The 57671-nt window shown below is 47.8% G+C and carries 57 protein-coding genes and 5 tRNA genes (2 of these 62 running past the window's edge); 20 read left to right on the forward strand and 42 right to left on the reverse strand.

Going from position 1 to position 57671, the window contains the following annotated elements:
• From nusG to NW199_RS03795, 8 genes are all read right to left on the reverse strand, one after another.
• Window positions 1-137 carry the start of a transcription termination/antitermination protein NusG gene (gene nusG / locus NW199_RS03760; RefSeq protein ID WP_258333661.1) on the reverse strand. The gene continues 427 nt to the left of window position 1, outside the view, so only the first 137 of its 564 coding nucleotides appear in the window; it begins with the start codon at window positions 135-137; the stop codon falls past the left edge of the window.
• Between the two features lie 12 nt (window positions 138-149).
• The gene (gene secE / locus NW199_RS03765) at window positions 150-539 is read right to left on the reverse strand and encodes a preprotein translocase subunit SecE (RefSeq protein ID WP_258333662.1); all 390 of its coding nucleotides are present in this window, start codon (window positions 537-539) and stop codon (window positions 150-152) included.
• 128 nt (window positions 540-667) lie between these two features.
• Window positions 668-743, reverse strand: a tRNA-Trp gene (locus NW199_RS03770).
• Between the two features lie 47 nt (window positions 744-790).
• Complete coding sequence (gene tuf / locus NW199_RS03775; protein ID WP_249091705.1) at window positions 791-1981, reverse strand: elongation factor Tu; 1191 nt, start codon at window positions 1979-1981, stop codon at window positions 791-793.
• A 67-nt stretch (window positions 1982-2048) separates the two neighbouring features.
• Window positions 2049-2123: transfer RNA gene (locus tag NW199_RS03780), tRNA-Thr, on the reverse strand.
• A 25-nt stretch (window positions 2124-2148) separates the two neighbouring features.
• A tRNA-Gly gene (locus tag NW199_RS03785) sits at window positions 2149-2222 on the reverse strand.
• Between the two features lie 68 nt (window positions 2223-2290).
• Window positions 2291-2376: transfer RNA gene (locus NW199_RS03790), tRNA-Tyr, on the reverse strand.
• Window positions 2377-2450: 74 nt separating this feature from the next.
• The gene (locus NW199_RS03795; protein ID WP_258333663.1) at window positions 2451-2753 is read right to left on the reverse strand and encodes a hypothetical protein; all 303 of its coding nucleotides are present in this window, start codon (window positions 2751-2753) and stop codon (window positions 2451-2453) included.
• A gap of 81 nt (window positions 2754-2834) precedes the next feature.
• Here NW199_RS03795 and cls point away from each other — a divergent pair, with 81 nt between their 5' ends.
• Window positions 2835-4298, forward strand: coding sequence for a cardiolipin synthase (cls, locus tag NW199_RS03800; RefSeq protein WP_258333664.1), 1464 nt, complete (start codon window positions 2835-2837; stop codon window positions 4296-4298).
• A 5-nt stretch (window positions 4299-4303) separates the two neighbouring features.
• Here the strand turns inward: cls and NW199_RS03805 are convergent, their stop codons facing one another.
• Window positions 4304-4714, reverse strand: a complete 411-nt coding sequence (locus tag NW199_RS03805; RefSeq protein ID WP_249091702.1) for a hypothetical protein — start codon at window positions 4712-4714, stop codon at window positions 4304-4306.
• Window positions 4715-4997: 283 nt separating this feature from the next.
• On the opposite strand from NW199_RS03805, the gene folE2 reads away from it, so the two are divergent.
• The 6 genes from folE2 (at window position 4998) to NW199_RS03835 (ending at window position 10972) form a co-directional block, all read left to right on the forward strand.
• On the forward strand, window positions 4998-5801 hold the full coding sequence (gene folE2, locus NW199_RS03810) for a GTP cyclohydrolase FolE2 (RefSeq protein ID WP_258333665.1): 804 nt from the start codon (window positions 4998-5000) through the stop codon (window positions 5799-5801).
• 84 nt (window positions 5802-5885) lie between these two features.
• Window positions 5886-7604, forward strand: coding sequence for an arginine--tRNA ligase (gene argS, locus NW199_RS03815; protein ID WP_258333666.1), 1719 nt, complete (start codon window positions 5886-5888; stop codon window positions 7602-7604).
• Window positions 7605-7613: 9 nt separating this feature from the next.
• On the forward strand, window positions 7614-8159 hold the full coding sequence (locus tag NW199_RS03820) for an SPOR domain-containing protein (RefSeq protein WP_258333667.1): 546 nt from the start codon (window positions 7614-7616) through the stop codon (window positions 8157-8159).
• The gene (locus tag NW199_RS03825; protein WP_258333668.1) at window positions 8156-8782 is read left to right on the forward strand and encodes a thiol:disulfide interchange protein DsbA/DsbL; all 627 of its coding nucleotides are present in this window, start codon (window positions 8156-8158) and stop codon (window positions 8780-8782) included. Before NW199_RS03820 ends, NW199_RS03825 begins: the two co-directional genes overlap by 4 nt.
• 15 nt (window positions 8783-8797) lie before the next feature.
• On the forward strand, window positions 8798-10177 hold the full coding sequence (locus NW199_RS03830) for a phosphomannomutase/phosphoglucomutase (protein WP_258333669.1): 1380 nt from the start codon (window positions 8798-8800) through the stop codon (window positions 10175-10177).
• An 18-nt stretch (window positions 10178-10195) separates the two neighbouring features.
• Window positions 10196-10972 (forward strand): SDR family oxidoreductase, encoded by a 777-nt coding sequence (locus tag NW199_RS03835; protein WP_249091782.1) that lies wholly within the window; start codon window positions 10196-10198, stop codon window positions 10970-10972.
• 39 nt (window positions 10973-11011) lie between these two features.
• On the opposite strand, the gene recQ is transcribed toward NW199_RS03835, so the two are convergent.
• Window positions 11012-12925: a DNA helicase RecQ gene (recQ, locus tag NW199_RS03840; protein ID WP_309148112.1), complete on the reverse strand. Its 1914-nt coding sequence runs from the start codon at window positions 12923-12925 to the stop codon at window positions 11012-11014.
• Between the two features lie 55 nt (window positions 12926-12980).
• On the opposite strand from recQ, the gene iadA reads away from it, so the two are divergent.
• Window positions 12981-14120, forward strand: coding sequence for a beta-aspartyl-peptidase (iadA, locus tag NW199_RS03845; protein ID WP_258333670.1), 1140 nt, complete (start codon window positions 12981-12983; stop codon window positions 14118-14120).
• A gap of 51 nt (window positions 14121-14171) precedes the next feature.
• On the opposite strand, the gene sstT is transcribed toward iadA, so the two are convergent.
• Window positions 14172-15446, reverse strand: a complete 1275-nt coding sequence (gene sstT, locus NW199_RS03850) for a serine/threonine transporter SstT (RefSeq protein ID WP_258333671.1) — start codon at window positions 15444-15446, stop codon at window positions 14172-14174.
• Between the two features lie 267 nt (window positions 15447-15713).
• Here sstT and NW199_RS03855 point away from each other — a divergent pair, with 267 nt between their 5' ends.
• From NW199_RS03855 to NW199_RS03885, 7 genes are all read left to right on the forward strand, one after another.
• A complete protein-coding gene (locus NW199_RS03855; protein WP_258333672.1) occupies window positions 15714-16214 on the forward strand; it encodes a DUF3455 domain-containing protein in 501 nt (166 codons plus the stop codon).
• 107 nt (window positions 16215-16321) lie between these two features.
• Entirely contained in the window at window positions 16322-16822 is a 501-nt protein-coding gene (locus tag NW199_RS03860; RefSeq protein ID WP_022473144.1) for a DUF1801 domain-containing protein, read from the forward strand.
• A gap of 123 nt (window positions 16823-16945) precedes the next feature.
• Entirely contained in the window at window positions 16946-17164 is a 219-nt protein-coding gene (gene cydP, locus NW199_RS03865; RefSeq protein ID WP_258333673.1) for a cytochrome oxidase putative small subunit CydP, read from the forward strand.
• 34 nt (window positions 17165-17198) lie between these two features.
• The gene (locus NW199_RS03870; RefSeq protein ID WP_258333674.1) at window positions 17199-18767 is read left to right on the forward strand and encodes a cytochrome ubiquinol oxidase subunit I; all 1569 of its coding nucleotides are present in this window, start codon (window positions 17199-17201) and stop codon (window positions 18765-18767) included.
• A 6-nt stretch (window positions 18768-18773) separates the two neighbouring features.
• On the forward strand, window positions 18774-19910 hold the full coding sequence (gene cydB, locus NW199_RS03875) for a cytochrome d ubiquinol oxidase subunit II (RefSeq protein ID WP_258333675.1): 1137 nt from the start codon (window positions 18774-18776) through the stop codon (window positions 19908-19910).
• An 11-nt stretch (window positions 19911-19921) separates the two neighbouring features.
• Window positions 19922-20029: a cytochrome bd oxidase small subunit, CydX/CbdX family gene (locus NW199_RS03880; protein WP_022473140.1), complete on the forward strand. Its 108-nt coding sequence runs from the start codon at window positions 19922-19924 to the stop codon at window positions 20027-20029.
• Window positions 20029-20298 carry a cyd operon YbgE family protein gene (locus tag NW199_RS03885; RefSeq protein WP_258333676.1) on the forward strand — a complete coding sequence of 90 codons (270 nt, stop codon included), beginning with the start codon at window positions 20029-20031 and terminating at the stop codon, window positions 20296-20298. Before NW199_RS03880 ends, NW199_RS03885 begins: the two co-directional genes overlap by 1 nt.
• Window positions 20299-20300: 2 nt before the next feature.
• Here the strand turns inward: NW199_RS03885 and NW199_RS03890 are convergent, their stop codons facing one another.
• From NW199_RS03890 to NW199_RS03900, 3 genes are all read right to left on the reverse strand, one after another.
• Window positions 20301-20855 (reverse strand): YaeQ family protein, encoded by a 555-nt coding sequence (locus NW199_RS03890; RefSeq protein WP_258333677.1) that lies wholly within the window; start codon window positions 20853-20855, stop codon window positions 20301-20303.
• 109 nt (window positions 20856-20964) lie between these two features.
• The gene (locus NW199_RS03895) at window positions 20965-22365 is read right to left on the reverse strand and encodes an OmpP1/FadL family transporter (RefSeq protein ID WP_258333678.1); all 1401 of its coding nucleotides are present in this window, start codon (window positions 22363-22365) and stop codon (window positions 20965-20967) included.
• A 191-nt stretch (window positions 22366-22556) separates the two neighbouring features.
• Window positions 22557-22979: a DUF4870 family protein gene (locus NW199_RS03900; RefSeq protein ID WP_258333679.1), complete on the reverse strand. Its 423-nt coding sequence runs from the start codon at window positions 22977-22979 to the stop codon at window positions 22557-22559.
• A 188-nt stretch (window positions 22980-23167) separates the two neighbouring features.
• Here NW199_RS03900 and NW199_RS03905 point away from each other — a divergent pair, with 188 nt between their 5' ends.
• From NW199_RS03905 to NW199_RS03915, 3 genes are all read left to right on the forward strand, one after another.
• A complete protein-coding gene (locus tag NW199_RS03905; RefSeq protein WP_258333680.1) occupies window positions 23168-23824 on the forward strand; it encodes a response regulator in 657 nt (218 codons plus the stop codon).
• Between the two features lie 6 nt (window positions 23825-23830).
• Window positions 23831-25144, forward strand: coding sequence for a sensor histidine kinase (locus NW199_RS03910; protein WP_258333681.1), 1314 nt, complete (start codon window positions 23831-23833; stop codon window positions 25142-25144).
• 137 nt (window positions 25145-25281) lie between these two features.
• Window positions 25282-26715: a DegQ family serine endoprotease gene (locus NW199_RS03915; RefSeq protein ID WP_258333682.1), complete on the forward strand. Its 1434-nt coding sequence runs from the start codon at window positions 25282-25284 to the stop codon at window positions 26713-26715.
• 68 nt (window positions 26716-26783) lie between these two features.
• On the opposite strand, the gene NW199_RS03920 is transcribed toward NW199_RS03915, so the two are convergent.
• Genes NW199_RS03920 through NW199_RS03935 form a run of 4 tightly spaced genes read right to left on the reverse strand, consistent with a single transcriptional unit; the run spans window position 26784 to window position 33293 of the window.
• Window positions 26784-27389 (reverse strand): TetR/AcrR family transcriptional regulator, encoded by a 606-nt coding sequence (locus tag NW199_RS03920; protein ID WP_258333683.1) that lies wholly within the window; start codon window positions 27387-27389, stop codon window positions 26784-26786.
• Window positions 27390-27392: 3 nt separating this feature from the next.
• The gene (locus NW199_RS03925; protein WP_258333684.1) at window positions 27393-28856 is read right to left on the reverse strand and encodes an efflux transporter outer membrane subunit; all 1464 of its coding nucleotides are present in this window, start codon (window positions 28854-28856) and stop codon (window positions 27393-27395) included.
• 2 nt (window positions 28857-28858) lie between these two features.
• Entirely contained in the window at window positions 28859-32143 is a 3285-nt protein-coding gene (locus tag NW199_RS03930; RefSeq protein WP_289567793.1) for an efflux RND transporter permease subunit, read from the reverse strand.
• Window positions 32144-32171: 28 nt separating this feature from the next.
• Window positions 32172-33293 (reverse strand): efflux RND transporter periplasmic adaptor subunit, encoded by a 1122-nt coding sequence (locus NW199_RS03935; protein WP_258333685.1) that lies wholly within the window; start codon window positions 33291-33293, stop codon window positions 32172-32174.
• 259 nt (window positions 33294-33552) lie between these two features.
• Between NW199_RS03935 and NW199_RS03940 the strand changes: the two genes are divergently transcribed.
• A complete protein-coding gene (locus NW199_RS03940) occupies window positions 33553-34209 on the forward strand; it encodes a MarC family NAAT transporter (RefSeq protein WP_258333686.1) in 657 nt (218 codons plus the stop codon).
• Window positions 34210-34285: 76 nt separating this feature from the next.
• Here NW199_RS03940 and glmS read toward each other — a convergent pair whose 3' ends face one another.
• From glmS to hemE, 9 genes are all read right to left on the reverse strand, one after another.
• Entirely contained in the window at window positions 34286-36112 is a 1827-nt protein-coding gene (glmS, locus tag NW199_RS03945) for a glutamine--fructose-6-phosphate transaminase (isomerizing) (RefSeq protein ID WP_258333687.1), read from the reverse strand.
• A 23-nt stretch (window positions 36113-36135) separates the two neighbouring features.
• Complete coding sequence (gene glmU, locus NW199_RS03950; RefSeq protein ID WP_258333688.1) at window positions 36136-37494, reverse strand: bifunctional UDP-N-acetylglucosamine diphosphorylase/glucosamine-1-phosphate N-acetyltransferase GlmU; 1359 nt, start codon at window positions 37492-37494, stop codon at window positions 36136-36138.
• Between the two features lie 142 nt (window positions 37495-37636).
• Window positions 37637-38602 (reverse strand): Tim44 domain-containing protein, encoded by a 966-nt coding sequence (locus tag NW199_RS03955; RefSeq protein WP_258333689.1) that lies wholly within the window; start codon window positions 38600-38602, stop codon window positions 37637-37639.
• 67 nt (window positions 38603-38669) lie between these two features.
• Window positions 38670-39425: a bifunctional demethylmenaquinone methyltransferase/2-methoxy-6-polyprenyl-1,4-benzoquinol methylase UbiE gene (ubiE, locus tag NW199_RS03960; protein WP_258333690.1), complete on the reverse strand. Its 756-nt coding sequence runs from the start codon at window positions 39423-39425 to the stop codon at window positions 38670-38672.
• 1 nt (window position 39426) lies between these two features.
• Window positions 39427-39834, reverse strand: coding sequence for a gamma-butyrobetaine hydroxylase family protein (locus NW199_RS03965; RefSeq protein WP_258333691.1), 408 nt, complete (start codon window positions 39832-39834; stop codon window positions 39427-39429).
• A gap of 25 nt (window positions 39835-39859) precedes the next feature.
• Window positions 39860-39934 (reverse strand) — tRNA-Arg (locus tag NW199_RS03970).
• Between the two features lie 65 nt (window positions 39935-39999).
• Entirely contained in the window at window positions 40000-40953 is a 954-nt protein-coding gene (locus NW199_RS03975; protein ID WP_258333692.1) for an autotransporter outer membrane beta-barrel domain-containing protein, read from the reverse strand.
• On the reverse strand, window positions 40950-42977 hold the full coding sequence (gene priA / locus NW199_RS03980) for a replication restart helicase PriA (RefSeq protein ID WP_258333693.1): 2028 nt from the start codon (window positions 42975-42977) through the stop codon (window positions 40950-40952). The genes NW199_RS03975 and priA overlap by 4 nt, the downstream gene beginning before the upstream one ends.
• A 372-nt stretch (window positions 42978-43349) precedes the next feature.
• Entirely contained in the window at window positions 43350-44417 is a 1068-nt protein-coding gene (gene hemE, locus NW199_RS03985; RefSeq protein ID WP_258333694.1) for a uroporphyrinogen decarboxylase, read from the reverse strand.
• 18 nt (window positions 44418-44435) lie between these two features.
• Here hemE and NW199_RS03990 point away from each other — a divergent pair, with 18 nt between their 5' ends.
• Window positions 44436-44738 carry a DUF167 domain-containing protein gene (locus NW199_RS03990; protein WP_249091666.1) on the forward strand — a complete coding sequence of 101 codons (303 nt, stop codon included), beginning with the start codon at window positions 44436-44438 and terminating at the stop codon, window positions 44736-44738.
• 80 nt (window positions 44739-44818) lie between these two features.
• Here the strand turns inward: NW199_RS03990 and NW199_RS03995 are convergent, their stop codons facing one another.
• The 15 genes from NW199_RS03995 to mnmG all read right to left on the reverse strand — a co-directional run.
• The gene (locus NW199_RS03995; protein ID WP_258333695.1) at window positions 44819-45214 is read right to left on the reverse strand and encodes a universal stress protein; all 396 of its coding nucleotides are present in this window, start codon (window positions 45212-45214) and stop codon (window positions 44819-44821) included.
• A 145-nt stretch (window positions 45215-45359) separates the two neighbouring features.
• The gene (locus tag NW199_RS04000; RefSeq protein ID WP_022473117.1) at window positions 45360-45779 is read right to left on the reverse strand and encodes a F0F1 ATP synthase subunit epsilon; all 420 of its coding nucleotides are present in this window, start codon (window positions 45777-45779) and stop codon (window positions 45360-45362) included.
• Between the two features lie 65 nt (window positions 45780-45844).
• A complete protein-coding gene (gene atpD / locus NW199_RS04005; RefSeq protein ID WP_022473116.1) occupies window positions 45845-47248 on the reverse strand; it encodes a F0F1 ATP synthase subunit beta in 1404 nt (467 codons plus the stop codon).
• A gap of 12 nt (window positions 47249-47260) precedes the next feature.
• On the reverse strand, window positions 47261-48145 hold the full coding sequence (gene atpG, locus NW199_RS04010; protein WP_022473115.1) for a F0F1 ATP synthase subunit gamma: 885 nt from the start codon (window positions 48143-48145) through the stop codon (window positions 47261-47263).
• Window positions 48146-48176: 31 nt separating this feature from the next.
• Window positions 48177-49718: a F0F1 ATP synthase subunit alpha gene (gene atpA, locus NW199_RS04015; protein ID WP_258333696.1), complete on the reverse strand. Its 1542-nt coding sequence runs from the start codon at window positions 49716-49718 to the stop codon at window positions 48177-48179.
• 18 nt (window positions 49719-49736) lie between these two features.
• Window positions 49737-50291 carry a F0F1 ATP synthase subunit delta gene (locus NW199_RS04020; protein WP_022473113.1) on the reverse strand — a complete coding sequence of 185 codons (555 nt, stop codon included), beginning with the start codon at window positions 50289-50291 and terminating at the stop codon, window positions 49737-49739.
• 2 nt (window positions 50292-50293) lie between these two features.
• Window positions 50294-50764 (reverse strand): F0F1 ATP synthase subunit B, encoded by a 471-nt coding sequence (locus NW199_RS04025; RefSeq protein ID WP_022473112.1) that lies wholly within the window; start codon window positions 50762-50764, stop codon window positions 50294-50296.
• 89 nt (window positions 50765-50853) lie between these two features.
• Entirely contained in the window at window positions 50854-51096 is a 243-nt protein-coding gene (atpE, locus tag NW199_RS04030) for a F0F1 ATP synthase subunit C (protein ID WP_022473111.1), read from the reverse strand.
• 71 nt (window positions 51097-51167) lie between these two features.
• Entirely contained in the window at window positions 51168-51995 is an 828-nt protein-coding gene (gene atpB, locus NW199_RS04035) for a F0F1 ATP synthase subunit A (RefSeq protein ID WP_022473110.1), read from the reverse strand.
• Between the two features lie 2 nt (window positions 51996-51997).
• Window positions 51998-52339 (reverse strand): ATP synthase subunit I, encoded by a 342-nt coding sequence (locus NW199_RS04040; protein WP_022473109.1) that lies wholly within the window; start codon window positions 52337-52339, stop codon window positions 51998-52000.
• Between the two features lie 132 nt (window positions 52340-52471).
• Entirely contained in the window at window positions 52472-53359 is an 888-nt protein-coding gene (locus NW199_RS04045; RefSeq protein WP_249091664.1) for a ParB/RepB/Spo0J family partition protein, read from the reverse strand.
• Window position 53360: 1 nt separating this feature from the next.
• Complete coding sequence (locus tag NW199_RS04050; protein ID WP_258333697.1) at window positions 53361-54152, reverse strand: ParA family protein; 792 nt, start codon at window positions 54150-54152, stop codon at window positions 53361-53363.
• A gap of 10 nt (window positions 54153-54162) precedes the next feature.
• Window positions 54163-54819 carry a MarC family protein gene (locus tag NW199_RS04055; protein WP_022473106.1) on the reverse strand — a complete coding sequence of 219 codons (657 nt, stop codon included), beginning with the start codon at window positions 54817-54819 and terminating at the stop codon, window positions 54163-54165.
• A gap of 307 nt (window positions 54820-55126) precedes the next feature.
• Complete coding sequence (gene rsmG, locus NW199_RS04060) at window positions 55127-55789, reverse strand: 16S rRNA (guanine(527)-N(7))-methyltransferase RsmG (RefSeq protein ID WP_258333698.1); 663 nt, start codon at window positions 55787-55789, stop codon at window positions 55127-55129.
• Window positions 55777-57671 carry the 3' portion of a tRNA uridine-5-carboxymethylaminomethyl(34) synthesis enzyme MnmG gene (gene mnmG / locus NW199_RS04065; RefSeq protein WP_258333699.1) on the reverse strand. The gene runs 7 nt beyond the window's last position, so 1895 of the gene's 1902 nt are visible here — the last part of the coding sequence; its start codon lies off the right edge, out of view — the gene reads right to left on this strand; its stop codon occupies window positions 55777-55779. Before mnmG ends, rsmG begins: the two co-directional genes overlap by 13 nt.

Raw genomic sequence — 57671 nt, forward strand, 5'->3', positions numbered from 1 at the left:
TGTTCAGGGAATGCGCAACGACCGATTCTTTCTGTCAGCGCTCTTTGCACACTCTTTTCCATGCCGGAATAAACGTGCACAACATACCAGCGCATCTTCGGTGCAGCAACCTGTTGTTGTTCTTGCATTTCAGTCATACGCAGACTCCATTAAAGGCTGAGCTTCAACAAAACGTCGTACAAGCCCCATTCAACGATCATATCGACCAAGAACAAAAATACCGCGACGACGACAACAAACGCAATGACCATACCGGTAGAGTTCAACGTTTCTTTACGTGTCGGCCACACAACGCGACGCAATTCGTCATACGATTCGCGACCATAAACAATGAAACGTTTGCCCGAAGGGCTAAACCATGCAACCACCACGGCGAAAACCAAGCCACCGATCAACACGCCCAAACGAACCAGTAAGGTTTGGTCGCTCAAGAAGCTAAAGCCGCAGACGCCGGCCAACGCCAGAATAACCGCCAACGACACCAGAGCCATGTCCGAGCCAGATGTTTTTTCTTCAGGTTTTGCGTTTTGTGTACTCATAATTTCTTTAGGCGAACCCTCGTTATCAACAACAGCGATTTCGCCAAATTTAATGTCAAAAAAAGAGCGTTTCCAACAACACCAAGCCGCGATCTTCTGACCGCGGCTTGCTTGCACTATATCTTGGGTGGCAGGGGCAGAAGGAATCGAACCCTCAACCTACGGTTTTGGAGACCGTCGCTCTGCCAATTGAGCTATACCCCTAACCCTTCTTAAGAGCCGTCATATTAACGACTCTCTTGAATCCGAGATTATTCGATGATCTTGGCCACCACACCGGCGCCAACCGTACGACCACCTTCACGAACAGCGAAACGCAAGCCTTCGTTCATGGCGATCGGGCTGATCAATTGAACCGTCATCGTGATGTTATCACCAGGCATCACCATTTCGACGCCTTCCGGCAATTCAATCGTACCCGTCACGTCCGTCGTGCGGAAGTAGAATTGCGGACGATAGCCCTTGAAGAACGGCGTGTGACGACCACCTTCGTCCTTGCTCAAAACGTACACTTCAGCCGTGAACTTCGTGTGCGGCGTGATCGTGCCCGGCTTAGCCAACACTTGACCACGTTCCACTTCTTCACGCTTCGTACCACGCAACAACACACCAATGTTGTCACCGGCTTGACCTTGGTCGAGCAACTTACGGAACATTTCAACACCCGTGCAGGTCGTCTTTTGCGTCGGACGGATACCGACGATTTCAATTTCGTCGCCAACCTTCAACACACCGCGTTCCACACGACCCGTCACCACCGTGCCACGACCGGAGATCGAGAACACGTCTTCAACAGGCATCAAGAACGGATGGTCAACGTCACGCACCGGCGTCGGGATGTAGCTGTCCATCGTTTCAGCCAACTTCAAGATGGAGGGAACACCAATTTCAGATTGGTCGCCTTCCAAAGCCAACTTGGCAGAACCCTTCACGATCGGAATTTCGTCGCCAGGGAAGTTGTAGTTGCTCAACAAGTCGCGAACTTCCATTTCCACGAGTTCGAGCAATTCAGCGTCGTCCACCATGTCGCACTTGTTCAAGTACACAATGATGTACGGAACGCCCACTTGGCGAGCCAACAAGATGTGTTCACGCGTTTGCGGCATCGGACCGTCAGCAGCAGAAACCACCAAGATTGCACCGTCCATCTGAGCAGCACCCGTGATCATGTTCTTCACATAGTCAGCGTGCCCCGGGCAGTCAACGTGGGCATAGTGACGATGTTCCGTTTCGTATTCAACGTGGGCCGTGTTAATCGTAATACCACGGGCCTTTTCTTCCGGAGCCGCGTCAATTTGGTCATATGCACGGGCTTCACCACCGAACTTGGCGGCCAATACCGTCGTGATTGCTGCCGTCAACGTCGTCTTACCATGGTCGACGTGACCGATCGTGCCCACGTTCACGTGGGGCTTGGTGCGTTCAAACTTGCCTTTTGCCATGGCGAACTCCTGAACTTTTATTTGTGAATGTTATAAAGCCCCGATCTATTCGAGACTGATAGAAAACTGGTGCCCATGACGCGGATCGAACGCGTGACCTCTCCCTTACCAAGGGAGTGCTCTACCACTGAGCCACATGGGCTGAATTTGGGACTGTCCACGAACTGTGGAGCGGGTGAAGGGAATCGAACCCTCGTCGTAAGCTTGGAAGGCTTCTGCTCTACCATTGAGCTACACCCGCCTGCGTCGAGAGAGTTTCCACTCCCGCCTGCAATCCTGGTTTCGCTACAGTATAAGCGAGCGATCGCTTGGTGGAGGGGGATGGATTCGAACCATCGTAGGCGTAAGCCAACAGATTTACAGTCTGCCCCCTTTAGCCACTCGGGCACCCCTCCGTAGCGAGAGTGGCATTATGTAGGGTTTTAAAATAAATGTCAAGCTATTTTGAAAAAAATCTTTGATACGCGATTTATTCGACCAGTAACAAAGCAAAGAGCCCACCCAACATCATGTATGTTGCCAAATCAGATAACCAGCCCAATAGCGGTTTTTCATTGTCCAATTCATTTTGAATTTTTTCCATCCGATCTTTGAAATCTTCGAATGTTCCGCCGAAGTTATCCCAATCAAAAAGGTCTTTCGGAGTCCTGAAATAGGCCACCACCAATTTCATCGATGCGCCTAACAACATAAAGGCGCCTCCGATGGAACCATTCATCAGCATACCCATCCCGATTCCAGCCATCGGGGCGGACAAACCAATCAGAAGCATTTCAAAAGTCGTTTTCTTCATAGTTTTTATAGATTTTTCCCGCTTTCACGCGCTACACTTTGCCGAGATTTGGATGTGCGTATGAATTTTTCTTTTTCCGAACCAATCAATCTTGTCGGCCTTGCGGCTGTTTTGCTTCAGCTTACCTTGACCATCGGCGTGATTTTGCGCGTCATGCTTACCCGACACCCGCCGGGAAGCTCTTTTGCATGGATTTTACTCACAACCATTGTTCCATACTTCGGCTTTATTCTTTATTTATTGTTCGGAGAACGCACCCTTGGCCGATGGCATGCCAGAAAATTGCGTCGCGAGATGCGCAAACGCAGGCAAATTTTTCGCCATATCATGCATACGGAAGCCATGGCTCCTGAAAATTATCGAAACATTTCAAAGCTAGCGACCCGCTTAGGCAAGTTTCCGTTGACAAAAAAATCTTCCCTGCGACTGTTAGATGATTCCGAAGAGACACTGACGTTATTGGTTAATGATATTGATAACGCTAAAGAGCTTATCACAATGGAGTTTTACATTTGGGATGTCGGGGGCAAAGCCGATGATGTTTCTGCGGCTCTCATAAGAGCTGCACGACGAGGTGTGCAGTGTTATGTTCTCGTTGACGCCATCGGCTCTTCCCGTTTTTTATCCAGTGATTGGGCACGCATGTTCCGCTACGAAGGCATTCATCTTGAAAGTGCCCTGCCTGTTTCGCTTTTCAGCGCTTTGCTTTGTCGTGCAGACATTCGTCTGCATCGGAAGATTGCCATCATTGACCAAAAAATCGCCTATAGTGGCAGCCTTAATATGGCAGATCCCCACTACTTCAAACGAAATGCCAATGTCGGACAATGGGTTGACGCAATGGTTCGCGCTAAGGGAGAGATTGTTTCCAGTCTCTATCACCTTATCCATTTCGACTGGAAGGTTCTGACCGACTCCGAAATTACCTTTCCAGAGTTCAAAAATAGTGCGGTTGTTGAATTTGACATGCCTGACCAAGCAACGGTCATGATTGTCCCTTCCGGCCCCGGAACAACTAATGATGCCAATCAACGACTGATCATTGAGGCTATTCATCAGGCTAAGAAATCCATCGAAATTGTCAGCCCTTACTTCATTCCCGGTGAAGCATTGGCACTAGCTTTGCAAAACGCGGCTTTAAAGGGTGTCCAGGTTACACTCATCCTACCCAGAAAAAGCGACTCCATTATGGTCAACTATGCGGCTCAACGCTATTTTGACGAGCTACTGAAATCCGGCGTTCACATCAAACTTTACGAAAAAGGCATGTTGCATACCAAAAGTGTAACCATTGATGGGGAATTATCCCTTTTCGGAACCGTCAATATGGATATGCGTAGCATGCATCTGAATTACGAACTGATGCTTTTAGTTTTTGATAAGGGCTTCAGTCAAAAGGTATCCGCCTTGAACGCCAGTTATGCGGAATCTTCATCAGAAATCAACCTATTTCAGTGGTACAAACGGTCCGTTTTTGTACGCATGAAAGAAGGGGCGAGTTATTTGCTCTCACCCCTTCTGTAACCACTTTATTGTGAATCGGAACGTTTGCGTTCTTCTACAACAACGGCGTCTTCTACAACTTGATCACGGCTGCGAAAACGCATTTTTCTGCCCTGTGACTGACGCTCTTGCGCTTCTCTGAGAGGTTGCTGATCGGGAGCTGCGTCCGGATTTATCCTCACTCCCTCTCTTTGTTCTCTTTGCTTGCGGTAGTAATTGTCGATGGGATTACCATAGATCCAGCGATAAATCAGACCTCCGATAACCAAAAGTGCGATAAAACCTAAAATCAGTAAAGCAATCGCACCGATAACCGGCAACAACAAAACACCTAATCCGATAATAACCGCCAAAATAGCCGCACTGACTAAAAATCGAACCAACGGGTTTTGAGGTTGCGGGTTTGGAGAACCGCCACGATAGATGTATATGGGCATCCTTCTTATATTTCCTTATTTTTTGTTGATTTCATTACGCCTTTACAATTTAAAGGTATTGAAAAAACTTTGCGAGGGAAATAGTGTCCATTTTTTACAAGTCTTCTCTTATGTGAGTTAAAAAGTCCTTGAAATCCGATCATTAACCCCAATATTTTTCTCAGTCTAAACATATTGGTGAAAACACTTAGAAACAATTTTTAGCCGCATCCTTTCGTTTTTTTCATTTTTCGTCACAAAAGGTTCGCAAAATTTCCTGTTTTTAGCGACAATTACGCCAATCATGAATACGAAAAATTTATCTAACAACAACCTGCCCGATGTTCAGTCGAGTATGGATCCTCGCAACATTGCCATCGAATATGTCGGTGTGCGCGGGATTGAACTGCCGGTTACAGTCTCCAGCGCAAATGGCGTTCAGCCCACCGTTGCCCAGATTGGCATGTACGTTGCGCTGCCGGCCGAACACAAGGGCACCCATATGTCGAGGTTTCTCGGCTTACTAGAGTCGCACGCCAAGCCATTGTGTCGGGACACGCTTGTTGAACTCATCGAAGACATGCTGAAGACGTTGGAATCAGACGCCGGTCGTATCGATTTTGAGTTCCCGTTCTTTGTGAAAAAGAATGCTCCGGTTTCCCATTTGGAAAGCCTGATGAATTACCGTGTGCACTATAAAGTGGAAAGTAAAGACGGTGTGAATTGGGTAACCCAAACCGTTACGGTCCCGGTGACAAGCCTTTGCCCCTGCAGTAAAGAAATTTCTGCCTATGGCGCTCATAATCAGCGCTCTCACGTCACGATTTCGGCTCGCTTAAAAGGAAACTTGTCGCTTGAACAGCAAATCCGTTACGCCGAAGAAAGTGCGTCTTGCGAATTGTGGAGCCGGTTAAAGCGAGTCGACGAAAAATATGTCACGGAAAGTGCTTACGAAAATCCGAAATTTGTTGAGGATCTCGTTCGTGACGTTGCCGTTGCGCTCAATAAAGACAGCAATGTTGAGGCCTATCGCGTGCAGGCTGAAAATTTCGAATCAATCCACAACCATTCTGCCTACGCTCAAATTACCAAGGGCTCAATGGATTGATTGATTCTATGAAACCTTTTCCCGCCTCAAGTGTGGGAGAGGGGTTTTGTACTGAATATTTTTGTTATTGCTCGATCGAATACCATGTTAAATGAACAAAAAAATGCGATTCTTTCGCTCTTCAATGACGCGCTCGTCTCAATGGGCGTAGACAATGCTCAGATTCTGCTTGAGCGTCCTAAGGTGGCCGCTCATGGCGATTTGGCCTGCAATGTCGCTATGCAACTGGCTCGCCAATTAAAAAAGAACCCTCGTGCCATTGCCACTGAACTCATTGAGAGAATCCAATCGCTTCCTCAATCAAAAGAGCTGATTGAAAGTTTTGAAATTGCCGGCCCCGGTTTCATTAACATGCGTTTGAGCCAGCAGGCTAAGACCTTTGCAATTCGTGAAGTGCTCCGGCTGGGCAGCGACTTTGGCAAAAATAAAGATCATGCCGGCGAAAGCATTCTTATTGAATATGTTTCTGCTAATCCGACAGGACCTCTGCACCTTGGCCATGCCAGACAGGGGGCTTTGGGTGACGTTCTATCCAACTTAATGAGAACTCAAGGATGGAATGTTTGCCGAGAGTTTTACTACAACGATGCCGGCGTTCAAATCCAAACCTTAACCGAGTCGGTTCGTCTGCGCATTAAGGAATTATTGGGCGAAACAATCACTTTCCCCGAAAACGGCTATCAAGGTCTTTACATTAAAGACATCGCCAAGGATTTCTTGGATAAAAAAACGATCCGTACCCGTGATGGTCAGGAAATCACCGCCAGCGGCAATGTTGAAGACGTTGATAGTATCCGGGCTTTTTCCGTCGGTTACCTTAAGAACGAACAAGACAGCGACTTGAATGCATTGGGTGTGTCTTTCGACAATTTCTACTTGGAAAGTTCTTTGTACTCCGACGGCTTGGTTGAACGCGCTGTCAACGCGCTTATTGCTTCAGGCCATACCTATGAGCAAGACGGTGCATTGTGGCTGCGCACAACTGATTTCAAAGAATTCGGTGACGACAAAGATCGTGTCATGCGCAAGCAAGATGGTCATTACACCTATTTCGTGCCTGACGTCGCCTACCATTTGAGCAAGTTTGAACGTGGCTTTGTCAAGGCCGTTGACATTCAGGGGTCGGACCACCACGGAACCACAGCCCGCGTACGAATCGGCGTTCAAGTAGCCGGTCAGCAGTTGGGCTTAAATGTTCCGAAAGTCTTCCCCGTCTATGTGTTGCACAAGATGCTCAAAGTCATCAAAAATGGTGAAGAAGTCAAGATGAGCAAGCGCTCGGGTACATATGTTACGTTGCGCGATCTCGTTAACTGGGTCGGCAAGGACGCTGCTCGCTTTTTCCTCGTCAGTCGCAAAGCTGACAGTGAATTTGTCTTCGATATCGATTTGGCTTTGTCTCAATCGGATGAGAACCCTGTGTACTACCTCCAGTACGCCCACGCCAGAATTTGCTCGGTCTTTGCGCAAGCAAAAGAAAAGGGCTTCAGCATTCCGACGCAAGAGGCTATTGCCGAAATGGATCTGTCGGCGCTGTCCGATAAGAATGCTCAGGCGCTTATTGCACGCATTAGCGAATTCCCGGAAACGCTCTCGGTGGCTGCCAAGGAATGTGCTCCGCACACGCTTTGTTTCTACCTCAAAGATCTGGCTGGAGATTTCCACGCCTTCTACAATGCCGAGAGAGTTCTTGTTGAAGATGAGGCTGTTCGCAACGCCCGCTTGGCGCTTTTACTCGCAGCCCGTCAGGTGCTACGAAATGGCTTGGATCTTCTGGGCGTCAGCGCTCCGGAAAAAATGTAAGGAATTTTTATGGCTGCCAATCAAAAAAAAGGTTCTTTTTGGCTCGGTGCCATGTTGGGTGTATTGGTAGGCTGTATAGCCTGCGCCGCCCTGGCTTTATTTATCACGAATGCTCCGATTCCCTTTGTGGAAAAAGTGCAAAAGCAGTCAACACCTGTGGATGCCGTCGCCCTTGACGGCAAAGACCCTAATGCGGCTTTGTACGACTCCGGCACTCGAGGCACCCCGGCTGACGATGCGTTATCTGCCATTAAGACGGTTGAAGCGCCTACTGCCCACCAACGTGCAGATGAACCTGTCAATGCCGCCGAACAAAGCACCGGTGAAAGTTACAGTATTCAAGCGGGTGCTTTCCGCAACGCAAAAGACGCAGAAAAAATTCGAACCGAATTGGCTTTCATTGCTCTTGAAGCCGATGTGGTTAAATCAACGGACGCCGGCATCACGCTTTATCGCGTTTTCCTCGGTCCTTTTGATACGGCCAGAGAAGCCAATGAACTGCAGCAACGCCTGACGTCCAACGGTTTCGATGCCATGGTAATCAAGAACAAATGAGATTTTCCCATTTCATAACGGCCTGTGCCCTGACATTTATCGGAGCACAGGCGTTGGCTTTTAATGCCGTCGAAGGTAAAGACTACCGAGTGGTCTCCCCTTCCGTCAGTTCCACTTCTGATTCAATCGAAGTCATCGATTTTTTCGCTTACACTTGTGCTCATTGCCAGCACCTGGCACCGCTGCTTGAAGACTGGATGAAAAAACTTCCGGCCGATGTAAGCGTTCGTCGGGTTCCTGTCGCTTGGGAACCAGCCACCCAATTTCTCTCTCGAATCTACTACACATTTGAAGCACTTGACCGCTTAGAAGATCTTCATCCAGCCTTTTGGCAGGATATTCTCGGCGGAATCATCACCAGTGAGGCCGATCTGCAAAGTTGGCTTCAGTCTCATAAGGTGAATCTGAACGAATGGAATGCTGCATACAATTCATTCACGGTTACAATGAAAACACAACAAGCGCTTCAAACTTGGCAGAACTATCGTTTGGATGCCACCCCTTATGTCGCCGTGGCCGGAAAATATTTGACAGCTCCTCACATGGCCGGCTCCAGACAAAAAACCATTGAAGTGCTTAATTGGCTTGTTCGTCACGAACGTCAAGCGCGTCAAAAACATTAATCAAGGCCTATCATCATGCAAATTGATTCTTCCATTTTTAAAGCCTATGACATCCGCGGCGTAGTGGATAAAACATTAACCGAAGAGGCTGCTCGGGCAATCGGTCAGGCATTGGGCGCCCTAGCCAAAGAAAAAAATGTTGACACGATGTGCGTCGGCCGCGACGGTCGTCTTTCAGGCCCCAAACTCTCCCGCGCACTCATGGAAGGTATTACGGACATGGGCATCCATGTCAAGTCAATCGGCATGACGCCTACTCCGGTTCTCTATTTTGCGACAGTGCTCACAAAAACCGGTTCCGGTGTTGCCGTAACGGGAAGCCATAACCCACCTGAATACAACGGCTTAAAGATGATGATGGGTAAAGAAACGCTTTACGGCGATGGCATTCAGGCTTTGCGCGAGCGAATTGAAAAAGGAATTTCGGTCTCCGAAACAAAAGGAAAGATTGAAGAAATCGATGTTCTGACTCCTTACCTTGAAAAGATTTTGGGCGACGTTAAACTGGCCCGTCCGATGAAAGTCGCCATTGATTGCGGCAACGGCGTCACCGGTCCGACAGCGTTGGAACTTTTCAAACGCCTGGGCTGCGAAGTGACTCCCTTATACGCTGAAATTGACGGTCACTTCCCCAATCACCATCCGGATCCGTCAAAGCCTGCCAATCTGGTCGATTTGATTGAAACGGTAAAAACAACGGATGTGGAATTGGGTTTGGCATTTGATGGTGACGGAGACCGCTTGGGTGTGGTGACAAAATCCGGTCAAATCATCTACCCGGACCGTCAAATGATGCTTTTTGCCGCCGATATCCTCAAACACAATCCCGGTGCGCCGATTATTTATGATGTCAAATGCACTCGACGCCTTGTTCCCTGGATTAAGGAGCACGGTGGCATCCCGACGATTTGCCGCACGGGCCACTCGCTGGTAAAAGCCAAACTCAAAGAAACACAGGCCCCCTTTGCCGGTGAGATGAGCGGACACCTGTTCTTTAATGACCAGCGTTGGCCGGGCTTTGACGACGGCCTTTATGCCGGCGCTCGCATGTTGGAAATTCTGTCTCGCACAAGCAATCCCTCGGGCGTTCTTGAAGCTCTTCCCACCGCGGTCAATACGCCTGAATTGCATATTGAGATGCAGGAAGGAGAAAACAAACAGTTTGTCGAGAAACTGCAAAAAGAACTGCATTTTGATGATGCAACCGATGTGATTACGATTGACGGCATCCGAGTGGAATGGGAAGACGGTTTTGCTCTTGCGCGTTCGTCAAACACGACGCCGGTCGTTGTCCTTCGCTTAGAAGGGGACACGCCCGAAGCGCTTGAACGAATTAAAACGCGATTCGGCAATGCCATTAAAGAAATTTATCCTTCAGTTGTATTGCCCTTTTAAGGCGGATGAATCATGTCGATGAATGTCTTTATTACAGGCGCCTCCAGCGGAATCGGAGCGGCGCTCGCTCGCGAATTCGCCTCGCGGGGCGCAACATTAGGTTTGATGGCTCGACGTCAAGAGGCGCTAGATGAGCTGATCAAAACGCTTCCCAACAGCGAACGCCATCACAGCTACGCCTGTGATGTCACCGATCGCCTGAAACTGATTGAATTAGCCCGCCAATTTGATTCGACGGTCGGCGGCGCCGACATCGTGATCGCCAATGCCGGTATCAGCGTTGGGGTGAAAACCCAATACTTTGAAGACCTGGAAGTAATGGAAAAGGTTTATGCAACCAATGTGTTTGCGATGGCCAGCACATTCCACGCTTTCATTGAACCCATGATGCAACGCAAGCATGGTACTTTGGTCGGTATCGGCAGTGTGGGCGGCATCCGTGGAATGCCCGGCACAGAAGCCTATTGCTCAAGCAAATCGGCCGTTATCACTTACTGCGAGAGCTTGCGAGTTGAAATGAAGAAGTACGGCATCCAAGTGACAACCATCAGCCCGGGATTTGTTAAAACGCCGTTAACGGACGTCAATCCCTACCCGATGCCGTTTATTCTCACGCCTGAAGAATTTGCTAAGCGAGCCGCCAACGCCATTTTGGGCGGACGAAGCTATGCCACCATTCCCTGGCAAATGGGTCTTGTGGCGAAACTTCTGAGAATTCTGCCTAATCCGCTTTTTGACAAAATCTTTGGAAACAGAAAGCAAAAGCCTCGCAACTCTGAAATCCATCGGGCCTAACGGCCAGATAATTCGCCCGGGTTCATACCCGGGCAATTTTTATATATGGGGATTATCTTTTGCTTTTTCTTCTGAATACCAGAGACTGACAACCTCGCAGACAGCCTGCCCGTAGCGTTCAATGCGCTTCTCACCAATACCGCTTATACCTGCCAAATGATGCGGCTGTCGCGGCTTGCGACGAGCGATTTGAATAAGGGTTGAGTCCGGAAATACGTTATAGGCCGCTACCGCATTTTGATTGGCACACGTTTTGCGCCACTCGCGAAGCTTACCGAATAGTCTTTGTTCAGCATCATCCAAATCATCGTGATCGATGACTTTTCGAGACAAAAGCTGCTTGTCGCCTTCCACCCGAACCAAGAACTTTTCCTGTCCGTGCAAAAGCGTTCGGGCTCGGTCGCTGACGGTCAGCACGTTATAGACCCTGTAGTTCACATTGACATAGTGTTTAGCGATGAGCTGCCTGAGTATTCTCCGCCAATATTTCATCGTATGATCACGACCGATCCCGAAGGTACTCAATTCATCGTGACGCTTTTCAAAAATTTTGTCACTGACCTCGCCACGCAATACTTTGATAACGTGAGAAGCACCGAATCCCAAACCATTTGTCTTTGAACATCGATAAATACAAGACAATAATTTTTGGGCATCCTTCGTAGCGTCACGAGTCAAAGGAGGATTTTCGCAGTTGTCACAATTGCCGCATGGCTTATTTAGTTTCTCCCCAAAATAAGCAAGCAGCTGGATGCGTCTGCATCCAGCAGATTCGGCCAGTCCCAACATACTGTCGAGTTTATGTAAAGAAACTTGCTTATACATGGGATCGGCTTCGCTTTTATCGATAAAAAAGCGCTGCTGTACCAAATCTTCTAAGCCATAATACAAAACCGACTCTGCGGGTTTTCCGTCACGTCCCGCGCGCCCGGTTTCCTGAAAGAAGTTCTCAATGGATTTGGGCATATCCACGTGGATGATAAAGCGCACATCCGGCTTATCAATACCCATCCCGAACGCGATGGTGGCAACCATCACGCAGGGTCTGTCAAAAAAGGCACTTTGGTTGGCTTCCCGCTCTTCGTTTTCCATCCCGGCGTGATAAATTAACGCGTCTATTCCATTTTTCTTCAAGTATCCCGCCACAGCCTCGGCTTTATTGCGGGTGGCGCAATAAACGATGCCTGATTCGTGCATATGCTCGCCGAGAATAAATTGAGTAATTTGGTCCAGGTAGCCTTTGCCCTTCTCATACATTCTGTAGCGAATATTGGGACGGTCAAAACTTGCCACAAAGGAGCGAGGATTAGAAAGCAGACGTGAAACAATCTCGGAGCGGGTCTGCTCGTCGGCTGTGGCCGTCAAAGCCATTCGTGGTACATGGGGGAAAAGCTCTTTTAAGCAATCCAGTGCTTGGTACTCAGGTCTGAAATCATGCCCCCAGACCGATATGCAATGCGCCTCATCAACAGCGAAAAGGCTAACCGACAGTCGTGAAAGCAACTCCAAAGTAAGCGGTTTAAGTAACCGTTCAGGAGCAATGTACAAAAGTTTGATTTTCCCAGACTCTAAATCTCTGTAAACCGTTCGGGCTTCCTCTGCTGTCAAAGTGGAATTTAATGCGGCCGCGCAAATGCCCACATCGCGCAACATGTCCACCTGATCCTTCATGAGCGCAATGAGAGGTGAAATCACAACGGTCACCCCATCCATAAGTAGCGCGGGCACTTGATAGCAAATACTTTTTCCGCCGCCCGTCGGCATCAGCACCAAAGCATCCCGGCCCTGCATCACGGTATCAATAACTTCTTTTTGGAAACCGCGAAACATCTCATAGCCGAAGTAGCGCTTCAGTATTTCTTCTGCTGTCATCATCTTCTCTTTCACAATACGCGACAGTATACAGGCGAAGCAGCCTTTTGAATTGATATACTCACGGTAGCGGGCGCGCATTTTCCGCATCCGTCGGGTGGGGTTGCGTGCTAAATTTTTTCAAAGGGACGTTATCATGTTTACGATTATCAAAAACGCCAACGTTTTTACGCCGGCTCCCGTCGGTAAAAAAGACATTTTGATTTGCGGCGAAACCATTGCCGCAATTGAAGATAGTCTTGACGGCATCCGTCTGCCGGGTGAAGTTCAAGTTATCGATGTCGAAGGCGCCACGGTCACTCCGGGCTTTTTCGATCAGCATGTTCACTTGACCGGTGGTGGCGGCGAAGGCGGTTTTGCTACCCGCGTTCCTCCTGTCATGCCCTCTCAGCTCTTGCGCGCTGGTATCACGACTGTTTGTGGCGTGATGGGTACGGAAGGGACAACGAAATTCCCCGAAGAACTTTACGCCAAGGTCATGGGATTGCGTCAAGAAGGCCTGACGGCTTATATGCACACGGGTTCTTATCAATTCCCCTCTCCCACCATCACGGGCAATCCTCGCAAAGACATCATCTGCATTGAACCGGTTCTCGGCGTAAAGCTCGCTTTAGCTGACCATCGCTGCTCCTTCCCCAATGATGACGAAATGCTCAAGCTTGTTGCTGACGTTCGCATGGGCGGTATGCTCTCAGGCAAAAAGGGCGTGCTGCACGTTCACTTAGGTGATTACGGCGGAGCTTATGAGCAATTTGAACGCATCATTGCTCGCGGTCTACCCCGTCACCACTTCTCGCCGACTCACACGGGCCGCGAACCGAAGTTGTTCGAACAAGCTATCGAATTTGCGAAGAAAGGCGGCGTAATCGATATCACCTCGGGCGGCGGCAACTACTACCCGTTTGTCGAATGCGTTGAACGCACCTTGAAAGCCGGCGTGGATCGCTCCCGCATCACGATGAGTTCTGACGGCAACGGCTCTATGCCGAAGTTTGAAAACGGCATCATGGTGGCTATTGTTGCCGCCCCTGTTAACGCCAACCATCAAATGCTCAAGGAAATGGTTGCGGCAGGAATCGATTTTGAAACGGCTTTGATGATGACGACCTCTAACGTCGCTGATTCTCTGGGTGTGAAGGAAGCTCGGTTAGCTGTCGGAATGAAAGCCAATCTCTGCGTGCTTACCGAATCGCTTGATATCGACACAGTCATTGCCCGTGGCACTACTTGGGTCAAGGACGGCAAGAGTGTGAAATTGGCCAACTTTGAAGCCTAATTAAAAAAGGGTGGTTCAAATTCGAACCACCCTTTTTTCTATATTAATCAATTACGACCGTCTGATTTGCTCATTAATTTCCTGCTCTCTGCGGTCGCGTTCTTGTTCAATTCGCTCAGCACGCAAGCAAGCCGCCGCTGTAAAAAGAACGTCTGAGGAAGAGTTCAGAGCCGTTTCGGCCGAATCCTGCAATACGCCAATAATAAAGCCTACGGCCACCACCTGCATTGCCAAGGCATTGTCAATACCGAATAAGCCGCATGCCAGAGGAATCAACATTAAGGAGCCTCCCGGTACACCCGATGCGCCGCACGCACAAACCGAAGCGACAACGCTTAACAAAATCGCCGTCCCGAAACTAGTCTCAATATTCAGACTATTGGCCGCCGCAAGTGTTAAGACCGTGATGGTAATCGCGGCGCCGGCCATATTGATCGTGGCGCCCAATGGAATAGTGATGGAATACGTTCCACTATCCAGGTTCAGACGACGGCACATGCCCATGTTCACCGGAATGTTGGCAGCCGATGAACGGGTGAAAAAGGCCGTCACTCCGCTTTCCCTTAATGTGGCCAATGTCAGCGGATAAGGATTGCGTCGAATATAAAGCCAAACCAAAAAAGGATTAAGAACCAGCGCGACAAAGATCATACTGCCAATCAAAACCAGGAGAACCTGCACGTAGCCTGCCAATGTCTCAATGCCTGTACTGGCCACGGTGTTGGCGACCAATCCAAAAATACCGATCGGAGCGAAACGGATAACGACACGAACAACAAATTCCACCCCACGCGATAGATCCGCCATGAATTCACGCGATGAGTCAGAGGCATGTCTCATAGCCGCGCCAAGCCCCGCCGCCCAGGCTAGAATCGCCATGTAGTTACCGTTACTTAATGCGCTGACAGGATTGTCGACAACACTTAAGAGCAGGTTGTGAATCACATCAAGCAGACCACCGGGCGTGGCGGTGTTCGCTTCGGTTCCTGTCAAATGAATGGTTGTCGGGAACATGAAACTCACGCTCACAGCAATCAATGCCGCCCCAAACGTTCCCAAAAGATAAAGAACCAACACCGGTTTGATATGGGCTTTTGTTTCTATATCTTGGTTGGCGATCGCCGACATCACCAACACAAAAACCAAAAGCGGAGCAACGGCTTTTAAGGCAGAAATAAAAAGTGAACCCAAAAAAGCACTGGCCTTGGCAACCTCGGGGGCTAAATAAGCCAAAGCTATCCCAAGAATCAAACCAATCAGAATCTGCTTAACAAGCGAAGCCTGCAAAAAAGGCATCGCAAAGCGCTTTAACGAATGACGGGCCATAAGTACATCCACCCTACAAATTAAAACGGAATGAGTACCATAACATCTTTCTGCGGCAACGGCGCTAAAACCATTAAAGTGTTTTGCTCAGTTATCAGGGTTTTTACTTACTCTTTCAAATAAAAAATCCAAAATTGCCCAATTAACACACCCAATAAATTTCTAGTTTGTCGTTTTAGAAAAAATTTTTGGCTTTAGAATGTTCAAACGAACGGAAAGATTTTCTGTATCCTTTCTGCTAAATCTTTTTCTCAATCGGAGTTTGTCATGCATTTGCTGAGGCGATTGACTTTGTGTGCAGTACCTTTACTTTTAAGCGCCTGCGCTTCGTTTCAAGAGCCCACTGTCACCCCTCCGGAAAATACTCACGCGGTGATGCGTTTGGATGCTTCCGGTGAGCAGGTTTTCCGTTGCGTGCATGACATGAAGGGTTGGTTTTGGCGCTTTGAAGCCCCCAACGCCTATCTTTTTAATCCGGTAAACGGTCAGGCCGTAGCCAAACACGGCTATCGTTTTTCATTCGTTCATAACGATGGTTCGAAAATCGCCTCTTCCCGCATCACAAGCATTAAACCGGGAGACGGCAAAAATCTCGCCGATGCCCTCTTTACCGTTACTTCTCCTGCCAACCGCGGTGCATTCTTAGGTGTTCGCTACATTCAGCGATTAAACGCCAAGGGGGGGATCCCTCAAGCCAAATGCACACCCGCACGCGAAGGCAAACTCAATAAAGTCCCGTTTGAAGCCGAATTCGTCTTCTGGCGATAACGCAAGTACCGAGAAATACTCAGAAAATTTCTAAAGGGACTGGAGGAACAGGGAAAATCCGTGTAAAATTAGGGGCTTGTTTTTCCCAGTTTTTAGGGGATTTTTTCATGTCGACAGTTGGTGATTACCTGCAAAACCTGCCGCCTGATCGCCGAGTAGCGATGGCGAAAATCTGCAGCCTTATTCGTCGTTCGGCACGGGGTGTAAGGGAAAGCATGCGCCATGCCTTGGCCTTCTATGAACTTCAGGGGCCGCTTTTTGCGCTGGAGTCCGGTGAGAAATCCATGACGTTATATGTCGCCGAAGAGTCCGTAATTGAAGCCTTCAAGGACAAACTTCAGGTGGACATGGAACACCGCAGCATTTTGTTTAACGATTTGAATCGTATTCCGCTCGATAACATTGAAAAGATTGTTCGAGACTCGGTGACCGCCCGCCGCAGCCGTGTGGCTCAGGGTGAAGTGCCGACTCAGGCTCAGATGCTCGCCATCTGGGGGGTAACTGAAGAGGATGCCAAAGCCCCGCCACCCGTAGTGCGCATCTCTATGAAGAGCCGTGAAGAAGATGTCATCGAGATCATTGATGATACGAAAAAGGCGAAAAAATAAGCCTTCTGATCTCAGAGCAACGATAAGCGAGTCTTTACGGCTCGCTTTTTTCAATCGCCCTCATAGCTTTTATTGAAAAACTCTATCCAAATTTTGTATCAGTCAGTATCCTTACGTCTGATTATGTCTGAACCGAAAAACAAAGCTTCCCGTAATGACCGACAATTGACCGTTAAAGTCGCTGTAACTTTAGCGTGCAAAATTGCCGTAATTGCTTGTTTAGGCTATCTTTTTTTTGGTTCAGACAAACGGGTAGAGACCGACCCGCAGTCTGTCGGACAGGCGCTTTTGGCCGACACCGCTCCGGTCTCCTCTGTGGCAGAAAAGAATAAATCCCCCTAACTGCCGCAGTTAATCTCTTCAAAAGGTTCTTTTTATGATTTCGACCGAATTAGTTGATCTTTCACGGTGGCAGTTTGCACTGACCTCCATGTATCACTTCATTTTCGTGCCGCTCACGCTCGGGCTTTCGTTCATGCTGGTCGTCATGGAAGCCTGTTACGTGGTAACCGGAAAAGAAGTCTACAAAGACATGACAAAATTCTGGGGCAAACTTTTTGGCGTCAATTTTGCGCTGGGGGTTGCTACCGGTATCACGATGGAATTCCAATTTGGCACAAACTGGGCCTACTACTCGCACTATGTCGGCGACATTTTCGGCGCCCCGCTTGCCATTGAAGGCCTTATGGCTTTCTTCTTGGAATCAACCTTCATCGGACTCTTTTTCTTTGGCTGGAAACGTCTTAAGAAATCCACACACCTTATTGTGACGATTTTCATGGCCCTGGGTTCCAACCTCTCGGCCTTGTGGATTTTGATCGCCAATGCCTGGATGCAATATCCGGTCGGCTCGGACTTTAATTTTGAAACCATGCGCATGGAAATGACCAATTTCTTTGACGTGATTTTAAGTCCCTGGGCCCAGGCTAAATTTGGTCACACGATTGCCGCGGGTTACGTCACCGGCGCGCTTTTTGTTTTAGCCGTGTCGGCTTGGTACATGCTCAAAGGCCGTGATTTGGAATTTGCTAAACGTTCTTTCCGAGTCGCCGCTGCTTTTGGTTTGATCGTCTCGATTTTCACCATTCACTTAGGTGATGAATCAGGTTACCTTGTCGCTAAAGATCAACCGGCCAAGATGGCTGCGATGGAAGCCGCCTGGGAAACGGTTCCCGCCCCGGCTCCGATGACGATTTTCGGTCTTCCTGACGAAGAAAACCAAGTCACTCGAGCCAATGTTGAAATCCCCTGGCTCTTTGGCATCATCGCCACCCGCTCCCTTGATACGCCGATTCCCGGCATTAAGGATTTGATTGAACAAAATACCCAACGCATCCAAAACGGTATTGTGGCCATGCAAACGCTGACGGCTTTGCGAAAAGACCCTAATAACGCCGCCTTGCGTGAGCAATTTAATACTGTTAAAGACGATTTGGGCTACGGAATGCTTTTGCGCAAATACACGGAAGATCCGTCTCGCGCTACGCCTGAAATGATCGCTCAAGCCGCGCAAGACACCATTCCCGGTGTCAACATCATGTTCTGGAGCTTCAGAGCCATGGTGGGCTGCGGTATCGCGCTTTTATTGGTCTTTGCCTTCGGTCTTTACTATTCAGCCAAGGATTTGATCACCTCTCGCCGTTGGCTTTTAAAGGCAAGCTTTTTAGCTCTGCCCTTACCGTGGATTGCCTGTGAATTGGGTTGGATGGTGGCTGAATACGGCCGTCAACCGTGGAGTATTTATGAAATTCTCCCCGTGCATCTTTCCACTTCCACATTGTCTGTCGGAAGTGTCATGGGCTCGCTTATCGGTTTTGTCCTTCTGTATTCCGCCCTTTTGGTTGTGGAAATGTGGCTCATGATCAAACTGATTAAGACCGGGCCGAGTTTCTTAGGTACCGGCCGTTATTTCTTCGAACGCAACCGTTTAAATGACAAGGAGTAAAGCATCATGATCGATTATGAAATCCTGAAACTTGTCTGGTGGCTTTTCGTGGGTGTCCTTTTGGTTGGCTTTGCCGTTATGGACGGCCAAGACATGGGGGTGGGGTCGCTTTTGCCCTTCTTGGGTAAAAACGACACCGAACGCCGCGTGATGATTAATACGGTTGCTCCCCACTGGGACGGCAACCAAGTCTGGCTTTTAACGGGAGGCGGCGCTATCTTTGCCGCTTGGCCTCTTGTTTACGCCACGGCCTTCTCCGGACTTTACTGGGCGCTCTTTATCGTGCTTGCCGCCCTTATTTTGCGTCCGGTAGCCTTTGACTACAGAAGTCGGGTGCCCGCTGAAAAATGGCGCACCTCTTGGGACTGGGCTTTGTTTATCGGCAGTTTCGTGCCGCCCATCATTTTTGGCGTGGCCTTTGGCAATATGCTCCAAGGCGTGCCGTTTCATTTTGATGAAACATTGCGCTCGACCTACACCGGAAGCTTTTGGGCCCTTTTGAATCCCTTTGCCCTTTTGTGCGGCGTGGTTTCCATTGCCATGATCATTTTCCATGGCGCCAACTATTTGATCCTTCGCACAACCGGACAACTGCAAGCTCGTGCCCGTAAAGTCGGTCTGATGGCCGGAACGGCGACAGCGGTGTTGTTTGCTTTAGGCGGCATCTGGGTTTACTTCGGCATTCAAGGCTATGTCGCAACCGACATCAATCCCGCGGGCGTTGCCAATCCCCTTTTAAAGAGCGTACAAGTAAGCAATGGCGCATGGTTTACGAATTTCTTCAATTATCCCGTGCTCTTTGTCGTTCCTGTCTTGGGCATTGCTGCCGCGTTAATTGGGGTTTTGTGTGAATACGTCTGGCGTCCGCTTTCAGCGGTTTTGGCTAGCGCCGTGAGCATTCTTTGCATTGTGCTCACACCGTTAATCGCCATGTTCCCGTTTATTCTGCCGTCTTCGAGCCATCCGGTCTCTTCGCTCACCATGTGGGACTGCACAAGCTCTCAGCTCACTTTACAGGTGATGTTTATTGTGACGCTTATTTTCCTACCGATCGTTTTGATCTACACAGGATGGGCTTACAAGGTGATGAGCGGGAAACTTACGGCTCAATACATTAAAGAAAACGACAAGTCGCTTTATTAAGGAGTAACTCTATGTTCTACATTTATTGGTTTGTCGGGTTGCTTTTAGCGATTGTCTTCGCTGTTTTGATGGCAGCCATGTATGAGCTCAAAAATGACGACGCTTCGCAAGAAAAATAATGGCTAAGGGCGTTGTTATTATCACTCGCTTTATTTCCATCGTGGCGGCTTTAGCCGTCACGGTGGCTGTTGTTTGCTTTCCAAGACTCGTAGCGATTGATATGCATGCCGTACCGCACGGCTGGTTGGTATGCCTTTTATTGGGAATGAGCTTTGCCTACGTTCACGGTTTTGGCTTTATTCCTGAGAATAAAACCCTCAAAATTCTTTTCTCTCCACTTGTCGCCTGGCCCCTGATGATCCTTGGAGCCACGATGATCGCGCTCTAATTTCAATCCCGCTTCAAAAGCCAATGCATTTGCACTTGAGCGGTATGAACACTATCGGATAACCAAACCACTCCGTCCTGAACCGTTACGGTTAAATGCATCGTGCGACTCATAAGCGGCAGCATTTGAGCAACTTCCGCATCCTTTAGTATAGCCACCGAGAGCTTATCGACCTTGCGCATATCAGCACAATGCTGTTTCCACCAAGGATCGATTCTGTCTTCACCGTAGGCAATGACGATTTCTTCATCACTGCGACCGGCCGCTTTTCTAATCTGTTTGATATCGGGCACACCCACGTCAATCCAACGGGCGATGGCGCCCGTATCATCGATCTCCCAAAGAGCGGGTTCTCCTTCTGTTGAAAGCCCACGACCAAATTCAAGACGCATGTCTGTTTCGCCAACGTACAAGCAAAAAGCCAACATGCGGATAGCCAAACGCTCTTCAGTTTCAGAGGGATGGCGCGCAAGGGTACAGAGGTGCGAACCATAATAACCGCGGTCCACATCTGAAATATCAATATTGGCTTTATAAATCGTTGCCCCAAGCGCCATGCTTTTACCTCTTAATCAAACGCGCCTTATGTTATTACGTGCCCAAAAGAAAAGCCAGTCTCCCACGTCATGAGAAGCCGGCTTTCTAGGTGTTTTAATCTAAATCAGATTAGAAACGGTATTGCATTTGAACGCCAAGGAGGTAAGCGTCCAAAGACTCATACTTGCCAATTTTTTGACCAGCAGAGTTATACAAGTCCTTGTCACCAACACCCATCAAATAGGTACCACCGATATCAAATTGCAAATCTTGAGTTGGATACCAAGAAGCACCCAAAGACAACCAAACACGATCTGTATCAGGGATCACAGCCATACGAGTTTCTTGGCGGTCAATCGGGCTAGTTTCATAGGCAACACCACCACGAACTGTGAAGGCATCATTGATTCGATAATCAGCACCGATAGAGAAAAGCCAGGTATCTTTCCACTTATTTTCAAGAGTTGTGGTTTGCATACCATCAACAAGCTCTCCGGCCATCATATTTCCAACTATACTAGCAGCATCGCCATATTGTCCCTGAAGAGCTTGTCCAAGCCCTGCACCCAGTTTATCCTTCAACATGTTAGCAACGCTGGGTGATAGGTCATTGTTCAACGTCAATTCATCAAAATTAGACCAATTTGCCCAACGAATTAAACCTGAAAGTCGAAGCTTTTCCGTAGCTTCCCAGGTACCAGTCAACATAACCGTATCCGGAGTCTCAAGGGTAGCACTCGTACCCATGGTATAACCGCCTTCTATAAGTGCACTCAAATCTCCCATCATTCCAGCAATTTGTTTATTAAAGCCACTAAGCTTTACGTCACCTTCTGCATCGTGTTCAATAGAAGAACGATAGGCTAAACCGAAACGTAATTTATCCGTTGGGCTAACCATAACACCAAAGTTATACCCCCAATCCCAACTATCTGCTTCTACTTTAGCATGTGCGATATCCAAATTTCCCAAGGGCGTATCATGAGCCATCATTCCCATACCCAACTTCGCCTTTGCATATTGGACAGAAACACCAGCACCGACGCTAATAAACTCGCTCACCTTCCAGGCAATATTGGGATTCATATCGAATGTGTAAATCTTAGCGGAAGTCCCTCGATCTTTTCCTTCCCAATCTCGGCTATATTCTGTACCCATACCATAAGGAACTGTCATACCAAATCCCAACCAAATCTGGTCATTGACTTGGTGTGTTACGTAACCAGCTGGAATCATTTGTCCTTTCAAACGACCGTTTTCTGAATCACCACTCTTACCCTTATAGTCAGCATTAATCCCAATCCATACACCACCGGCTTGGAAACGTGTACCTTCCAACAAGGTCATACCAGCGGGGTTGTAATGAACAGCAGACAAGTCGTCACCGACGATACCGGCACCGGCGTATGCACGACCAGCACCCAAAGAGGATTGTTCCGTTAATTGGAAACCGGCAGCCAAAGCCGTAGAAGTTGCGGCGGCCACACCAGTCAGCACCAACGTAGCAGCACTCTTTTTCATGAAAGACATCAATTCTCTCCAGAATGGGAAAAATTAAAAACAAAAGCGTAAAGGTTTAGGAACAAGCAAGAACAAAACCTTTACGCTTCCGAAACGACTGAATTTTGCGGATTTTTTGTGTCAAAATTTTACTATTTTTATTAGTAATAACCCTAATACTACCCAAAACGGTTTAATCTACCCAAAAAATAGAACAACCTTTAATAATCAGAGAATACCGGTCGATATTGCCGCAGTCGCAACCAGCCCACCACAATACGGTAAGCGACCCAAACTCCCAACACCACAAAGCCGATTAACCAAATAAAAGGACCGATCACAAAGGGCGTCAACAACACGCCAACAATAGCCACCAAAACCGTCCAGATCATGCCGTACCAAAAAGTGCGGATCTGCCAGGAAAAGTGTGATTGAAGAAAAGTCCCCCTGGCGTCAGGCGCCATAATGTAATTGAGAATAACCGCAGCAATGGAGGGCCACCCAAATAAAAAGGCTGAAATAATGGTTGCGCCCGTCATTAAACCAATCACAATGCTTAACCCGTGCAAAATGTAGACGAGCTGAGTGACAAACAACAAATTCTTCTTCGGCGCTTCATTGTTATAGGGTGTCAAATCTGACATCTTCGTTTTTCCTTCTTTAACTCACATTTCACCAGATAAAAATTAGCATACATCTTCAAAAGATTACAGAAGTTTTAAATTCTCTTTCATTTTGATAGGCTGTAAACTTGTATTGTTATCGATAACATTACATAACGCTACATAACATTACATTTCAACTTTCATTTTTCAACAGCTAGGAGAGAACTGTGAGACTTCTATTGGTAGAAGACGACCCGATGATTGGAGAAAGTGTTGTCGATGGCCTCACCGATGAGGGTTATGCTGTGGATTGGGTGCAAGACGGCCATTCCGCTCTTTTGGCTCTCCGCACAACTGAATTCTCTCTTGTTATTTTAGATTTAGGCCTGCCCGGTAAAGATGGCATCAAAGTACTCGAAGAAATGCGAGCCGACCGCAATCTCACTCCGGTTCTTGTGACAACCGCACGCGATACGGTTGAAGACCGCATCAAGGGGTTGGATGCCGGCGCAGATGACTATCTCATCAAACCCTTTGATTTAGATGAATTATTTGCCCGAGTAAGAGCCCTTCTTCGCCGCTCCGCGGGTCGCGCAGAACCCATGATTGAGCGCGGACGCCTGCAAATTAAACCTGCCACGCATGAAGTCATTTTCAGTGGCGAGTCTATTTTGCTCTCCAGTAAAGAATTCGCTCTCCTTTTAGCGCTCGCAGAGCGCCCGGGACTGGTTCTGTCTCGCTCTCAATTGGAGGAAAAACTCTACAACTGGGACTCTTCCATCGGCAGCAACGCCATTGAAGTGCACATCCACCACCTTCGCAAGAAGCTAAGCGAAGATGCTATTAAAACCGTGCGCGGTGTGGGCTACATTCTGGAAACCTAAACCATCATGTATTCCATTCGCGACAGACTTTTGTGGACGTTTTGTATCGCGCTGCTCTTAGCAGGGGTAGCGGCGACCTACATGACGTTTATCTCTGCCCGCGGTGAAGTAGACCGTTTTCTAGACACTGAACTGCAGCAAATTGCCCTGTCCTTAAGTGCACACACCGACGGGACACTGCCCGATGTCAAGCCATCTGGCTCCGATGAGCAACATATTGTCATTCAACTTTTAGACACAGTTTCCGGCCAGACACACCTATCCAGCGGTCTTCCCTCTCCTTTTCCAGTAACGGATATCGAAGGTTTCGCCAACATCCGTCATGAAGGACAAACCTGGCGAATTTTTGCCTTAAAGACCGCTCATCATATTTCTATTATCACGGCTCAGCCAGTGGATGTCCGCTTGAAATTGGCCTTTACGTCCGCGCTTCACATTTTGCAACCGTTGGTTTTATTGTTGCCTTTTTTAGTCGTCGCAGTGTGGTTGTTGGTTGGGCAGGGCTTAGCAAGCCTTAATCGAACCGCCAAGATCGTTTCCACCCGCTCGTCCACATCACTGGAACCGTTGCCTGTTAAGGGACTTCCGGTTGAAGTTAAGCAATTGGTTTTGGCCTTAAATGATTTATTGGCCAAACTGGAGCAAAGTCTTGAAGCGCAAAAGCGATTTGCCTCTGACGCCGCGCACGAACTTAGAACCCCGCTGACAGCACTCAAACTTCAAGTTCAATTGGCCGAACGCGCCAAAACGGAAGAAAGTCGTCAAAAGGCCTTTGGACGACTTCATGCGGGTATTGACCGGGCAACCGGTCTTGTGCAACAACTTTTGGTTATTGCAAGACTTGACCCCGATGCCCATAAAAAGCCCTTTGTTTCAGTCAAACTTGACGAAGTGATCAGTGCCGTTGCCGATGAACTGACCGTATTGGCTCAACAAAAAAATATCACGCTTGAAACCGCCACTGAAGCGGTTGCCGTTGCCGGCATGGAAGATGCGCTCAAACTTCTGATTACCAACCTTACCGATAACGCAATTCGCTACACACAACCCGACGGACGCATTCGACTTTCTGCCAAGCGCGAACAAAACGAGGTCGTCATTGAAGTAAGTGACAATGGTCCCGGCATCGCTCCTGAAGAGCGTGAGCGCGTTTTTGATCGCTTCTACCGCGCACTGGGAACCAAGGCTCAGGGACACGGATTGGGATTAGCCATCGTCAAGCGTATTGTGGAAATTCATCATGGATCCATCGTGATTGATGACGGATTGGATGGAAAAGGAACCACGATGCGTATCCGTTTGCCCTTGTTAACTCAATAATTTCTAGTCTTTGTTACAAATAAAGCTTGATCGAAACAACCCGACAAACAAAATCGGCGTGATTTTTATTATCGTTTCAGTGTTTGGCAAATTACGTATTGCACTGACAAAAAGAATTTATTTCGGAGTACTTTGATATGGTTAAAAAGAGTGTTTTGAAATCGGCCGCCCTGACGGTTGCTTTAGCCGCGGCTTTCTCCTTTATGCCGGCGGCTCAAGCCGAAGTGCCGTTTTTCTCTTCAAATGATTCAGGCTCACAAGCCATGTTGCCTGACTTCACCAAGCTTGTTGAAGAAAATGGCAAAGGTGTTGTGAATATCTCAACGATTCGAAATGCCCGTACACAAACCGTGCAGTCTCCCTTCCCCGGCATGGATGACCGCACGGCAGAGCTTTTCCGCCGCTTTGGCTTCCCCATCATCCCATTCGGTCCCCAAGAGCAACGAGTGCCAGAACAGCGCGGAACAGGTTCCGGCTTCATTATTTCTTCTGACGGTGTCATTCTCACAAATGCTCACGTGGTCGAAGGGGCCGATGAGATCCGCATTCGTCTGACTGACAATCGTGAATTCTCCGGCAAAGTTTTAGGTCTGGATAAAAAGACCGATATCGCCGTGGTAAAGATTGAAGCCAAGGATTTGCCTGTCCTTAAAATCGGTTCCTCCGAACAATTGAAAGTGGGCGAATGGGTGGCTGCCATCGGTTCTCCTTTCGGCCTCGACAATACGGTCACAGCCGGTATTGTTTCAGCTAAAAGCCGTGCCCTCCCCTCCGAAGAATATGTTCCCTTCATTCAAACCGACGTTGCCGTCAACCCCGGCAATTCCGGTGGCCCTCTCTTTAACATGAAGGGCGAAGTGGTGGGCATCAACTCCCAAATTTTCTCCACTTCGGGCGGCTTCATGGGCCTGTCCTTCTCCATCCCGATTGACTTAGCTATCCAAATTAAGGATCAATTGATCGAAAACGGCCGGGTTATCCGAGGCCGAATCGGTGTCGGCATCCAAGCGGTTACCCAAGATTTAGCTGAAGCCTTCGGTATGAAGACGCCTCGAGGCGCCGTAATTACCCAACTTGAAAAGGGACAACCCGGTGAAAAAGCGGGTCTTAAGGTGGGCGACATTGTCGTGGCTTTAAACGGTCAGGCCATCAACAGCGCCAACGACTTGCCCGTTAAGATTTCTGCCATGAAACCCGGCACAAAGGTGAAACTCACCGTTTTGCGTGATGGCAAGGAAAAGGACGTCACTGTAACCGTGGCTGAAAATCCCGAAGACAGCACCGCTCCGACCGAAGCCAAACAAGCTCAAGGAAAACTCGGTGTGTCGGTTCGCGCATTAAATGACGAAGAATTAAAGGAATTGGATCTTACCAATGGACTGTTAGTCACGGAAGTTCGCGCTGCTGCCGCTCGCGCGGGCCTCATGCCTCGCGACATCATTCTGAGCGCCAACGGTAAGACAGTCAAAACGGTGGGCGATTTGCGTCGTGCGGTTTCGGGCGCTGAAAAAGTGGCCTTGTTGGTACAACGTCAACAATCCCGCATCTTTATCGCCGTTGACTTGAAGTAGTTTCCTGTTTTTGATGTAAAACAGCCGGCTTCGGAAAATGAAACCGGCTGTTTTTTAGAAGAGGTCTTTTAAGCCTGCTTGGCTTCAAGCTCTTTGAGCCTTTGTTTGAGTTTCTCCCGTGGCATGTAAATACGCTCGGCAAGAACTTCGCAAATCGCATCAAAATCCATATCGGGGTTTCTCAGATATCTCAAACCGATTCCTTCAAAGGTTGCCATTCCCATATCCACCAACGCCCAATCTTTTGCATTGTTGCCGTTTGGATTGGAAAGTTCTTTAAGGTGTGTCCTTGCTTTGACATCAGCCTCTCGAAGCACTTTTTCGAGCTCAGGATTGTGACTGGCCTCGGCCAACAGCTCCAAAGAAAGCGTCACACGTTCTTTTTTCAAAATACCTGACAAGATACGTCTGACTTGCTCAAGTGTCTTTTCATAACTGTCTTGGCTTTCCTGAAGAGCGCAAGAATTTTTATAAAAATCCTCCATCCCCCGGGAAATCACCTCCTCGATAATGGCGGTCTTACTCGGGAAATAGTTATAGATATGGCCGGCGCTCATCCCAAATTCCCGAGCAATATCGGCCATACCCGTTGCGTGAAACCCTCGAGTGATAAAGCACTTGTGCGCCGCCCGGATAATTTCCTCACGGCGCTGCTGAGCTAAATTTTTCGCCATGGTCTAAGCCTCACTTTTGGCTTGAACCGAAGATTCACTCTTTTGATCGGTGGATTTTTCAATATCAACCGCACCGCCACCCAAGGCTTTGTAAAGCGTTACCAAACTCATGGCTCGGGCCTGTTGGGCAACAGCCAATTGGGTTTGCGCACTCACGTATTGCCGTTGCGAATCCAAAACCGTCAGGAAACTTTCTGAGCCGTGACGATAGCGGGCTTGAGCTAGCTCATAGGCCTTCTTCGTGGCATCCGCGTAGTCTTGCGTGGCTTTAAGTTCACGCTCAATGGTGCCTTCGGTCGCTAACGCGTCGGCCACCTCACGGAAAGCCGTTTGAATGGCTTTTTCGTAATCGGCCACTGCGATATCTCGTTGCGTTTCAGAGACACGAAGCGTCGCCCAGTTGGCGCCACCGGTGAAAATCGGAAGCGAAATCGAGGGACTAAAGCTCCAAAGACGCGTTCCGCCCGAGAAGAGGTCATCCAATTCCGTTGAACCGGTGCCACCTGAAGCCACAAGCGTGATTCTCGGGAAGAAGTTTGCACGGGCCGCGCCAATGTCAGCATTGGCCGCCAACAACGTGTATTCAGCCTGAGCAATGTCAGGACGGTTTAACAATACTTCAGAGGGAACACCTTGGGGCAAAACCCCGGCCAGTGTTACCACTTCCACCTTGTTGGGCAATAAGTCTTCGGGGACATTCGTGCCAACCAAAAGCGCCAAAGCATTCATGTCTTGAGCCACCGCACGCTGTGAAGAGGCGTAAGAAGCTTGAGCGCTTGCGTACATTTGCTTGGCTTGATTGAGTTCAAGCAAATTGATGGCGCCGGCTTTATAGCTTGCTTCAGAAAGCTTGTAGGACTTCTCTTGGCTATCCAATGTTTCTTTGGCGAAAGCCAAAAGTGAGCGGTCCGCACCCAACTGCAGCCACAGATTGGCCGTTTCGGCGATGAGCGTCACACGGGCGCTCTTTCTGGCTTCTTCGGTCGCGAAGTATTGGTTTAAAGCCTCATCGCTTAAGCTGCGAATACGACCGAAAAGATCCAACTCATAAGAAGCCATGGCTAAATTGGCTGAGTAAACATGGCTGACCGTATCTTGACCGGTCGCGCTTAGCGTTCTCGGCGTACCGGAATGTTCTCCGGAACCAACACCCGAGATGCTCGGTAAAAATTCCGAACGTTGGATGTTGTATGCATAACGCATCTTTTGAACATTGAGCATGGCGACACGATAGTCACGATTGTTCTCTAACGTAAGCTCAATGACCTTGCGTAAACGCTCGTCGGTAAAGAACTCATGCCAATCGGGCAAAGCCTGCTGATTGATCTTTGCATCGGCATAGGCTTCGCCGGTAGGCCAGGCGTTCAGAATCGGTGCCTGCGGTCTTTCATAGCTGGGAGCCATCGACATGCAACCGGTCAATGCCAAAGCCGCCACCAACGGTAAAAACTTAAAAGTCTTTCGCATGCTTATTCTCCCTTTTTATCGGCTTGCTGTTTTTCCTGCACTTGAGCATCAGATTCTGCAGGAACGCCGTTTTCTTTTTTCTCAGACTCTTCGTCACGATCATAGAACGTGAGCTCTCCGCTCTTTAAGGCCTTGGCTTCGAAAGCCGTTTCAGCCGCCGCTGCCTTCAAGTCAACGTTACGTTCATTGGCACTGCCTGAGACACGCATAATCATAACGTAGAAAAGTGGCACAAAGAGCACACACAAAAGCGTACCGGTAATCATGCCGCCCAACACACCCCAACCAATGGCGTTCTGAGCTCCGGAACCGGCTCCATGAGACATAGCCAAGGGCAACACACCGAGACCGAAGGCCAAAGACGTCATCACGATCGGACGGAGACGCAGACGGACCGCGTCAATAGCCGCGTGCACAATATCTTCACCGCTGTCGTGCAAGTCCTTGGCAAATTCCACAATCAAAATAGCGTTCTTACTGACCAAGCCGATTGTTGTAATCAAGCCGACCTGGAAGTAAATGTCGTTATTCAAACCTCTTAGGCCCGTCAGCGCCAAAGCACCGATCACGCCCATCGGAATGACCAAAATCACGGCAATCGGAATGGACCAGCTTTCATACAAAGCGGCCAAGCACAAGAACACCACCAAAATGGACAAGGCGTACAAGGGCGCTGCCTGACCACCTGCTTCACGTTCCTGGTAGGAAACACCCGTGTAAGCAACGCTATAGCCAGCAGGGAGTTTCTCAGCGATTTCTGCCACAGCCGCCAAGGCGTCACCTGAGCTAAAGCCCGTTCGCGGATTACCTTGAATGTTCACGGCAGACAAACCATTGAAACGTTCCAGACGAGGCGAGCCGTACTTCCACGATGTCGTTGAGAACGCGGAGAAAGGCACCATCTCACCGGCACTATTTTTCACGTACCACTTACCTAAATCTTCCGGTTTTTGTCTAAATTGGCTATCGCCTTGGACATAAACTTTCTTCACACGACCGCGATCGAGGAAGTCGTTGACATACGTACTACCCCAAGCCGTTGCCAGTGTTGAATTGATGGAATTAATGGACACACCCAACGCGCGGGCTTTTTCCACATCAATATCCAAGTGCAGCTGCGGCGTATCTTCCATGCCGTTCGGACGAACTGCGGTCAGATGCGGGTGAGCATTACCCATGCCAATGAACTGGTTGCGTACCGCCATCAATTCATCGTGAGTTTGACCGGCGCTGGCTTGCAGATAAATGTCAAAGCCATCGGCAATACCCAATTCAGGCACAGCCGGCGGCGGGAACGCGTAGGCATTCGCATCCTTATATTGAGAGAACTCTGCCATAGCGCGAGCCGTGATGGAGTTAACGTCCTGACCATCGCCCTCACGTTCACCCCAATCCTTCAAGCGCACGAACATCAAACCGGTGTTCTGTCCCGTACCACCGAAAGAAAAGCCTGAAACCGTAAATACCGATTCAACGTTTTCTGCTTCTTTTTCCTGGAAGTACTGACTCATACGACCCAACACTTCCTGGGTTCTTTGCTGAGAGGTGCCGGCAGGCGTAATCACCTGAGCAAGCAAAATACCCTGGTCTTCACCCGGCATAAAGCTTGAGGGCAACTTCATAAAGCCAAACACCACGCCGCCCAAAATAATGGCGTAAACCAAAAGCGTGCGGACAGTATGTGGGATAGCTTGACCGACCTGAGTGCGAATCATCAGGGAGAACTTTTCAAAACCACGGTTAAAGCGGCCGAAAAAGCCCTGTTTGTTTTCGTGATGATCTTCATCGATCGGCTTTAAAAGCGAAGCGCAAAGCACCGGCGTCAGGATCAAAGCCACTAATACAGAAAGCACCATGGCCGAGACGATCGTCACGGAGAACTGACGATAAATGATGCCGGTTGAACCGCCGAAGAAAGCCATCGGCACAAACACTGCCGCAAGCACCATGGCGATACCCACCAAGGCGCCCTGAATCTGACCCATGGATTTTTCCGTCGCCTCTCGTGGTGATAAGCCTTCAGTTCGCATCACACGTTCAACGTTTTCCACCACCACAATGGCGTCGTCCACCAGTAGCCCGATGGCTAGCACCATAGCAAACATCGTTAGCACGTTGATGGAGTACCCCATTGCCTGCAATACCCCAAACGTACCCAAAAGCACGACCGGCACGGCAATAGTCGGAATCAAGGTTGCACGCCAATTCTGCAGGAATAGGAACATCACGCAGACCACAAGCACGATAGCTTCAAAAAGCGTGCGAACCACTTCCTGAATAGAAATGCGAACGAAAGGCGTCGTATCAAACGGCACCACCCATTCCATACCATCCGGGAAGTTCACCTGCATTTCATTTAAGCGGGCTTTCACACGATCGCTCGTAGCCATGGCGTTGGCGCCTGAAGCCAAACTAATGGCCATACCGGTGGATTCTTTTCCGTTATAAAGAGCGATAACGTTGTAGCTCTCCTGCCCCATCTCGATTCGGGCTACATCCTTCATCAAAACACGTGAACCGTCCATGGACGTCTTCACCATAATGTTTTCGAAGTCTTCAACCGTCTCCAAAAGCGACATGGAGTTAATCGTGGCATTTAATTCGTAACGTGTCGCTGAAGGCAAGTTACCGATAGCGCCGGATGAAACTTGTACGTTTTGCTCTTCGACGGCCGCAATGATCTCGTCTGTCGACAAGGAGTACTTGTGAAGCTTCTCAGGATCGAGCCAAATACGCATGGAGTAAGAGCTACCGAACACTTCCACTTCGCCCACACCGGTAATACGTGAAAGCGGCTCCTGAACATTGTTGACCAAATAGTCAGAAAGATCGGCGCTGCTCATTTTGCCGTTTTTATCGACAAAGCCCACCACCATCAAGAAGTTGGCGGCCGATTTATCCACGTTCACACCTAACTGTTGCACCACTTGCGGCAGACTGTTTTCCACGGTCTTTAAGCGGTTTTGAACTTGAACCTGGGCAATGTCAGGGTCGGTTCCTGCTTCAAAGGTGATATCAATGGAAACGCGACCGGACGAATCGGAGTTAGAGGCCATATATAGATAGCCGTCCAAACCGGTCATCGCTTGTTCGACCTGTTGGGTAATCGTATTTTCAATGGTTTCAGCCGAAGCGCCCGGGTAGGTTGCCGTGATGGTTACCTGAGGAGGCGCGATCTGCGGGTACTGAGAGACCGGCAATCTTGTAATCGACAGGATACCGGCCAACATGATCACAATAGCGATCACCCAGGCGAAAATCGGTCGTCCTAGAAAAAATCGAGACATAAATTAATCCTTTGCCTTGTCTTATTTCTTATTGCTTTGCTGGGGTCTCAGTCGCGGCGGCTGCCGGTTGCGCAATTTTGACTTGTGCACCAATACGCACCTTGCCGATGCCTTCAATCACAACTTTTTCACCTGCCTGCAGACCTGATTCAATTAACCAATTCGTGCCGACTACACGGTTGGCAACCACATTGCGTTGTTCAATCGTATTGTCTGGCTTTACTACATAAACATAGGCTTGACCTTTCGGGTCGCGCATCACGCAACGTTGAGAAATAAGAACAGAATCCGGACGAGCGCCTTCTTCAAGACGGGCGCGCACGAACATACCGGGTAAAAGATCACCGTTAGGATTGGGCACAACCGCACGCAAATTAATCATCCCCGTGCCTTCGTCCACTTCTTCACCCGTGAAGGTTAATTTGCCTTTTTGCGGATAAACGGAGCCATCTTCCATTAAAACAGTGACTTCGACAGCACCGTCTTTAGCCTTAATCTTGCCCGAAGCAATTTCGTGCTTTAAGCGCAACATGTCAGAACTTGTTTGACGAACGTCCACATAAATGGGATCCAGCTGTTGCACCGTCGTCATAAATGTCTGATAAGCGTTGGCCAGCGCACCCGGCGTAACCTCAGAGCGGCCCACTCGTCCTGAAATCGGGCTTTCGACCTTGGTGTAATCCAAATTGGTTTTAGCCGTCTTCATGGCTGCCCGCGCTGTCTTCATTTGAGCTTGAGCGGCATCGTTGTCTTGCTTACTCACGGCATTGACCTTCACCAACTGGGCAGAACGTCTGGCGTTGGCTCGGGCTAATTCATAATTGGCCACGGCTTCTTCATAGGCGGCTTCATACAAAGCCGGATCAATTTGATAGAGCTGGTCACCAGCCTTAACCATCTGACCTTCGGTGAAAGTTCTCTTTTGAATAATCCCGCTGATCTGGGGACGAACTTCGGCCACTTGGTAAGCGCTCGTGCGTCCGGCAAGCTCCGTTGTCATCACAGGAGTAGACAGCTCTACCGTCACCACTCCCACTTCTTGGGGCCCCTTCGGGGCACTCGGAGCCTCACCCTTACAGCCTGCCAACGACAAAGCTGCCACGACTGATAAAGCTACCGCAGCGTACTTGGGCGCAAACTTTGAATACATCTTTTACCTTTCTCCAAACATCGATGCCGGCGTTGATCCGACAATAAATAACCAAATGTGACTGAACGTTCATTCAGTCAAAAAGTGAAAGTGCGTTCATTATGACAGAAAAGACCGAAAATTGGTTTTTATTACTTGATCTTTAAGGCAAAAAATATTTCAGAATGTAACTCACATTAGGGTTACTACCTAGTGACCTTTTTAAATGAAAAGGTAACAATGTCGACATTTTTATGTTTCGATTTTTGACCAGCTCGACATGTCTCTTGAGATCTTTCACCTGCAATACTTTTTAGCTGGATTGGTCAGTCTTTTAGTGATCACCAACCCGCCGTCCAAAATTCCGCTTTTCATCAGCCTCACACAAGGCATGGATGAAGCTCAGCGCAAGTCTCAAGCGAGATGGGCTGCGATTTATGCCGGCATCATCATGTTTGTCAGTTTATTGGCTGGCAACCTCTTATTAGCTTTTTTCGGCATTTCCTACGGGGCGTTGCGAATCGCCGGCGGCTTCATGGTTGCGGTCATCGGTTATCAAATGCTTTTTGGCCAACAAACCCCCTCTCCCAATAAAGCCCCGTTGGTCCGTCGAGATCGTGAGGATTACGCTTTTTTCCCCATCGCCATGCCGATGATCGCCGGTCCCGGCACAATGGCTGTTATCATCGGTTTTTCCACTGAAATTGCCGAATATCCCCACTGGGAAGATCAAGTCGCAACCTTTTTCATGATGACCCTTGCCATTGTTTTTTGCTGTCTGGTCTGTTGGGCAGTCATGCGCTCTGCCGACTTCTGCGGTAGAAAACTTGGCCCGTCCGGCACCATCATTGTCAGTAAATTAATGGGGTTCCTCTTGGTTTGTATCGGCGTGCAGTTTATCGGCTCCGGCATCCGCGCCTTTGCGACCGGTATGTAAATTCCACCTGCGCTTTATCAAAAAAGCCCCGAAGTTCATTTCCAATCTTCGGGGCTTTTCATTATCTTGACAATGGTTACTCGACTGTAACGCTCTTAGCCAAATTGCGCGGTTTATCCACATCGTTGCCGCGAATAAAGGCCGTGTGATAAGCCAAAAGTTGCAGCGGAATTACGTGCAAAATCGGCGAAAGCGGCCCGTAGTTTTCAGGCATACGAATAACGTGAATGTGTTCGCTCGATTCCAAACCGGTATCGGCATCAGCAAACACATAAAGTTCGCCCTTGCGCGCTTCCACTTCTTTCATGTTGCTCTTGAGTTTTTCCAACAATTCATCGTTCGGCGCCACCGTCACAACAGGAATAGACTCGTCAACCAACGCCAGCGGACCGTGCTTGAGTTCACCGGCAGGATAGGCTTCCGCGTGAATGTAAGAGATTTCTTTTAATTTCAAAGCGCCTTCAAGAGCAATCGGATAGTGAATACCACGTCCTAAGAACAAAGCATGTTGCTTGCTTGCAAAACGCTGAGCCCAGGCAATCACTTGAGGTTCCAGAGCCAATACAGCACTGACTGCCTTGGGCACATGGCGCAAAAGCTTCATGTATTGGTCTTCATCTTCAGCAGACAAGCGTCCCTTGACCTTTGCCAAGCACAATGTCAGTAAAAAGAGCGCTGTTAATTGCGTGGTAAAGGCTTTCGTGGAGGCCACACCGATTTCCACCCCCGCACGCGTGATGTAACGCAAGAGACTTTCGCGAACCATGGCACTCGTGGAAACATTGCAAATTGTCAGCGTCTGTGTCATTCCCAAGTCTCGTGCATGCTTTAATGCCGCTAACGTATCGGCCGTTTCACCGGACTGAGAAATAGTGACAACAAGGGTCTTCGGATCCGGAACGCTCTTACGGTAGCGATACTCACTTGCGATTTCCACATCACAAGGAATGCCCGCGATGCCTTCAATCCAGTACTTAGAAGTCAAGGCCGCATAATAACTGGTTCCGCAAGCGACCATTAAAACACGGTGAATATCTTTGAAAACTTCTCCGGCCTTTTCGCCAAAAAGAGTTGGCGTTACTTCGCCCACCGCCTCAAGCGTATCGGCAATGGCTCTCGGTTGCTCAAAGATTTCCTTTTGCATGTAATGACGATACGGTCCTAACTCCACGGCATTGCTAAACGCTTCCATTTGGCGAACTTCTCTTTCAACCGGGATAAACTCTGTCCCTTGGTGAGAGTAGATTTGATAGCCTTGCGGCAACAAATCCGCCACATCGCCGTCTTCTAGATAGATAAAACGGTCTGTTTCGCCGGCAAGCGCCATCGTATCCGAGGCGGCAAACATCTCACCATCGCCCACCCCTAAAACCAAGGGGGAACCTTGGCGGGCCACAACGACACGATGGGGATCTTCCTTACAGAAAACGGCAATAGCGTAGGCCCCACGTACACGATTTAATGCCGCTTGAACGGCTCCCAACAAATCGCCCGTGTACTTGTCACGAACCAAGTGAGCCAAGACTTCCGTATCGGTTTGACTGGTAAATTGAACACCTTTGGCCGCCAATTCCTCACGGATTTCCTCATAGTTTTCAATAATACCGTTATGAATCAAGGCGATTTGGTCACCGGAAAAATGCGGATGCGCATTGCAAACCAACGGTTCGCCGTGCGTAGCCCAACGAGTGTGAGCGATTCCTAAAAAGCCTTGCAACTGATCCTTATTGATTTGTTCAGAGAGCTCGGAGACACGCGAGACGCTTCTGACACGCTTTAGGCCCTGATTCCAAACGGCCACACCGCAGCTGTCATAACCGCGATACTCAAGACGTTTTAATCCTTGAACCAAAAGCGGCACCACATTCCGATGTTTAGAAGTCGCAGCAACAATACCGCACATGATGTTTTCCTTTATTGCTAAATTTATTTGTTTTTCGTCGGACGTTTCCAACCTTTAATGGTCATCTGGCGTGCTCGGGCAATCGTCAATTCACCATCTGGAGCATTCTTGGTAAGGGTTGTCCCCGCTCCAAGCGTCGCCCCTTTGCCAACTGTCACCGGCGCGACAAGTTGCGTATCCGAACCAATAAAAGCGTCGTCCAAAATCGTGGTTCTGAATTTATTGACACCATCGTAGTTACAGGTAATGGTGCCAGCACCGATATTAACCCGTGCCCCCATATCTGTATCACCGATATACGACAAGTGGTTTACTTTACTGCCCAGACCAACCACGGATTTCTTAATTTCAACAAAGTTGCCGATATGCGTCTGATCGGCCAAAGTCGTTCCCGGACGCAGGCGGCTGTACGGTCCCAAACGAGCCTCTTTACCCACCTGTGCACCATCAAAGTGGCAAAACGGCAAAATTTCAGTTCCTTCGCCAATTTCAACGTCTTTGAGCACACAATAGGCACCGACTCGAACGCCGTCACCTAAAACAACCTTACCGCTAAAAATACAGCCGACGTCAATGGTGACATCCTTTCCGCAGATCAATTCCCCTCGAACGTCAATCCGATCGGGATCAATCAAGGTCACGCCATCATTCATCAAACGCAGGGCGTTCTCTTTCTGATAGGCTCGCTCAAGAGCGGCCAACTGAACCTTATTGTTAACACCTTCGACTTCCGTGGCTGTTTGTGCCGTCGCTGAATTGACAGCGATTGCCTCGGAAACCGCACGGGCAATAACATCGGTCAAATAGTATTCACCTTGCGCGTTTTCATTTCCCAATTCATTGAGCCAGCGCTCAAGATACCGAGTCGGCAACACCATAATGCCTGTGTTAACTTCATTAATGGCACGCTGTTCATCGGTAGCGTCTTTTTCTTCCACAATGGCACAAACGGCACCGTCTTGACGAACAATTCGACCATACCCCCTGGGGTTATCTAAACGAACAGTTAAAAGTCCGACGCCGCTGCCGGCAGCCTGAATCAAATCTTTCAGCGTCTCAGGGCGAATCAGCGGCACATCCCCCAAAAGCACTAAAGTGGGTTCATTTTGATCACAGTACGGCAACGCTTGAAGCAATGCATGCCCCGTTCCCAACTGTTCAGCTTGCAAAGCAAAAGTGATATCTTCGTCTTTTTCAAAATACGCTTTTACTGCCTCGGCACCATGGCCAATGACTACGATTAAGCGATTATTGGAACCTAAAAGACGGGCTTTTTCAATGACATGCTCAAGCATGGGCTTGTCAGCAAGGGGCTGAAGCACTTTCGGTAGACGCGAACGCATCCGTTTACCCATGCCGGCGGCAAGAATAACGATATTCATAAAATGACTTTTAGTACAGATATGTCAATTAACCGTATTGTACTCGATTCGTTCCCAGCACTTCTGAGTAGACAAGACCGGAAACAAAATGGGCCACATTAAAAAATGCAGCCCTTTGTTTTTTAAAGACGTAGTGTGCGATTTACGCTTCGGATTCCTGGTGAATACCAGCCAAAAGCCAACCGCCCTGACCGTGAACGGGTTTGGTCAAAATCCACGTTTCATCCACGCGTTCTGCTTCGCCACTCACGTTTAACGTCCCGTCAAAATGAACGCCGGCAAGGTACTCTTCACCATCGCGCACAATTCCACGGAAGTCTGATTTCAGCGTCACAATTTCAGTCTGATAATCCTGTGCTCCCCGTTCACGCAACTGATGGGTAACGGTACGGAATACTTCATCGGTCGTAAAGTCAGAAAGCGACGTCACATTACCGGTATCCCAAGCCTTTTGCATCTTAGCGAAATTGGCCTCTGCCACTTTCAAGAACTGTTCCACGTCGAAATCGGCCGGCAGTTCCACTTTCTGTGCGGAAGTCGGATTATTAAGCTCATCTAAAACACTTCCGGCCATAGGCGAAGAACCACTGAAAGCGCTCTGCGAACTCTGCGGCTCAGAAGAAGCATAATCGTAGCGGCTTTGCATGGAATCTTGGCGAGACGCTTCAGCGGAATGCCCCGGCATTCCCGCGGGCCTACGTTTCACGAGGAACAATCCCAAAAGCATTCTGATAACGTAAAAGGCCACAAGCGCCATTAATGCGATCATCAAAAATTGGGCAAAGCCTTCGCCAAGACCCAATGCATGAGCCAAAGCGGTAATACCTAATGCGGCAGCTAAACCCATCAGCATGCCGCGCATGGGGCTGGGAGCCGCGGTTTGAGGACGCGGCTGCTGAGCGGGAGCGGCCTGTTGTTGGCGCTGTTGCTGTTGGGGATTAACACGTTGTTGGTTAATGCCCGCTGAAGGCGCTGGTGTCGCTTTCTGAAGCGTAGGGGCGGAACGACCGAAACTCATACCGCCTCCGAAACGTCTGGCCGCATCAGCAGAAACTGATAGCGACATCATGGTCAAACCAATCGCTAAAATCGCAATCCATTTTTTCATTGAGAAAAACTCCTAAGGACCTGAAACAAAATCCCCTTCAGGTTAAGAGGGAAAACTTATTGCTCGACTACTTTATCGGCTTTCTACCGATATGCAAGGCACAAACACCAAACGTTAAATTGTGCCAATGAACATCTTCAAGACCGGCCGCGCGCATCATTTCTGCCAACACCGGCTGACTCGGATGCATACGGATTGACTCCGGCAAATAACGGTAGCTCTCACTGTCGCCGGATATCTTTCCGCCCAACCAGGGCATCAGACGGAAAGAATAAAAGTCATAAAACGGCGCCAGTAATTTGTTAATTTTGGAAAATTCCAAAACCATCACTTTGCCGCCCGGTTTGCACACTCTTTGCATTTCACTGAGTGCGCGATCCTTATGCGTCATATTGCGCAAACCAAAACTAACCATCACCACGTGAAACGTATCATCCGGGAAAGGCAACTTTTCGCAGTCGCATTGAACAACCGGCATGTCAAATCCGGCCTCACGCATACGCTTTGCTCCGATACTCAGCATGGAGCGGTTAATATCCGTCGGCCAAACCTCGCCATCGCGACCCACGAGCTTAGCAAACTGAAGCGAAAGGTCCGCGGTTCCGGCCGCCAAGTCCAGAACTTTCATCCCGCGGGCCACATCGGCTTTATGAATGGCATATCGCTTCCAGAGACGATGCATTCCAAAAGACAAAACATCATTCATTAAGTCATACTTGGGAGCGACCGAATCAAATACTTCCCTGACTTGTTTAGCTTTATCTTCTTCTGCAATGCGTTTAAAACCGAAGTCGGTTTCGTGGCGGTTATTTTCCTGAGACATATCAGTGGTGACAAGTTTTCTTTAACGGTAATTCAAACGGCTTGTTTCTGGGATCATCGGGCTCTCGGCTCGCCCCAAGCTCCCCCAGTCGAGCCAAGTAATTTTCCCACAAGGCCCCTTTATCGACTGCAAGTTTTCTCAAATAATCCCAGTCGTAATAACCCGAATCATGGCCGTCTGAAAAAACTATTTTGATCGCATACAACCCGACAGGCTCTATTGCAACAATACTGACTTCACGTTTTCCAACCGGAAGTCTTGCCTGATCAGGCGTATGTCCCTGCACTTCAGCCGAAGGACTCAATACCCTCAAAAATTCCGCCGGCAGCCGAAAGTTTTCTCCATTCTCGTAGGTGAGCTCCAACTCTCGGGATTGACGGTGATAGGCAATATCTACAGGGACAAACATGGCTTTTTTGCCAACTATTATTAGGTGGTACCTCCGACAGGAATCGAACCTGTGACGCGACCTTCGGAGGGTCGCATGATATCCACTTCACCACGGAGGCAGGAATTGCAGATTATAAAGGACTTTTTGTCAAACGAATGACGACTGTCTCGTAATTAAGTGTAATTAAAAACGGTATCGGGCTGAGCAACTTAATCGGGTGTGATCCTGATACTCCCGTCCGAAAGTCTTCTCTGCTTCAATAGAGGCCGTGATTCGATCATCAACCTGATAATCAGCACCGAAACTTGCCCGCCCCCATGTGTTAAACACAGAATCGGTAAACGTTTGTCTATCTTGAGCTTGCAAATACCGCCCTGAAACGCGTCCTAAAAGATCCCGGTAGTAACCTAATAAAAAATAGGTGGAAGTGGATTCGCCCAACGTCACTTCACTTTTTAATCTTAAGGCCACAACGAGATTCTCTATTGCATCGTATTGAACATCGGTTTTATGAATTTCCATGCCTTCCGAACCCAGACGGCTGTAAGTCAAACGAACTTGAGGATCTAAAACCACCCGAGACCAAGGTGTCATACGTCGACCGTACTCTGCCCCAAGGTAAAGTCCCTGCATGGAATTTTCTTCTTTTGCACCGGAAAACAGACTCTTGAGGCGCAGCACACCAAGCTTTAATAGCCCGCCGACATAAGAGCCATCCTCCCAACGATAGGTTCCATAAACACTTGCTCCCATTGTTTCGGTCGCTGAAGATCCTTGTGTGTAATAGGACGAGCCTTTGCCAAAATCCATGGTACTGCCAAGAATCAAGTGATCTGAAAACTGACGATCCACTCCAAGCAAAACAAAGCGGTGATCACAACTCATCTCGCCTTGTTCCCAATTTTGATACCGCTTGACGGACCACCGTCCTGCCTGATCAGCATCGTTTCTGACAGCATCCATCCGTTCATAAAGATGGCGCATGCCGCTGCGCCGCCAGGTCAAAGAATTTGATAATGCAACTTCCTTGGCGCTGAGCATTGAGGTGGACTCGGGTTGGCTTTCAGAGGCAAAAGCAACGCCCATGAGACAAAAGACCGACACCGCCACTAAAGACTTATTGAGCAATTTCATCATACGTCGATGGGATCCACATCCATTGTCCAATGAACCGATGAGCGTATTTCACTGAGCGCCCGATACCATTGTTTTAAAAACAGCCCCATGGCTCCCCTTGAAGAGGCCTCTACCAATAGTTGGCCGCGTTCCTTGTCCGCCACCTTCATCACGGCCATGGGGATCGGATCATAGATGACAACCTGTTGATTGACTTGAGCCGCCAAAATATCCTCGCCCAGCCTCAGGGCTTGCGATAAAAACTCAAGAACCTTGTCGATTTTGACATCATCAGCCAATAAAAGTGCCTGGCAAACAAAAGGAACCGTGTTTTCAGCCTTTCGAATTGCCAAAAGGGAGTCTGCATAACGGCAGTAATTCTGTTCGGCCAACGCCGCAAACAGTTCCCTGTCACCAAAACGACTTTGAACAATCATGCGGGCCGGCAAACCAAAGCGGCCGGCACGACCGGCGACTTGCATTAAATTGGCAAACGCTCTTTCCTCGCTTCTGGGATTGGCACTTACTAACTGAGCATCAATGTTGAGGACCACCACCAGGGAGACTTTTTGAAAATCGTGCCCCTTGGCCACCATCTGAGTGCCGACCAAGATATCAACATCGCCGGCATGGACAGCCTCAAAAGCCAACTTCGCTGCATTTTTTCGCTGTGTCGAGTCGCGGTCTATTCTTAAAATCCTCGCCTGTGGCCAGAGCTCTTCCAATGTTTCTTCAATTCTTTGCGTGCCGGCTCCCATTGGCTGTAAATCCACATTGCCGCAATCCGGACAGCGACTGTAAACAGGCGTGGACCACCCGCAGTGATGGCAAATCAGTTTCGCGTGAAACTTGTGATAGACCGCATAGGTTGAACAGTGAGGACACTTGGAGAGCCAACCACAACTCGGACAGGTCAAAACAGGAGCATAACCTCGTCGATTTAAGAAAATGATGACTTGTTCATTTTTCTGAAGTGTCTCACTAATAGCGTCAATGACTTCAGAACAAAGTCCTTTGACCAATTTCTGATTTTTGGGATTGACGACACTTAAGGTCGGCAGTTTCGCCCCTTGCACAGCCCGTTTACTCAAGGTTAACAAGTGATAGCGACCGCTTTTAACTCTGCTCCAGGTCTCAAGCGATGGCGTTGCCGATCCTAACACAACCGCAATGCCACGCAATTGGGCCAATTTCACGGCCAAATCTCGAGCCGAATACCGGATTCCGTCACCGGCCTTATAAGACAAGTCGTGCTCTTCATCAACAATGATCAGATCAAGATCGGGCATATCCGCAAAGATTGCCATGCGGGTACCAATCAATATTTGGACACGTTTTTCATGCGCCGCCAACCAGGCCCTGGCTCTTTCTCCATTGGCCAATCCCGAGTGCAATGTAGCCATGGATCGATCTGGGAAATGGCTCCTAACTCGTTCTTGCAGTTGTGGTGTCAAGTTGATTTCGGGAACAAGAAAAAGCACTTGTGCCTGTGGGTTGACCGAAAACACTCTTTCCATCATCCGCAGATAAACCTCTGTTTTCCCGCTGCCCGTCACACCATGCAAAACAAAAGTCCGAAAACCTGAGCTTGCGGCCAAAGTTTCTACCGCTGCCGTCTGTTCATTGTTGAGTTGTAAAGCGGGAACTGCTTGACTGGTCTTTTTAAATTTAAATGGTTTTCTCAGCCTTTCCAAAGACTGTTCATATTTAGGCCCGGGCTTACTGCGGAAAAATGGTGGTAAGGCAGCAATGGCCACTTCTCCCCAGGAGTGTTGATAGTAATCCGACGCAAATTTCGTCAGCTTCAGCCAACTTTCCCCTAACGCCTCAGTTTCATTGAGCAACCGAATATAGCTTTTTTGTTTTTCTTCAGCGATATCCGTCTGATTGCTAACGCCAACAATAAGACCCACGGCCGAACGGTTACCAATGGGTACAACACAGCGGTCCCCAATCTTAGGGGATGTCCCATCCATCACTTTGTAGGTCAACGGCGGCAATAAAGGAATATCCAGTGCCACACTGACAAAACGGGGGCTAGGCATTAACAACAAAATCCTCAGTTAACTTGCGTGTCATTGTATCCGAGAGCTGTTTAAGAGAGAAAAAGAATTACATTTCTAATCAAATCTCTCGTTTTGATCCTGTGGAAAAGTCAAATTTCTGAAAACTCCATAATTTCAAACGATTAGCGCAATCTTGTGCATTTTTGTGGATAACTTTGTGGATAACCTTTCTCGTGATTACTTTTTAAGCAAAATCCTCTGATTCGAGCTTAACTTGCTGAAATCAGAGGATTTTTATAATATTTCTTAAAAATCAAATACTTATAACTGTCACATTTCTGTAACCATTTAATTTTCAAGGATTTTTACTTGTTCACTTTTTCTGTGGATAACTTTGGGGACAAGTCCTCTTTAGCGATGAAATGAAGTGCTGTATCGATGAACTTCATCGACCAATACAGCCACAGCCTCGGGTGGAGTAAATTGATTGATACCATGTCCGAGATTGAAAACATGTCCGCCGTTACCGACAACACCAAAATCGTCAATTACTCGTCTGACCTCTTGACGTATTTTTTCTTCCGAACCAAATAAGACCATCGGATCCAAGTTGCCTTGTAGGGCAACCTTATCTTGAATCTTGGCTCGCGCTTCAGAGAGATTGGTTGTCCAATCCAAGCCAACCGCATCCGCTCCGCAAGAGGCGATAGCTTGCAGCCACTGCCCGCCTCCCTTTGTAAACACAATCACCGGTACTGTCTCGTTGTCATAAGTTTTATGCAACCCGGCAATAATTTTTTGAATGTAAGCCAAAGAAAACTCTTTGAAGGCCGGCTTTGATAACGTGCCGCCCCAGGTATCAAAAATCTGGACCGCCTGTGCTCCTGACTCAATCTGAGCATTCAGGTAGGCCGTGACGCTTCTGGCATTAATGTCCAAAATTTGATGCAGGAGATCCGGTCGGGTATACATCATCGTTTTAATTGTTCGGTAATCCTTACTTGAGCCCCCTTCAACCATATAACAGGCCAAAGTAAAAGGACTTCCTGAAAAACCGATCAACGGAACACGATTGTTCAATGCTTTCCGAATGGTCGAAACAGCATCGGTTACATAACGAAGAGTCTTTTGAATATCCGGCACCCTCAATAATTTGACGTCTTCTTCATGGCGAACCGGTTGGGCAAATTTAGGCCCTTCTCCTGCCACAAAAGATAAGCCCAGTCCCATAGCATCGGGAACCGTCAGAATGTCCGAAAATAAAATCGCCGCATCAAGTTTAAACCGTTCAACCGGCTGCAATGTCACCTCACAGGCCAACTCAGGCGATTGAGCTAATTTCATAAAGCTGCCCGCTTGTGCCCGTGTTGCATTGTATTCAGGGAGGTAGCGTCCAGCCTGCCTCATTAGCCAAACAGGCGTAAAGTCACATTTTTGACGCAAAAGTGCTTTTAAAAAAGTATCATTATCCGGTCTCATGGTTAACAGGAACCCAATATGGCTCCGCCTTCTTGGTTGATTGTTAGAAATTCTGATGTTCTTATCGACGTTCATGCCCAACCCGGCGCCAAACGATCGGCTATTGTGGGAGAGCACGGTGGACGTTTAAAAATTGCCATCGCTTCACCACCGGTTGATGGCAAAGCCAACAGCGCACTCATCGCTTTTTTAGCGAAAACTTTATCCGTTTCCAAATCAACCATAGAAATTGTCAACGGAGAAACTTCCCGACAAAAACGCTTCCTCATCAAACAGATGACGCAATCCGAGTGCCTGAACAAAATCTTTGGGGCACTATAGTCAGTGGGGCTTAAATGAGTGTTAAAAGCGCCTGTCTCCGATTAACAGAGACAGACGCCAAGATAGGAAGAACGTCAGGTTTAGCGGACAACGAGCACCGGACGGTCAATTTGCGCAAGCGTCTTTTGAGTTTCACTACCGATGAACAAGCTGCCAATACTACCCATACCGCGACTTGCCATTACCACATAGTCAACGTCTTCATCTTTAGCAAGCTTAATGATGCACTGCCAAGGTGCTTCACCGTGAATAGCCATAACACGGCACGGCAATTGAGCAGCTTTAGCCGCCTCATAAATCACGCTCAAGCGCTTTTGAACCTCTTCGCTCTCGCCGGCCAAACCGTCCTTAGGTTCCTCACCCTTAACAGCTGTCATTCCGATCAATTCAGCCTTTAAAGGCAACGCCACTCCGACAGCAGCTTCAATCGCTTTTTCGCTTAATTCAGAGCCATCCGTACAAACAAGAACCTTCATACTTCCTCTCAAATAATCACAGGGACACACACCCAACGGCGTCCTCTTATGTTTATCCTACGCCGATTGAATTTAAAGGGTTATGACACAAAACAAAAAAGGACAGATGTCTTCACACATCTGCCCTTCTTCGTCGCTTTTGCGCTTAGTGATGGCGTTTGAGCTTTTCGATAGCTGCCATTTGAGCAGCCAAGAAAGCCAATTGCGCATCGAGCTTGGCCAAATCGGCTTCGCTCGTAGCCTTGCTGCGCGCTTCGCGAGCAGCTGCCATAGCCTTTTCCGTCTTGGCGCGATCCATTTCTTCGGAACGAATAGCGGTATCAGCCAGAACCGTGACGTGCTGAGGCTGCACTTCGATTACACCACCAGCAACAAACACTTGTTTGACCTCTTTAGAGCCAGGCATTGTGATGCGCACAAAACCCGGTTTAATCAAAGAAATCAACGGTGCGTGTTGCGGCAGAATCCCCAATTCGCCGGCCTCACCCGGAAGGGCGACAAACTCAGCGTCTCCGGAGAAAATCTGCTCTTCGGCGCTAACGACGTCAACTTTAATCGTAGACATAAGTTGCTCCGTAGTCGTGTTTCAGCGTCAGGTGAAGATTGACTTCACCTGATCACCGAACCCGATTAGTGCATCGTCTTAGCCTTTTCAAAGGCTTCGTCGATCGTACCAACCATGTAGAAGGCTTGTTCAGGCAAAGCGTCGCATTCGCCGTCAACAATCATGCGGAAACCGCGGATCGTTTCTTTGAGCGGAACATATTTGCCGGGAGCACCCGTGAACACTTCAGCCACATGGAACGGTTGGGACAGGAAGCGTTGGATCTTACGAGCACGCATAACCGTAAGCTTATCTTCCGGAGCCAATTCATCCATACCCAAAATGGCGATAATGTCACGCAATTCCTTGTAACGTTGCAAGGTTTCTTGAACGCGACGGCAAATCGTGTAGTGTTCTTCACCGATGATCAACGGATCAACTTGGCGGCTCGTGGAGTCCAACGGGTCAACAGCCGGGTAAATACCTAAAGCAGCGATGTCACGAGACAACACAACCGTAGCGTCCAAGTGGCCGAAGGTCGTGGCCGGAGACGGGTCAGTCAAGTCGTCAGCAGGCACGTACACAGCTTGAATGGAGGTAATAGAACCAACCTTCGTGGAAGCAATACGTTCTTGCAACTTACCCATTTCTTCAGCCAGGGTCGGTTGATAACCCACAGCAGACGGCATACGACCGAGCAAAGCGGACACTTCCGTACCAGCCAAGGTGTAACGATAAATGTTGTCGATGAACAACAGAATATCGCGGCCTTCGTCACGGAAAGCTTCAGCCATTGTCAAACCGGTCAAAGCCACACGCAGACGGTTGCCCGGAGGTTCGTTCATCTGACCGAACACCATGGCCACCTTATCGAGCACGTGGGATTCTTCCATTTCGTGGTAGAAGTCGTTACCTTCACGGGTACGTTCACCCACACCGGCGAACACGGAATAACCACCATAAGCCTTAGCAATATTGTTGATCAATTCCATCATGTTCACGGTCTTACCCACACCGGCACCACCGAAGAGACCGACCTTACCGCCCTTAGCGAACGGGCAAATCAAGTCAATCACCTTAATACCGGTTTCGAGCAAGTCCACAGACGGGCTCAATTCGTCAAACTTAGGCGCAGCTTGGTGAATCGTACGACGTTCGTCTTCACCGATCGGGCCGCAGTTGTCAATCGGGCGACCCAACACGTCCATAATGCGACCCAAGGTCTTCGGGCCGACAGGCACCGAAATACCGGCGCCGGTACTACGAACCTTCATGCCGCGTTGCAAACCTTCAGAGGCGCCCATGGCAATGGTACGAACCACGCCGTCGCCCAATTGTTGTTGCACTTCAAAGGTCAAACCTTCTTCGGCAAGAGTGTTCTTTTCATCCTTTTCTAAGATAAGGGCATCGTATACTTTGGGCATTTGGTCGCGCGGGAACTCAATGTCCACCACAGCGCCAATGACCTGAACGATCTGTCCGATACTCATGGGATATCCTCTTTAAGACACGGCGGCAGCACCACCAACGATTTCAGTAATTTCCTTCGTGATGGCCGCTTGACGGGTCTTGTTATAAACCAATTGCAGATCACCGATAAGCTTCTTGGCGTTGTCGCTGGCGGCCTTCATAGCAACCATACGAGCACTTTGTTCAGAAGCCATGTTTTCTGCAACGGCTTGGTAAATTAAAGCTTCGATGTAGCGCTTTAACAGCACATCGAGAACCGTGGCGTCACTGGGTTCGTAGAGATAATCCCACGAATAATCCCGACGTTTTTCGCCAATCATCTCAAGTCGATCACTCGACAAGGGCAAAAGCTGTTCAATGACAGGTTCTTGCTTCATAGCATTCACAAAACGTGAATAGGCAAGATAAACCTTGTCCAACTTTCCGGCGCTGTATTGTTCAAGTTGAACATTGATCGCACCAATCAATTTTTCCAATTGCGGACGATCACCCAACTGTACGGCATGCGAGAGCAAATCCACCCCGGCATGCTGCATAAAACCAAGGCCCTTATTACCGATAGCCGTACCCTCAACGGTTACGCCTTCAGCCTTCCAATCCTTGATCTTATTGAGCACCATACGTTGAATATTGGTGTTCAAAGCACCGGCCAAACCTTTGTCCGTCGTCACCATGATCAGACCAACTTTCGCAGCAGTAGTGGGATGCGGACGCAAGAAAGGATGCTTGTAGCTCGTCGTCGCCGTGGCCAAATGAGCCACGATATTACGGATGCTTTCTCCGTAAGGACGAGCCGCATGCATGCGATCCTGCGCTTTGCGCATCTTCGATGCCGCTACCATTTCCATCGCCTTAGTGATCTTGCGCGTATTTTGTACGCTCTTGATCTTGGCGCGAATTTCCTTGGTACTAGGCATGTGGTCCCCTTAGGTGTTAATCGACTTCCAATTAGTAGGTGCCGTTTTTCTTAAATTCATTCACCGCAGCCAAAAGAAGTTCTTTGTCTTCAGCGACCAATTCCTTCTTTTCTTCGATGCGTTGAACCAAATCAGCGTGGTGGTTGACCACAAATTCACGGCAAGCCTTTTCAAAGCGCAGTGCATCCTTAGCGTCGACATCGTCATAAATGCCTTGTTCCACGCAGAAGAGCACCAAAGCTTCTTCCCAAACCTGTAACGGTTGATATTGCGGTTGCTTCATCAGTTCGGTCACAACCTTACCGCGATCCAATTGCTTACGAGTTGCTTCGTCCAAGTCAGAGGCAAACTGAGCAAAAGCAGCCAATTCACGATACTGAGCCAAAGCCAAGCGAACACCGCCGCCCAACTTCTTAATAATCTTCGTTTGAGCTGCACCACCCACACGGGACACAGAGATACCCGGGTTGATAGCAGGACGGATACCGGCGTTGAAAAGGTCGGTTTCCAAGAAGATCTGACCGTCAGTAATAGAAATCACATTGGTCGGCACGAAAGCGGTCACGTCACCGGCTTGCGTTTCAATGATCGGCAATGCGGTCATAGAACCCGTCTTACCTTTGACAGCACCCTTGGTGAAACGTTCCACGTAATCAGCATTCACACGAGCCGCACGTTCGAGCAAGCGGCTGTGCAAGTAGAAAACGTCACCAGGATAAGCTTCACGTCCCGGCGGACGACGCAACAGCAAGGAGATTTGGCGATATGCCCAAGCTTGCTTGGTCAAGTCGTCATAAACGATCAAAGAATCTTGGCCACGGTCGCGGAAGTATTCACCCATCGTAGCACCAGCGTACGGGGCGATGTACTGCAACGCAGCAGATTCAGAGGCAGAGGCAGCCACAACAATCGTGTAGTCCATTGCACCGTGTTCTTCTAACTTACGAACAACGTTTGCAATAGTGGAAGCCTTTTGACCTATTGCGACGTAAACGCAAATCAGATCTTTGCCCTTTTGGTTAATAATCGTGTCCAAGGCCACAGCGGTCTTACCCGTTTGACGGTCACCAATGATCAATTCACGTTGACCACGGCCGATCGGCACCATGGCGTCAATGGACTTCAAACCGGTTTGAACCGGTTGAGAAACGGATTGACGATCAATAACACCAGGAGCCACTTTTTCGACCACGTCATATTCGTCCGTGTCGATCGGGCCCTTGCCATCGATCGGTTGACCCAAAGCATTGACCACACGGCCAATCAACTTCGGACCAACAGGCACAGAGAGAATGCGGCCCGTCGTCTTAACGATGTCGCCTTCACTAATGTGCTCATAACTACCAAGAATAACCGCACCCACAGAGTCACGTTCAAGGTTCAAAGCCAAACCGTACGTGCTGTTGGGGAATTCCAACATTTCGCCTTGCATCACGTCAGAAAGACCGTGAACACGGCAAATACCGTCGGTCACAGAGACCACGGTACCTTGGGTGCGAAGATCAGCGGAGACCCCAAGGCCTTCGATACGCTTTTTCAGCAGATCGCTGATTTCACTAGGATTGAGTTGCATGTCTTACAGCTCCGAAATTTATGCGGTGAGTGCCTCTTGCATTTGAGCAAGTCGCGTCTGAATCGATCCGTCCAAAACTCTGTCGCCAACACGCACGCGAACACCACCGATCAAAGCTTCATTGATCGTGACTACCGGCGTGAGCTTCAAGCCAGGGAAACGTTTTCCGAGGCCAGCAACCAAGTCATCTACTTCCGCTTGCGTCATAGGCATAGCGGATTCAATATAGGCGTCTGCAACGCCTTCGGATTGATTTTTAAGTTCGCGGAATTGACGTGCGATTTCCGGCACGGCTTCCAAGCGACCGTTCTCAACGACCACCTTCAAAAGATTGGCGGCCTCTTCGGGCAATTTTGTTTGTCCGAGACCGGCAATGATGAGATCGTAGATTTGTTCCGAACTCAGTTTAGGATCTCCGATCACAGAAACTAATTCGGGTGTGGTCACCACTTGGGCAATACCATCCAGAACAGCAGCCAAATCGGCAGCTTCTTCGGGTCCCTTATTGGCGTCTTGCAAAGCCAAAAGCATTGCATGCGCATAGGGACGGGCAATCGTCGAAAGTTCAGCCATAATTAAAGCTTAGCCTTCAATTGTTCAAGCATTTGAGCGTGAACTTTAGTGTCAACTTCGCGACGAAGGATTTGCTCGGCACCGGCAACAGCCAAGCGAGCGACTTCTTCACGCAACTGTTCGCGCAAACGTTCGGCTTCTTGAGCCACTTCAGCCTTAGCAGCTTCGATGATACGATCGGCTTCAACTTGGGCCTGGGCTTTTGCTTCTTCAACAATAGCCTGACCGCGCTTTTCGCCGTCATTCATGATCGCCAAAGCTTGAGCACGGGCTTCAGCCTTAATCGCTTGACCTTCCTTTTGGGCTTCCGCTAAGGCCATTTCACCTTTGTCGGCAGCTGCCAAACCTTCGTCAATCTTCTTTTGCCGTTCTTCGATTGCTCGAATAAGCGGCGGCCAAATGTACTTCATGGTGACCCAAGCACCGAAGAAGAACACGGCCATCTGTACAAACAGAGAAGCGTTGATGTTCATTATTTGAACCCCGTTATGTCAGTTCGCAGGCCCACCTACTTTGTGAGTGCTCACTGACGTCGTTAATAAAAGAAACTAAAAAGCTTTTATTAGCCGACGAACGGATTGGCAAAAGCGAACATCATGGCGATACCAACACCGATCAAGAAGGCGGCGTCGATAAGACCAGCTAACAAGAACATCTTGGTTTGCAAGGCATTCATCAATTCAGGTTGACGGGCAGCGGCTTCGAGGTACTTGGAACCCATGATACCGATACCGATACAAGCACCGATAGCACCGAGACCGATGATGAGGCCAGCAGCCAAGGCAACAAAAGCGACGTTGGTCATTGCAAAACTCCTTAATCCTTAAAAATGGAGTAAAAGTTAATAAAAAGAAAAAGTTAAGTTAAAAGCTAGTGTTAGTGACCTTCATGAGCTTGACCGATGTAAACCAAGGTCAACATCATCATGATGAAGGCTTGTAAGATAACAATCAACACGTGGAAGAGCCACCAGCAGATCCCTGCCACAGCGTGTCCGAATACACCGAAGATGCTCAGGCCGTCAAAACCGACCCAGAGACTACCCAACAGTGCAATCAAGAAGAACAACAATTCCCCTGCATACATATTACCGAACAACCGCATGCCCAAAGAGACGCACTTGGCCAAATATTCGATGATATTCAATGCGAAGTTAAACGGCCAGAGCAAAGGATAGTTACCAAACGGAGCAACGAAAAGTTCGCGGCTAAATCCGCCAACACCTTTGATCTTAATGCCGTAATAAATCATGAGGAACAGCACGCCCACAGAAATACCCATCGTACCGTTTAAATCAGCAGTGGGCAGCGGACGCAAATAATGAATACCTAACCAACCGGCGATCGTCGGCAGTAAATCTACCGGGATCAAGTCGATGGCATTCATCAAAACCACCCAGACAAACACCGTCAATGCCAACGGAGCGATAAACGTACGATCGCCGTGGACAATGGATTTAGCCTGTTCATTCACAAATTCGACGAGCATTTCAACGGCACATTGCCATTTACCGGGCACGCCAGATGTAGCCTTCTTTGCTCCTTTGTACATCAAATAGAGCGCACAAGCCATCATCAAAATGGAAAAAACAATGGTATCCATATTGAGCACAGAGAAGTCAATAATAGATGACTGCTCAGTGGTCGACAGGTGATGAAGGTGGTGAGTAATATACTCGGTAGCGGTGAGAGCTTCAGCTGCCATGTTTATTCTCGGGTTAGAAGTCCCAAAAAGGAACAATTTAAGACCACAATGACCGAAGCGATCATTGCGGGCCAAATCAAGTCCTCATACAACATCACAATCAAGCACAACAACAGCACAATTGCGATGATCTTAACGAACTCGCCAATAAAGAAGAAAAGCGGAGAATATGAAGGACTTAACTTAACGAAGACACTCAAATTCAACGCAAATAACGCATTCGGCACCAAACAAGCTAAGCCCGCCAGGAACGCCGAAAGAGCTGCACTCTCCCCTCCGAGCAGAGCGGAAACTACAGCAACTCCAATAGTGGCAACGATTTGCAGAAGTACTATTTTCTTCATAAAAGTCAGTAGATACCCTACAAACCATTATTCTGCGCGAATTATACGATAGGTAACCTATAGAAACAAGGGTTTACACCAAGGTTTTAACGGTGTAAACCCTTAATCCTATCGGACATTTTTCAGAACGTTTTAATCGAACGTTCCAAAATGAGAAATGATCCCGTCAAACTGATCTAGGTTAGAGAATTCAATAATAAGTTTCCCCTTACCCTTTTGGTTCGACTGAATCTTCACCGTTGCACCCAAATAATCAGAAAGATCCTCTTCTAAACGAAGAGTGTCAGCATCCTTGTGAATTTTCTTGACCTCTTTCCCCTTTTTCTGTTTTCTCTGAGCCATATCGGCCACAAGTGTTTCAACTTGTCTGACAGATAGACCCTTTTTAATAATTTCCTGAGCGATAGCCACTTGCATAGCCGGTTCAAGACTGAGCAAAGCGCGTGCATGTCCCATGGATATTTCATTGGCCATTAAGTGATCCTGAACAGGTTTGGCCAAGTTCAATAGTCTTAGTAAGTTAGTGGTCGCGGTACGACTTCTTCCAATTGCTTGAGAAGCCGTTTCATGAGTCATATGAAATTCATCGAGCAGTCGTTGAATGCCTGCCGCCTCTTCCAAGGGATTGAGATCTTCTCTTTGAATATTTTCAATAAGAGCCCAAGCCAGTGCTTTCTCATTTGAAATCTTTCGGATAAGTACGGGGACTTTTTTTAATCCGGCCATTTTTGAGGCTTGATAGCGTCTTTCGCCGGCAATAATCTCATAACGATTTTTACCAATCGGCCGCACTAAAATCGGAGAAATTAAACCTTGCTCACGGATAGACTGAGCGAGTTCCTCCAAAGAATTTTTATCCATCTTCGTGCGAGGCTGATACTCACCCGGTTGGATTTTTTCAATTTCTAATTCCCCGGCCGCATCACCCTTGGCATCAGAAATGGTAATCACCACCTCATCTTTCTTACCAAGCAAAGCATCGAGCCCTTTGCCCAGACCACTTCTTTTTTTCACAACCATTCTATTTCTCCTTGCTTTGCTTCTTATACTTTTTCATTCGTTTTAGAAATTCAGCGCCAAATTCCTGATAAGCCTTTGCTCCTTTGCTGGACTTATCATACAAAACCCCCGGCAGACCATAACTCGGAGCCTCTGCCAAGCGAACATTACGTGGTATGACCGTCTTGAATACTTTGTCACCAAAATATTCCTTCAATTGCTCACTGACTTGCTGCTGCAGAGTCACTCGCGGATCAAACATCACCCGCAATAAACCAATCAAGGTCAAATCAGAATTTTTTGCCGCTTGAATTCTTCTGACAGACCCGATCAAATCCGTTAACCCTTCCATTGCAAAGTACTCACACTGCATAGGAACAATTACACCACGGGCCGAACACAAGGCATTAATTGTTAGCATGGACAAGGAAGGGGGACAGTCGATAATTACAAAATCGTAATTTTTATCCTGTTCTTTCAGAATATTCTTAAGCCTTTCATCGCGATCTTCTAGTTGTACCAACTCGACTTCTGCACCAGCCAATTCACGATTCGCCGGCAAAATATCATATCCGGCGTCTTCAGAATGAACAACAACTTGCTCAAATGTTGCTTGACCAAATAAGAGTGGATAAACCGTCTCGGTAATGGAATCCTTACTTACTCCACTACCGGTCGTTGCATTTCCTTGAGGATCCAAATCAATTAAAAGGACCTTTTGTTTTAATTTAGCCAAAGCAGCAGAAAGATTGACAGCTGTAGTTGTTTTGCCTACACCACCTTTCTGATTAGCTACACAGAATGTTAAAGCCATTTATAGACCCTTACGCTTTCGGCATGGCTAACCATAATTCGGTAAAACCTTGCCAGAGAATTGATATACCAATACACAGAAGAATGAATGCAAACACTCGAGACAAAGCGTCCGCACCGGTTGCTCCAACGGCCTGACTTACCCTATCGCAGTATCTATAACATACGTAGACCGTTAAAAGAGTAGCTAAAGTTGCTAACAAACAACCTACCAAATTTGCAGTTCCATGACCGATCATACCTGTACCAATCGCCGTTGATACAGCAATCATCCCTGGCCCCATGGTTAGAGGCAACGTAATAGGATAAAAGGCCATTGAAAGTAATTTTTTTCTAGATTTTGGAGGTTCAATGGATGTATTTTCCGTGTCATCATGAGTTGCTTCATTTAAGGCTTTCCAACCCGCAGAAATCAGAACTAAGCCACCCCCTACTCGCAAAACACCCATTGAAATACCAAAGAAACTCAGTATTAAATGTCCCGCAAAAAGACTCACTAACATGATGATCATCGAATAAAAAACGATTCGATTAACCATCATTTTTCGCGTTTCGTCATCAATATTAGGCGTAAGGGCCAAAAAGAACATTGCCCCACCAAAAGGATTTAAAACTGGAATAAATGATGCGAAAGCAAACAAAAAAGTGCTGATAACTTGATCAAACACCACAAACCTCTTTCCAATGGACAAAAAGTCAGATCAAGTTGCATTGTTACATAACAAAGAAAAAAAATCTCGTTTTTAAGAAGTTATTTCCCAAAAATAAAAAATCTTTTTCTTACATGTTTCACATGAAACATATCAATATTAATATTATTTTAAATGTTTACCCTATTTGCTTATTTATTAGGCAATTTACATTTAACACATACGTCTCAAATAGTTAACCATCTATTTGATATATATGCTATTTTTCTATTTTTGCCTAATTTTTGTGCAATATATATTTATAAAAAACTTAATTAAAACGCAATTATTCATTCTTTACTATAACGATATTGCGATTTTCATTTAAGAAAGGAACTTTTACTTCCTGTACTATGATTGAAACAACATTTTTTATCTCTTTTAATTCAGCTTCAGGCTTCTGACCTTTTAACGCTAACCAATATCCATCTTCTTTTAATAAATGTTTTGAGAGGTCAATGAAATTTTTAAGAGAGGAAAAAGCTCTAGAAGAAATTACATCGAAAGGCGGATGATTTAAATTTTCGACTCTTTCATGAAAAACTTGTACATTAGTTAGTTTTAAATTTAAAGTCACTTGTCTCAAAAAAGCAGCTTTTTTCCCCACTGTTTCAACCATTGAGACTTTACAATTCGGCAACATAATAGCAATGGGAATAGCTGGTAAACCTCCGCCAGAGCCCACATCAAGCATAGAGCCGTTTGGAGCTAAATAGTTTTTAAATACATTTACGACGGATAAAGAATCGAGAATATGATGCGTTAGCACATCATCTTTATCCGTAATCGCTGTTAGGTTGTAAGTTTTATTCCACTTGAATAAAAGCTCAGAATACTTATCCAACATCTGGAGTTGCTTATCAGATGCAGATAAATTTAATTCCTTAATCCCCTCTTGTAATCTTTTTTGATCTAAAAAAAACATCATTACACCAACTATTCCATCCATTTACGAGATTTAATAAAAATGAGAAGCAAACTTATGGCGGCCGGTGTTACTCCACTAATCCGACCGGCTTGACCTATTGTTTCTGGCCGATGAGCTTTCAATTTTTGCCGAACTTCAAAGGACAAACCTTTGACTTTATCGTAATCAAAATTAGAGGGAATCTTTGTTGTTTCATGTTCCAGAAGTTTAGATACCTCTTCTTTTTGTCTGTTAATGTATCCAGAATATTTTGCTGTAATTTCAATCTGCTCGACTTCAGACTGACTAAGATTTATATCATCGGAGACCAATTCACCATCATTTTTTCTTAAAGTTTTAAGTGTTTCATGTGAAACATTCGGACGAGATAACAAATTGAATAACGAATACTCTCGTTCTAACTTAGTACCTAATACTCGTACAGACTCTTCCTCATTAATCAAAGAGGGATACACCCAGGTACTTCTCAAACGTTGCAATTCTTTTTCAATGGCTTCTTTTTTTCTATTAAAAAACTCCCATCTCACATCATCAACAAGACCCAAATTTCTGCCGATTTGAGTTAATCTTTCATCTGCATTATCTTCTCTTAAACTCAATCTATATTCTGCTCTTGAAGTGAACATACGATACGGCTCAGTGACCCCTTTTGTAATAAGATCATCAACCATAACACCAAGATAAGCTTGATCTCTTCTAGGAACCCACGAATCTTTGTCTTTAACTTGCAAGGCAGCATTCAAACCCGCCAAAAGACCTTGAGCAGCTGCTTCTTCATAGCCCGTTGTGCCATTAATTTGTCCAGCAAAAAACAGGCCATCGATACTTTTTGTTTCTAAACTCGTTTTTAATTCTCTAGGATCATAGTAATCGTATTCAATTGCATAAGCGGGACGAATAAAATGTGCGCTTTCCAAACCTGGAATTGTGTGCATAAAAGCAATTTGAACATCAAACGGTAGACTCGAAGAAATTCCATTCGGATAATACACATGAGTATTCAAACCTTCCGGCTCTAAGAACACATGATGTGAATCTTTACTTGCAAAACGCACGACCTTATCTTCAATAGACGGACAATAACGCGGACCAATCCCCTCAATTATTCCTGAGAACATGGGTGAGCGATCAAGATTCGCGCGAATAATTTCATGCGTTTTAACATTAGTATTAGTGATCCAACACGGAACCTGCTCCGGATGAGTTTTTTGAGGTTCCAACAAAGAGAAACTAGGAATAGGATCAAAATCCCCCAACTGTTTTTCACAACGAGAAAAATCAATTGTTCGTCCATCTATTCGTGCTGGCGTACCTGTCTTTAATCGTCCTTTAGGAAGACCTAAATCGATTAATCGCTGAGCTAGTTTAATACTGGCCGGATCACCAACTCTACCTGCCGGATAATGTTCAAGACCAATATGAATTAACCCATGCAAAAATGTTCCAGCTGTTATGACCACGGCCTTCGAATAAAAACGAACATTGGTTTGAGTAACGACTCCTACAGCCCTACCATTTTCGACAATTAAATCATCTACCCCCTGTTGATAGACCCATAAATTTTCCTGCTTCTCAATGGTCTTTCTCATTGCAACCCGATATAACTCTCGGTCAATTTGCGCTCTAGTGGCTCTAACAGCAGGACCTTTTGAACTATTTAAAACTCGAAATTGAATCCCCGATTCATCTGTCACCTGAGCCATGACTCCACCCATAGCATCTACTTCTTTTACCAAGTGACTTTTTCCAATCCCACCAATTGATGGATTACAAGACAGTTGCCCAATCGTCTCTACATTATGGGTCAACAACAAGGTTTTACAACCCATTCTTGCAGACGCGAGACAAGCTTCTGCTCCCGCATGTCCACACCCAACAACAATTACATCAAATCGAACCGGAT

This window comes from Parasutterella secunda (genome assembly GCF_024733725.1).
GTDB classification, from domain to species: domain Bacteria; phylum Pseudomonadota; class Gammaproteobacteria; order Burkholderiales; family Burkholderiaceae_F; genus Aphodousia; species Aphodousia faecalis.

Excerpts from the sequence above, each read along its gene's own strand:
- secE (WP_258333662.1), bottom strand. The coding sequence starts at position 539 with ATGAGTACACAAAACGCAAAACCTGAAGAAAAAACATCTGGCTCGGAC.
- tuf (WP_249091705.1), bottom strand. The coding sequence starts at position 1,981 with ATGGCAAAAGGCAAGTTTGAACGCACCAAGCCCCACGTGAACGTGGGC.
- NW199_RS03795 (WP_258333663.1), bottom strand. The coding sequence starts at position 2,753 with ATGCTTCTGATTGGTTTGTCCGCCCCGATGGCTGGAATCGGGATGGGT.
- cls (WP_258333664.1), top strand. The coding sequence starts at position 2,835 with ATGAATTTTTCTTTTTCCGAACCAATCAATCTTGTCGGCCTTGCGGCT.
- NW199_RS03805 (WP_249091702.1), bottom strand. The coding sequence starts at position 4,714 with ATGCCCATATACATCTATCGTGGCGGTTCTCCAAACCCGCAACCTCAA.
- folE2 (WP_258333665.1), top strand. The coding sequence starts at position 4,998 with ATGAATACGAAAAATTTATCTAACAACAACCTGCCCGATGTTCAGTCG.
- argS (WP_258333666.1), top strand. The coding sequence starts at position 5,886 with ATGTTAAATGAACAAAAAAATGCGATTCTTTCGCTCTTCAATGACGCG.
- NW199_RS03820 (WP_258333667.1), top strand. The coding sequence starts at position 7,614 with ATGGCTGCCAATCAAAAAAAAGGTTCTTTTTGGCTCGGTGCCATGTTG.
- NW199_RS03825 (WP_258333668.1), top strand. The coding sequence starts at position 8,156 with ATGAGATTTTCCCATTTCATAACGGCCTGTGCCCTGACATTTATCGGA.
- NW199_RS03830 (WP_258333669.1), top strand. The coding sequence starts at position 8,798 with ATGCAAATTGATTCTTCCATTTTTAAAGCCTATGACATCCGCGGCGTA.
- NW199_RS03835 (WP_249091782.1), top strand. The coding sequence starts at position 10,196 with ATGAATGTCTTTATTACAGGCGCCTCCAGCGGAATCGGAGCGGCGCTC.
- recQ (WP_309148112.1), bottom strand. The coding sequence starts at position 12,925 with ATGCGCGCCCGCTACCGTGAGTATATCAATTCAAAAGGCTGCTTCGCC.
- iadA (WP_258333670.1), top strand. The coding sequence starts at position 12,981 with ATGTTTACGATTATCAAAAACGCCAACGTTTTTACGCCGGCTCCCGTC.
- sstT (WP_258333671.1), bottom strand. The coding sequence starts at position 15,446 with ATGGCCCGTCATTCGTTAAAGCGCTTTGCGATGCCTTTTTTGCAGGCT.
- NW199_RS03855 (WP_258333672.1), top strand. The coding sequence starts at position 15,714 with ATGCATTTGCTGAGGCGATTGACTTTGTGTGCAGTACCTTTACTTTTA.
- NW199_RS03860 (WP_022473144.1), top strand. The coding sequence starts at position 16,322 with ATGTCGACAGTTGGTGATTACCTGCAAAACCTGCCGCCTGATCGCCGA.
- cydP (WP_258333673.1), top strand. The coding sequence starts at position 16,946 with ATGTCTGAACCGAAAAACAAAGCTTCCCGTAATGACCGACAATTGACC.
- NW199_RS03870 (WP_258333674.1), top strand. The coding sequence starts at position 17,199 with ATGATTTCGACCGAATTAGTTGATCTTTCACGGTGGCAGTTTGCACTG.
- cydB (WP_258333675.1), top strand. The coding sequence starts at position 18,774 with ATGATCGATTATGAAATCCTGAAACTTGTCTGGTGGCTTTTCGTGGGT.
- NW199_RS03880 (WP_022473140.1), top strand. The coding sequence starts at position 19,922 with ATGTTCTACATTTATTGGTTTGTCGGGTTGCTTTTAGCGATTGTCTTC.
- NW199_RS03885 (WP_258333676.1), top strand. The coding sequence starts at position 20,029 with ATGGCTAAGGGCGTTGTTATTATCACTCGCTTTATTTCCATCGTGGCG.
- NW199_RS03890 (WP_258333677.1), bottom strand. The coding sequence starts at position 20,855 with ATGGCGCTTGGGGCAACGATTTATAAAGCCAATATTGATATTTCAGAT.
- NW199_RS03895 (WP_258333678.1), bottom strand. The coding sequence starts at position 22,365 with ATGTCTTTCATGAAAAAGAGTGCTGCTACGTTGGTGCTGACTGGTGTG.
- NW199_RS03900 (WP_258333679.1), bottom strand. The coding sequence starts at position 22,979 with ATGTCAGATTTGACACCCTATAACAATGAAGCGCCGAAGAAGAATTTG.
- NW199_RS03910 (WP_258333681.1), top strand. The coding sequence starts at position 23,831 with ATGTATTCCATTCGCGACAGACTTTTGTGGACGTTTTGTATCGCGCTG.
- NW199_RS03915 (WP_258333682.1), top strand. The coding sequence starts at position 25,282 with ATGGTTAAAAAGAGTGTTTTGAAATCGGCCGCCCTGACGGTTGCTTTA.
- NW199_RS03920 (WP_258333683.1), bottom strand. The coding sequence starts at position 27,389 with ATGGCGAAAAATTTAGCTCAGCAGCGCCGTGAGGAAATTATCCGGGCG.
- NW199_RS03925 (WP_258333684.1), bottom strand. The coding sequence starts at position 28,856 with ATGCGAAAGACTTTTAAGTTTTTACCGTTGGTGGCGGCTTTGGCATTG.
- NW199_RS03930 (WP_289567793.1), bottom strand. The coding sequence starts at position 32,143 with ATGTCTCGATTTTTTCTAGGACGACCGATTTTCGCCTGGGTGATCGCT.
- NW199_RS03935 (WP_258333685.1), bottom strand. The coding sequence starts at position 33,293 with ATGTATTCAAAGTTTGCGCCCAAGTACGCTGCGGTAGCTTTATCAGTC.
- NW199_RS03940 (WP_258333686.1), top strand. The coding sequence starts at position 33,553 with ATGTCTCTTGAGATCTTTCACCTGCAATACTTTTTAGCTGGATTGGTC.
- glmS (WP_258333687.1), bottom strand. The coding sequence starts at position 36,112 with ATGTGCGGTATTGTTGCTGCGACTTCTAAACATCGGAATGTGGTGCCG.
- glmU (WP_258333688.1), bottom strand. The coding sequence starts at position 37,494 with ATGAATATCGTTATTCTTGCCGCCGGCATGGGTAAACGGATGCGTTCG.
- NW199_RS03955 (WP_258333689.1), bottom strand. The coding sequence starts at position 38,602 with ATGAAAAAATGGATTGCGATTTTAGCGATTGGTTTGACCATGATGTCG.
- ubiE (WP_258333690.1), bottom strand. The coding sequence starts at position 39,425 with ATGTCTCAGGAAAATAACCGCCACGAAACCGACTTCGGTTTTAAACGC.
- NW199_RS03965 (WP_258333691.1), bottom strand. The coding sequence starts at position 39,834 with ATGTTTGTCCCTGTAGATATTGCCTATCACCGTCAATCCCGAGAGTTG.
- NW199_RS03975 (WP_258333692.1), bottom strand. The coding sequence starts at position 40,953 with ATGATGAAATTGCTCAATAAGTCTTTAGTGGCGGTGTCGGTCTTTTGT.
- priA (WP_258333693.1), bottom strand. The coding sequence starts at position 42,977 with ATGCCTAGCCCCCGTTTTGTCAGTGTGGCACTGGATATTCCTTTATTG.
- hemE (WP_258333694.1), bottom strand. The coding sequence starts at position 44,417 with ATGAGACCGGATAATGATACTTTTTTAAAAGCACTTTTGCGTCAAAAA.
- NW199_RS03990 (WP_249091666.1), top strand. The coding sequence starts at position 44,436 with ATGGCTCCGCCTTCTTGGTTGATTGTTAGAAATTCTGATGTTCTTATC.
- NW199_RS03995 (WP_258333695.1), bottom strand. The coding sequence starts at position 45,214 with ATGAAGGTTCTTGTTTGTACGGATGGCTCTGAATTAAGCGAAAAAGCG.
- NW199_RS04000 (WP_022473117.1), bottom strand. The coding sequence starts at position 45,779 with ATGTCTACGATTAAAGTTGACGTCGTTAGCGCCGAAGAGCAGATTTTC.
- atpD (WP_022473116.1), bottom strand. The coding sequence starts at position 47,248 with ATGAGTATCGGACAGATCGTTCAGGTCATTGGCGCTGTGGTGGACATT.
- atpG (WP_022473115.1), bottom strand. The coding sequence starts at position 48,145 with ATGCCTAGTACCAAGGAAATTCGCGCCAAGATCAAGAGCGTACAAAAT.
- atpA (WP_258333696.1), bottom strand. The coding sequence starts at position 49,718 with ATGCAACTCAATCCTAGTGAAATCAGCGATCTGCTGAAAAAGCGTATC.
- NW199_RS04020 (WP_022473113.1), bottom strand. The coding sequence starts at position 50,291 with ATGGCTGAACTTTCGACGATTGCCCGTCCCTATGCGCATGCAATGCTT.
- NW199_RS04025 (WP_022473112.1), bottom strand. The coding sequence starts at position 50,764 with ATGAACATCAACGCTTCTCTGTTTGTACAGATGGCCGTGTTCTTCTTC.
- atpE (WP_022473111.1), bottom strand. The coding sequence starts at position 51,096 with ATGACCAACGTCGCTTTTGTTGCCTTGGCTGCTGGCCTCATCATCGGT.
- atpB (WP_022473110.1), bottom strand. The coding sequence starts at position 51,995 with ATGGCAGCTGAAGCTCTCACCGCTACCGAGTATATTACTCACCACCTT.
- NW199_RS04040 (WP_022473109.1), bottom strand. The coding sequence starts at position 52,339 with ATGAAGAAAATAGTACTTCTGCAAATCGTTGCCACTATTGGAGTTGCT.
- NW199_RS04045 (WP_249091664.1), bottom strand. The coding sequence starts at position 53,359 with ATGGTTGTGAAAAAAAGAAGTGGTCTGGGCAAAGGGCTCGATGCTTTG.
- NW199_RS04050 (WP_258333697.1), bottom strand. The coding sequence starts at position 54,152 with ATGGCTTTAACATTCTGTGTAGCTAATCAGAAAGGTGGTGTAGGCAAA.
- rsmG (WP_258333698.1), bottom strand. The coding sequence starts at position 55,789 with ATGGATGGAATAGTTGGTGTAATGATGTTTTTTTTAGATCAAAAAAGA.